Origin of the sequence: Bradyrhizobium sp. S3.12.5 (assembly GCF_040548225.1) — a bacterium.
GTDB lineage: Bacteria > Pseudomonadota > Alphaproteobacteria > Rhizobiales > Xanthobacteraceae > Bradyrhizobium > Bradyrhizobium cytisi.
The window spans coordinates 1-57,671 of sequence record NZ_JBEPRF010000023.1; the positions used below are offsets into that span (position 1 = coordinate 1).

Annotated in this window: 49 protein-coding genes and 6 pseudogenes (1 of these 55 running past the window's edge); 14 read left to right on the forward strand and 41 right to left on the reverse strand. The window is 60.4% G+C overall.

All coding sequences use genetic code 11. From position 1 onward, the window contains the following. Positions 1–498: 498 nt before the first annotated feature. From ABIC09_RS28650 to ABIC09_RS28715, 14 genes are all read right to left on the reverse strand, one after another. Complete coding sequence (locus tag ABIC09_RS28650) at positions 499–1,503, reverse strand: LysR family transcriptional regulator (RefSeq protein WP_354111332.1); 1,005 nt, start codon at positions 1,501–1,503, stop codon at positions 499–501. Between the two features lie 634 nt (positions 1,504–2,137). Beyond that, positions 2,138–3,826 carry an MFS transporter gene (locus ABIC09_RS28655; protein ID WP_354111419.1) on the reverse strand — a complete coding sequence of 563 codons (1,689 nt, stop codon included), beginning with the start codon at positions 3,824–3,826 and terminating at the stop codon, positions 2,138–2,140. Between the two features lie 195 nt (positions 3,827–4,021). Beyond that, positions 4,022–5,269: an NAD(P)/FAD-dependent oxidoreductase gene (locus ABIC09_RS28660; protein WP_354111333.1), complete on the reverse strand. Its 1,248-nt coding sequence runs from the start codon at positions 5,267–5,269 to the stop codon at positions 4,022–4,024. Continuing rightward, positions 5,266–6,276, reverse strand: a complete 1,011-nt coding sequence (locus tag ABIC09_RS28665) for an NAD(P)-binding domain-containing protein (RefSeq protein ID WP_354111334.1) — start codon at positions 6,274–6,276, stop codon at positions 5,266–5,268. The genes ABIC09_RS28660 and ABIC09_RS28665 overlap by 4 nt, the downstream gene beginning before the upstream one ends. 225 nt (positions 6,277–6,501) lie before the next feature. Beyond that, complete coding sequence (locus tag ABIC09_RS28670) at positions 6,502–7,260, reverse strand: amino acid ABC transporter ATP-binding protein (protein ID WP_354111335.1); 759 nt, start codon at positions 7,258–7,260, stop codon at positions 6,502–6,504. A 100-nt stretch (positions 7,261–7,360) separates the two neighbouring features. Then, entirely contained in the window at positions 7,361–8,008 is a 648-nt protein-coding gene (locus ABIC09_RS28675) for an amino acid ABC transporter permease (RefSeq protein WP_354111336.1), read from the reverse strand. Further along, entirely contained in the window at positions 8,005–8,724 is a 720-nt protein-coding gene (locus ABIC09_RS28680; RefSeq protein WP_354111337.1) for an amino acid ABC transporter permease, read from the reverse strand. Before ABIC09_RS28680 ends, ABIC09_RS28675 begins: the two co-directional genes overlap by 4 nt. A 13-nt stretch (positions 8,725–8,737) precedes the next feature. Beyond that, entirely contained in the window at positions 8,738–9,571 is an 834-nt protein-coding gene (locus tag ABIC09_RS28685) for a transporter substrate-binding domain-containing protein (protein WP_354111338.1), read from the reverse strand. Positions 9,572–9,882: 311 nt separating this feature from the next. Further along, a complete protein-coding gene (locus ABIC09_RS28690; protein WP_354111339.1) occupies positions 9,883–10,710 on the reverse strand; it encodes an enoyl-CoA hydratase/isomerase family protein in 828 nt (275 codons plus the stop codon). Positions 10,711–11,166: 456 nt separating this feature from the next. Then, entirely contained in the window at positions 11,167–12,015 is an 849-nt protein-coding gene (gene ehuB, locus ABIC09_RS28695) for an ectoine/hydroxyectoine ABC transporter substrate-binding protein EhuB (RefSeq protein ID WP_354111340.1), read from the reverse strand. Positions 12,016–12,502: 487 nt separating this feature from the next. Next, positions 12,503–14,149, reverse strand: a complete 1,647-nt coding sequence (locus ABIC09_RS28700; RefSeq protein ID WP_354111341.1) for a class I adenylate-forming enzyme family protein — start codon at positions 14,147–14,149, stop codon at positions 12,503–12,505. A gap of 394 nt (positions 14,150–14,543) precedes the next feature. Continuing rightward, positions 14,544–15,671 carry an NAD-dependent epimerase/dehydratase family protein gene (locus ABIC09_RS28705; RefSeq protein WP_354111342.1) on the reverse strand — a complete coding sequence of 376 codons (1,128 nt, stop codon included), beginning with the start codon at positions 15,669–15,671 and terminating at the stop codon, positions 14,544–14,546. 685 nt (positions 15,672–16,356) lie between these two features. Next, positions 16,357–18,009 (reverse strand): L-glutamate gamma-semialdehyde dehydrogenase, encoded by a 1,653-nt coding sequence (gene pruA / locus ABIC09_RS28710; protein ID WP_354111343.1) that lies wholly within the window; start codon positions 18,007–18,009, stop codon positions 16,357–16,359. Positions 18,010–18,075: 66 nt separating this feature from the next. Continuing rightward, positions 18,076–19,650, reverse strand: a complete 1,575-nt coding sequence (locus ABIC09_RS28715; protein WP_354111344.1) for an AMP-binding protein — start codon at positions 19,648–19,650, stop codon at positions 18,076–18,078. 279 nt (positions 19,651–19,929) lie between these two features. On the opposite strand from ABIC09_RS28715, the gene ABIC09_RS28720 reads away from it, so the two are divergent. The 3 genes from ABIC09_RS28720 to ABIC09_RS28730 all read left to right on the forward strand — a co-directional run bounded on the left by ABIC09_RS28720 (position 19,930) and on the right by ABIC09_RS28730 (position 22,404). Beyond that, complete coding sequence (locus tag ABIC09_RS28720; protein WP_502917713.1) at positions 19,930–20,652, forward strand: LuxR family transcriptional regulator; 723 nt, start codon at positions 19,930–19,932, stop codon at positions 20,650–20,652. 93 nt (positions 20,653–20,745) lie between these two features. Further along, the gene (locus tag ABIC09_RS28725; protein ID WP_354111346.1) at positions 20,746–21,378 is read left to right on the forward strand and encodes an acyl-homoserine-lactone synthase; all 633 of its coding nucleotides are present in this window, start codon (positions 20,746–20,748) and stop codon (positions 21,376–21,378) included. Between the two features lie 72 nt (positions 21,379–21,450). Next, entirely contained in the window at positions 21,451–22,404 is a 954-nt protein-coding gene (locus ABIC09_RS28730) for a LysR family transcriptional regulator (protein ID WP_354111347.1), read from the forward strand. Here the strand turns inward: ABIC09_RS28730 and ABIC09_RS28735 are convergent. Continuing rightward, positions 22,377–22,523: pseudogene (locus ABIC09_RS28735) on the reverse strand (DUF2274 domain-containing protein); the annotation flags it as partial. The gene ABIC09_RS28730 and the pseudogene ABIC09_RS28735 overlap by 28 nt on opposite strands. Before the next feature lie 266 nt (positions 22,524–22,789). On the opposite strand from ABIC09_RS28735, the gene ABIC09_RS28740 reads away from it, so the two are divergent. The 4 genes from ABIC09_RS28740 to ABIC09_RS28755 all read left to right on the forward strand — a co-directional run bounded on the left by ABIC09_RS28740 (position 22,790) and on the right by ABIC09_RS28755 (position 28,651). Then, entirely contained in the window at positions 22,790–24,241 is a 1,452-nt protein-coding gene (locus ABIC09_RS28740; RefSeq protein ID WP_354111348.1) for a tyrosine-type recombinase/integrase, read from the forward strand. A gap of 155 nt (positions 24,242–24,396) precedes the next feature. Further along, entirely contained in the window at positions 24,397–26,058 is a 1,662-nt protein-coding gene (locus ABIC09_RS28745) for a hypothetical protein (RefSeq protein ID WP_354111349.1), read from the forward strand. Then, the gene (locus ABIC09_RS28750; RefSeq protein ID WP_354111350.1) at positions 26,055–28,208 is read left to right on the forward strand and encodes a hypothetical protein; all 2,154 of its coding nucleotides are present in this window, start codon (positions 26,055–26,057) and stop codon (positions 28,206–28,208) included. The genes ABIC09_RS28745 and ABIC09_RS28750 overlap by 4 nt, the downstream gene beginning before the upstream one ends. Beyond that, positions 28,205–28,651, forward strand: a complete 447-nt coding sequence (locus ABIC09_RS28755; RefSeq protein WP_354111351.1) for a hypothetical protein — start codon at positions 28,205–28,207, stop codon at positions 28,649–28,651. The genes ABIC09_RS28750 and ABIC09_RS28755 overlap by 4 nt, the downstream gene beginning before the upstream one ends. Here the strand turns inward: ABIC09_RS28755 and ABIC09_RS28760 are convergent. The 14 genes and pseudogenes from ABIC09_RS28760 to ABIC09_RS28825 all read right to left on the reverse strand — a co-directional run. Then, positions 28,582–28,878 carry a DUF2274 domain-containing protein gene (locus ABIC09_RS28760; RefSeq protein WP_354111352.1) on the reverse strand — a complete coding sequence of 99 codons (297 nt, stop codon included), beginning with the start codon at positions 28,876–28,878 and terminating at the stop codon, positions 28,582–28,584. The genes ABIC09_RS28755 and ABIC09_RS28760 overlap by 70 nt on opposite strands. Positions 28,879–28,913: 35 nt before the next feature. Beyond that, positions 28,914–29,030 (reverse strand): annotated as a pseudogene (locus tag ABIC09_RS28765) (DUF2274 domain-containing protein); the annotation flags it as partial. A gap of 5 nt (positions 29,031–29,035) precedes the next feature. Then, a complete protein-coding gene (locus ABIC09_RS28770; RefSeq protein ID WP_502917709.1) occupies positions 29,036–30,241 on the reverse strand; it encodes a TraB/TrbI/VirB10 family type IV secretion system protein in 1,206 nt (401 codons plus the stop codon). Next, the gene (gene trbG, locus ABIC09_RS28775; protein ID WP_354111353.1) at positions 30,238–31,212 is read right to left on the reverse strand and encodes a P-type conjugative transfer protein TrbG; all 975 of its coding nucleotides are present in this window, start codon (positions 31,210–31,212) and stop codon (positions 30,238–30,240) included. Before trbG ends, ABIC09_RS28770 begins: the two co-directional genes overlap by 4 nt. Before the next feature lie 2 nt (positions 31,213–31,214). Further along, positions 31,215–31,895 (reverse strand): conjugal transfer protein TrbF, encoded by a 681-nt coding sequence (gene trbF / locus ABIC09_RS28780; RefSeq protein WP_354111354.1) that lies wholly within the window; start codon positions 31,893–31,895, stop codon positions 31,215–31,217. Positions 31,896–31,939: 44 nt separating this feature from the next. Next, entirely contained in the window at positions 31,940–33,175 is a 1,236-nt protein-coding gene (gene trbL / locus ABIC09_RS28785; protein WP_354111355.1) for a P-type conjugative transfer protein TrbL, read from the reverse strand. A gap of 3 nt (positions 33,176–33,178) precedes the next feature. Beyond that, positions 33,179–33,550: a putative entry exclusion protein TrbK-alt gene (gene trbK-alt, locus ABIC09_RS28790; protein WP_354111356.1), complete on the reverse strand. Its 372-nt coding sequence runs from the start codon at positions 33,548–33,550 to the stop codon at positions 33,179–33,181. Then, positions 33,550–34,284 carry a P-type conjugative transfer protein TrbJ gene (gene trbJ / locus ABIC09_RS28795; protein ID WP_354111357.1) on the reverse strand — a complete coding sequence of 245 codons (735 nt, stop codon included), beginning with the start codon at positions 34,282–34,284 and terminating at the stop codon, positions 33,550–33,552. Before trbJ ends, trbK-alt begins: the two co-directional genes overlap by 1 nt. Further along, the gene (gene trbE, locus ABIC09_RS28800; protein ID WP_354111358.1) at positions 34,281–36,722 is read right to left on the reverse strand and encodes a conjugal transfer protein TrbE; all 2,442 of its coding nucleotides are present in this window, start codon (positions 36,720–36,722) and stop codon (positions 34,281–34,283) included. Before trbE ends, trbJ begins: the two co-directional genes overlap by 4 nt. A gap of 10 nt (positions 36,723–36,732) precedes the next feature. Further along, complete coding sequence (locus tag ABIC09_RS28805; RefSeq protein ID WP_007600323.1) at positions 36,733–36,996, reverse strand: VirB3 family type IV secretion system protein; 264 nt, start codon at positions 36,994–36,996, stop codon at positions 36,733–36,735. Next, positions 36,996–37,322, reverse strand: coding sequence for a TrbC/VirB2 family type IV secretion system protein (locus ABIC09_RS28810; protein ID WP_354111359.1), 327 nt, complete (start codon positions 37,320–37,322; stop codon positions 36,996–36,998). The genes ABIC09_RS28805 and ABIC09_RS28810 overlap by 1 nt, the downstream gene beginning before the upstream one ends. Next, entirely contained in the window at positions 37,319–38,239 is a 921-nt protein-coding gene (trbB, locus tag ABIC09_RS28815) for a P-type conjugative transfer ATPase TrbB (protein WP_354111421.1), read from the reverse strand. Before trbB ends, ABIC09_RS28810 begins: the two co-directional genes overlap by 4 nt. Before the next feature lie 306 nt (positions 38,240–38,545). Next, complete coding sequence (locus tag ABIC09_RS28820) at positions 38,546–38,983, reverse strand: hypothetical protein (protein WP_354111360.1); 438 nt, start codon at positions 38,981–38,983, stop codon at positions 38,546–38,548. Between the two features lie 864 nt (positions 38,984–39,847). Next, positions 39,848–40,066: pseudogene (locus tag ABIC09_RS28825) on the reverse strand (CopG family transcriptional regulator); the annotation flags it as partial. A 510-nt stretch (positions 40,067–40,576) separates the two neighbouring features. Here ABIC09_RS28825 and ABIC09_RS28830 point away from each other — a divergent pair. After that, positions 40,577–41,404, forward strand: coding sequence for a polysaccharide deacetylase family protein (locus ABIC09_RS28830; protein WP_502917710.1), 828 nt, complete (start codon positions 40,577–40,579; stop codon positions 41,402–41,404). Positions 41,405–41,826: 422 nt separating this feature from the next. Here the strand turns inward: ABIC09_RS28830 and ABIC09_RS28835 are convergent, their stop codons facing one another. The 6 genes and pseudogenes from ABIC09_RS28835 to ABIC09_RS28860 form a co-directional block, all read right to left on the reverse strand. After that, positions 41,827–42,033 carry a cold-shock protein gene (locus ABIC09_RS28835; protein ID WP_354111361.1) on the reverse strand — a complete coding sequence of 69 codons (207 nt, stop codon included), beginning with the start codon at positions 42,031–42,033 and terminating at the stop codon, positions 41,827–41,829. A 433-nt stretch (positions 42,034–42,466) separates the two neighbouring features. Next, positions 42,467–42,745: pseudogene (locus tag ABIC09_RS28840) on the reverse strand (replication initiator protein A); the annotation flags it as partial. 3 nt (positions 42,746–42,748) lie between these two features. Beyond that, positions 42,749–43,028, reverse strand: a pseudogene (locus ABIC09_RS28845) (helix-turn-helix transcriptional regulator). A gap of 124 nt (positions 43,029–43,152) precedes the next feature. Then, positions 43,153–43,593, reverse strand: a complete 441-nt coding sequence (locus tag ABIC09_RS28850; protein ID WP_354111362.1) for a DUF2285 domain-containing protein — start codon at positions 43,591–43,593, stop codon at positions 43,153–43,155. Positions 43,594–43,709: 116 nt separating this feature from the next. Further along, entirely contained in the window at positions 43,710–43,922 is a 213-nt protein-coding gene (locus ABIC09_RS28855) for a transcriptional regulator domain-containing protein (RefSeq protein ID WP_354111363.1), read from the reverse strand. A 131-nt stretch (positions 43,923–44,053) separates the two neighbouring features. After that, a complete protein-coding gene (locus ABIC09_RS28860) occupies positions 44,054–44,332 on the reverse strand; it encodes a DNA -binding domain-containing protein (RefSeq protein WP_354111364.1) in 279 nt (92 codons plus the stop codon). A gap of 216 nt (positions 44,333–44,548) precedes the next feature. Between ABIC09_RS28860 and ABIC09_RS28865 the strand changes: the two genes are divergently transcribed. Together ABIC09_RS28865 and ABIC09_RS28870 are read left to right on the forward strand one after the other, a co-directional pair. Further along, complete coding sequence (locus ABIC09_RS28865; RefSeq protein ID WP_354111365.1) at positions 44,549–44,818, forward strand: helix-turn-helix domain-containing protein; 270 nt, start codon at positions 44,549–44,551, stop codon at positions 44,816–44,818. Between the two features lie 1,526 nt (positions 44,819–46,344). Continuing rightward, a complete protein-coding gene (locus tag ABIC09_RS28870) occupies positions 46,345–46,530 on the forward strand; it encodes a hypothetical protein (protein ID WP_354111431.1) in 186 nt (61 codons plus the stop codon). A gap of 299 nt (positions 46,531–46,829) precedes the next feature. Here ABIC09_RS28870 and ABIC09_RS28875 read toward each other — a convergent pair whose 3' ends face one another. Continuing rightward, positions 46,830–47,237, reverse strand: coding sequence for a hypothetical protein (locus ABIC09_RS28875; RefSeq protein WP_354111366.1), 408 nt, complete (start codon positions 47,235–47,237; stop codon positions 46,830–46,832). Positions 47,238–47,252: 15 nt separating this feature from the next. Then, complete coding sequence (locus ABIC09_RS28880) at positions 47,253–47,453, reverse strand: hypothetical protein (RefSeq protein WP_354111367.1); 201 nt, start codon at positions 47,451–47,453, stop codon at positions 47,253–47,255. 141 nt (positions 47,454–47,594) lie between these two features. Between ABIC09_RS28880 and ABIC09_RS28885 the strand changes: the two are divergent. The 3 genes and pseudogenes from ABIC09_RS28885 to ABIC09_RS28895 form a co-directional block, all read left to right on the forward strand. Next, a pseudogene (locus ABIC09_RS28885) lies at positions 47,595–47,903 on the forward strand (IS5/IS1182 family transposase); the annotation flags it as partial. Positions 47,904–49,096: 1,193 nt separating this feature from the next. After that, positions 49,097–51,193, forward strand: coding sequence for a hypothetical protein (locus ABIC09_RS28890; RefSeq protein ID WP_354111368.1), 2,097 nt, complete (start codon positions 49,097–49,099; stop codon positions 51,191–51,193). Between the two features lie 158 nt (positions 51,194–51,351). Beyond that, a complete protein-coding gene (locus ABIC09_RS28895; protein WP_354111369.1) occupies positions 51,352–51,936 on the forward strand; it encodes a hypothetical protein in 585 nt (194 codons plus the stop codon). 1,169 nt (positions 51,937–53,105) lie between these two features. Here the strand turns inward: ABIC09_RS28895 and panC are convergent. Continuing rightward, positions 53,106–53,957 (reverse strand): pantoate--beta-alanine ligase, encoded by an 852-nt coding sequence (gene panC / locus ABIC09_RS28900; protein ID WP_354111370.1) that lies wholly within the window; start codon positions 53,955–53,957, stop codon positions 53,106–53,108. 13 nt (positions 53,958–53,970) lie between these two features. After that, positions 53,971–54,843: a 3-methyl-2-oxobutanoate hydroxymethyltransferase gene (gene panB, locus ABIC09_RS28905; protein ID WP_354111371.1), complete on the reverse strand. Its 873-nt coding sequence runs from the start codon at positions 54,841–54,843 to the stop codon at positions 53,971–53,973. A 657-nt stretch (positions 54,844–55,500) separates the two neighbouring features. Between panB and ABIC09_RS28910 the strand changes: the two genes are divergently transcribed. After that, complete coding sequence (locus ABIC09_RS28910) at positions 55,501–55,746, forward strand: hypothetical protein (RefSeq protein WP_354111372.1); 246 nt, start codon at positions 55,501–55,503, stop codon at positions 55,744–55,746. 544 nt (positions 55,747–56,290) lie between these two features. Here ABIC09_RS28910 and ABIC09_RS28915 read toward each other — a convergent pair. Together ABIC09_RS28915 and bioD are read right to left on the reverse strand one after the other, a co-directional pair. After that, positions 56,291–57,556 (reverse strand): adenosylmethionine--8-amino-7-oxononanoate transaminase, encoded by a 1,266-nt coding sequence (locus ABIC09_RS28915; protein ID WP_354111373.1) that lies wholly within the window; start codon positions 57,554–57,556, stop codon positions 56,291–56,293. Next, positions 57,553–57,671 carry the end of a dethiobiotin synthase gene (gene bioD, locus ABIC09_RS28920; RefSeq protein ID WP_354111374.1) on the reverse strand. Its footprint extends 517 nt past the window's final position, so only the last 119 of its 636 coding nucleotides appear in the window; the start codon falls outside the window, past its right edge; the stop codon is at positions 57,553–57,555. Before bioD ends, ABIC09_RS28915 begins: the two co-directional genes overlap by 4 nt.

The following is a 57,671-nucleotide window of genomic DNA, read 5'->3' on the forward strand; positions in this document are numbered from 1 at the left end:
CGGGATCGAGGTCATCGCAAAGCCGACCGACCGTCAGCCCACAACCGCCGCCGCCTGACCGGCCCCGGCCGTCACCAAAATTTGGCGATAGCTCTGCGGTAGAGAGCATGAGCTGTTGGTAGATCAACACCGGGCGAGTGACTGATGCTGGCGCATCAGCGGCGACTGCTTTTTCCATTCAGCGCTTGAGATTTCACGTCGGCAATCCTCGAAAAGCGTATTGCTTAAGTGCAGCCGCCTTGGATCGCTCTAGGTGCGCGCAACAGGAGACTCGGGACGATCTACCCGATTCGATCAGAACGAAAAGCCGACTTGAGCAAACGGGAAGGCCAATGCGAAAGTTGGAGATCCATGCTCTACCCATAGAGAATGCATCGGCGAGCCCGACTTGACAGAGCGGCCAACCCTGCAGTTCTTCGATCTTTCAGTTCGAGATAAATTACTGGCAGAGACCGGCGCGACTTGTCTTTGTCTCGCTCGACATCAGCAATGGATAGTTCAGGCCTCGGTCACGGCGTGTTTGCGGGCCTCATGCGCTCCTGCGTGGGCTTTGTGTTTAGCATACTCGCGCTTCCCCGGTCGACCCATGGCTGGGCGAGGCAAAGGAATCCATTTTTCGTATTGCTGCAAGGAAGCAATTACGACATCGACAGCTACGCGGGTCAATCCAACATACTCATCCGCTCTGCAGACGACCGATGTCCACCAATGTATTGGAGACCCTTCCAAGGGTTTCCAGATAAATTCCTTTGATCCGGCCTCCCCCCGTCGTTTGGCAAACCGCTCGGCCGCGAGTGCCACTGCAGACTCCGTCTTGAGAAATGCCTTGGTCATCCTGCCGGTTTGCAGAATACGTGAGGGAACGAAGCCACCAGTCCGGCAAAGATTCAGCAGCTCGTCGTATAGACCCGGCGCCAATTGACGCTGAAAGTGTACCAGCGGGTAGGGGCTCAAATCGCGAAGACGCAACTTGTCCACCTTGGCGAGGGGGTGCTCAGCGTCGACCACGACGCCAAGAGGTTGCCCAAGTGGGGCCGAGACCCGAAGCCCCCGTTCTTCGAACGGGTGCCGAAGAACACCGACATCTATTTCTCCGGCTGCGAACAGACGTTGTTGGTCCGATGTCGAGGCCTCGATCACATGTACTTCGACCTGCTCCTGCTGAAGACGGCTTACGACGGCCAACAGCATGCTCCTCGAAGTTTCCGGAGGAAATGCGATCCGAAGGTGTCGTGATTGGCTCGGCGAGAGTGACCGCACTGCCCGCAGAGCAGCGTCAAACGCTTGTACGGCATTGCGGGCCTGCGGGAGGAAGGCCTCCCCTGTCCTGGTCAGAGTAACTTTCTTGCTGGTGCGGTCAAAGAGTTTAAGGCCCAGCTCGCTCTCCAAGTCGGCTATCCGCTTCGAAAGAGGCGGTTGGCTCATATTCAAGGTGCGAGCGGCCCTCGCGAAGCTGAGAGCTTCCGCAACTGCGACGAAATAGCGGAAGTGTCTGATGTCCATTTTATGACTATAAAACTACAGGAACCCGCCATCAAGGAGACAAATCATCTTAAAGTGGCCGGTTCCCGACACTGGAGGGTATCGCCGACATATGAGCAGCACACTGGACGAGGCAGGTTCCGTGCCTTTGATGGGCTCGGGAGGAAGCAGGACAAGAGCAAAGCCCCGGTCCGCACATAGCCAAGCGTGAAGGTCGGAACAGCCGCTAAAACGCGTGCAGCCCATGGTGCCTGCCCATGTTGCACGCCGAGGGTTCCCGTTCTGTGCGTCAAGTTCAGCAAAATCGATCATGGGGTCCGGCCGAGCCATCCCCTCGGAGCCGCCGTCGCCGTCGAACGTCGCAAGCACATTCAGACCCCACCGAAATGCTCTCTGATCGAGACTTCGAGCGAGCCTACGTCTATCTGGTACATCGATCGCGAACTCAGGCCCCCTTGTGGCATCAACCCGCTTGGTCGGTCGGGGCCCACAAGGGCGGCCACTTTTCCTGGCCTCGAGTGAGCGGCGGGACCACTAGCACCATTCTCTCTACTGCCCGGAGGCTCGGCGCGTCTTCGGCCGATTGCGGGTACATTCGTGGAGAGTCCTGGACACCCTGCAGTCGGTCTCGCCCGAAGTAGATCTGAAGCGCATCTTAGCGAGGACTGCCTCCCGCCCTGCTTGGGATCACTTGCAGCACGTCGTCCTCGCAATCGGGCGTATCGTCCTTCCAGCGTACCGAACCGAACGGACGCTCCAGCATGCGGCGGACGCGCGCGGGCTCATCGCCGATGTGAAAAGCCTCCGCTTTCTGATCCAACGCGCGCTCGGATTGCGTGGAGCGGTTGCGCAGGCGCAAGTAGTCGAACCAGGTCGGGCAATGAAAGCGCTCGGTCCACAATTCGGGATCGGCGATATCGCGCGCCATCGACCAGCCATAGGCGCCGTTGCGTTGGCGAGACAATTGCACCTCCTGCATCAGGTTGTGAAATGACCGCGCATTGTCCTGCAGCACACGGTACTCGATCTCGACTACCAATGGCCCGCTGCGCCCGGTCAAGGCAAGCCGCACCTCGGGATCGTCAAGCGCTGCAGGTTCCTCGCCCGGCGCCCCGATGGGCGGCATTCGCAACCAGAGCCCCAACAGCGGCGAGGCCAGCATCAGGGCTGCCGAGAGCAGGAGCGCCGTTTCGATGCCAAGTGCATCGGTCAAACAGCCCCAGCCCCAGCTGCCAACGGCGATGCCGCCTGAGCTCGCCGCCTGATAGGCCGCAAGCGAGCGTCCTGCCACCCAGCGCGGCGCCGACAGCTGCACGCCGATGTTGAACACCGCCCATGCGATCATCCAGACGGCGCCCGCCAGGACGAGCGCGGCCCCAGTCAAGACCGGATGACGGCTCAGCGCCACGGCGGTAACCGCCCCGCCCATGGACAGCGCACAGGCGCGTATCGCGGCCTCTCCGCTCATACGCTTGCGCACCTCCGTGATGTAAAACGCGCCGATCACCGCGCCGAGACCAAAGGCTCCGAGCAACATGCCGTAGGTCTGGGCTCCGCCATGGAGGAGATCGCGAGCCACCAGCGGCATCAGTGCAGTGATCGCGCCGCCGATAAGGCCGGTCACCATGGCGCGGATCAGCACGATTTTAATGGACGGCGAATTCGTGATGTAGCGCAGGCCGGAGACGATTGCCCGGCCGAGCCTCTCAGGTGGCAGACGTGAAGGTTCGGCGACACGTTTCCAGAGGAACAGCGCGGTCATGAGCGGCAGATAGAGCAGCGCGTTCAGCGCGAATGCGGCCACCGCACCGGCGGTCGCCACCACAATACCCCCGACGGCTGGCCCCACGCTGCGCGCGATGTTGTAGCTGATCCCATTCAGCGCGACCGCCGCGGGCAGCGCTTCTGAGGGCACCTGCTCGCTCACCGAGGACTGCCAGGCTGGTCCCATCAACGCCATGCCGCTGCCGACGACAAAGCAGAGCGCCAGCAACACATTTGGCGTGATCAGGCCCAGCCAGGAGAGCGTCGTCAGAGCGCTCGCGCCGGCGAGCGCGATTCCGAGCGAAACAATCGCCACCATGCGCCGGTCCCGCATGTCCGCGATCGCGCCGGCCGGCATCGAGATCAGCATGATCGGCAGCATCAGCGCGGTTTGCACCAGCGCTACGGTATCAGCCGATGCGCTCATCTGCGTCATCGCCCAGGCGGCAGCCACCCCCTGAATCAGGATGCCGAGATTTGAGAGTACGCTCGCCAGCCAGATGCGTCGGAAGGCGGCATACCGCAGTGGCGTGGTGATGCCATCGGTGCTGAACGTCTTGGGCTTGGACAGATGGGTCATATCGGTTGGGCTGACCTGCGTTGGCTTGATACTGGACCAGATCAGTGATCGTTCGCGGCGCCAGAACAACAGCAACGTCCTTTGGTAACTCCACGAGTGCGGTATAGGGAGCCTGCGTTATTCTGTGGTCAATGTTGCAATTGTTCTCATCCACCTTTGTGTTGCCACCATATGATCCGCAAGCGGCTCAGCTCCCTAATTCAGCTCGAATCGCCGTGAGCTGAGCTGGATCGAATAATCGGATGAGCTGCCTGTGACCAGGTCGGCAAGAACGCGTGCCGAGACGGCAGCCAACGTAAGGCCGAGATGCCCGTGGCCGCAGGACACGAAGATCGAACGATGTTCCGGGATTTGTTCAATGATGGGCAAGGAGTCCGGCGTGGCGGGGCGCTCTCCGCTCCACACCTCGAAGCCCGGCCGGGCTCTGAGCGCGGGCAGGACTTTGCGCGCACGCTTCAACGCCGACAAGAGTAGTCCCGGTCGTGCTCGTAGCCCCGGCAATCCAAAGTGACTGATTCCAGCAATTCGGGCTCCGCGCTGACTGGGGGTGAGAACCACGCCCAAACCAGGTATCGCAGTTGGCCGACTTATGAATCCAGGCTCGACGTCCAGCTCGAGGTGGTACCCTCGTTCTGCTGCAAGGGGGATGCGATGATCGCAATTTGCCAGAAGCTGGTTCGCATGCGCTCCTGTTGTCAGAACCACCGTCCGAGGCGAGTAGGTTTCAAGATGACCCCGAACGGTGACCTCTCCCGTCTGTTTGCTTTGCAACGCCTGAACCCGATCGCGGCATACGGTACCACCACGTCGCACGAAGACGTCGGCGAGAGACGTCACAAATGCCGCGGGATCTGTGACATGCGCCGCGCCTTGGACAAGGGTAGCACCGGCAGCGACACCGCCCATGGCAGGCTCGAGCTCGGCAATTTCTGGTCCGACCAGCATCTGGACAGCCAAACCTAGCGATGCACGAATGGAATTGAAGTGGGCTGCTTTTCCGACTTCTGAAGGCGAAAGGTGGACGGTCAGGTAGCCGCGTCTGCAGATCGGCGGCAGGTCCGAGCCGAGTAGCAGCTCGTATGAGCGTAGCGCGTGTCGGCACAGCTCGTGGAGCAGGTCCGTGTCGCGCCGAACCTTGTCGCATCGCGTTGCCTTCGCATATTGGATGGCCCACGGCAAAAGCCGCAGGGCTGACATCCAATCGAGGGCGGCAGGCGAACTGGATTTTAGAAAGGTCGCCGGAAGGTCCGCTAGCCGATGCTGGGCGCTCAAAGGAAATGCGCCCGGGGCAATCAACCCTGCATTGCCGAAACTACAACCCGCCGCGACGGAGCTCTGCTCCAGCAGCGTAACCTGAAGCCCGCGCTGTTGGAGCGCCAAGGCTGCGGTCACGCCGACGACGCCGGCACCCACGACAAGAGCGTCGATGCCGTCCGCCATCATTGCCGCTCGAGCTGGATGCCCAAGCCTTTCCGTCTGGCATTGAGGATCGCACGAGCGCCCAGCGCAACGTCAAGCACCCCCATTCCGATCAGGACGACATTGATCTTCTGGTTGTCTGGGGGAAGAGGGAGCCGGCCCGACATGACGCTGCCGATGTCGCCAGCGATCCGGTTCCAGCCTGTCCCGCCCTCGCGGAAATCGCTGCGGCGTAGCCTGATGCCGTCTGCATCGTCAACGACGATCCAAGCGTCAGAGAGAAGTTTCAGATCGACCTCTCGCCGCGTCCCGAGCGTGCAGACAACGGCACTATTCTTGAGCCACTCTGCACGAACCACATCGGTATCCCTGGAAACACCAGTAGACGTGAAAACAACGTCGGCGCCACATACGGCTCCGCTCACGTCGGCCGTGGCGGTGAGTGTGAGGTCCCGCCGAACTGCCGTAGCGACGGCATCGCAGGCCTGTCGTGCGCTCGATTCTCGCAGCGACGCCACGACAATATGTTCGACTGGTTGTGTCGCGGCCAAGAACTTGACCAAGGCGCTGCCGATGGCTCCGGCGCCGACCACCGCCGCGCTTTTCATGGGACGCCTGCAGCATGCCGATGCAGCCGCAACAGCCATTGCAGCCGTTCTTTCCGACGTCAGTTGTGTGCCGTTCAAGACCCCCTCGAGCATCCCTGTTTCTGCGTCACATACCAGGATCGTCGCGGGGACGCGCGGCAAGTTCCGTGAGGGATTTCTGTCTGCAACCGTGAACCACTTGATGCCGGCTGCAGAACTTGAAAGTACGCCGCCGCAAACGCTGCCCATGTGCAGGTGGTCGCCGTTGACATCGAGGCCGAAACCCGCCTTTGGCCCCTTGACCACGATTGTGCTGTTCATCTCACGCAGCGTTTGGCTCACGGTTTCGTAGATTTCTTCATCGCTCAGGCAAGCTTTGATGCTTGCCGCATCCAGATACAGAGGCGAAGCGGAGAAGAGATCTTTACCAGGACCAACTGGCATGCGCACCATCCTTTCAGGTAGGTATCGAAGAAATGATCGATTTTTCTAGGGGATCGAAAGCCTCGCGGTTCGCCGATGCAGCCATTTTCGCAGCCTCGAAACACCACGGTTGATCGATTGGCGATTTGCGGGCCTTGCCAGCTTGCAAGCCAGGCGTGCTTGTCAAATGAGCGCCGGGACGAGCCACGAGGAGGGCAGAAGCTGCATGCATAAAGTTGCCGAGGTTCAGTGGCTCAAGACCGATTGCAGGAACGAGCGCGTGCGTGCGGACTCGGGATTGCTGAAGATCTTGTCGGGTGAACCCTGCTCGATGATGCGTCCGGCGTCGAAGACGAGGACACGGTCGGAGACCTCGCGCGCGAAGCGCATCTCGTGCGTGACGATCAGCAGCGTGACGTTCGTCTCCTGCGCCACGCCTCGCACCACGTCGAGAACCTCGCCGGCGAGCTCAGGATCCAGTGCGGAGGTGATTTCGTCCAGGAGTAGGATCTCGGGTTTCAAGATGAGCGCCCGCGCGATCGCGATGCGCTGCTGCTGACCTCCAGACAGCTGGGTCGGATAGGCATGGACTTTGGCTTCGAGACCCACCATGCGGAGATAGTCGAGCGCGCTTCTCTCGGCTTGCTTCCTGTGTTGTCCCAGCACGGTCGTGGGTGCCAAGATCAGGTTCTGCAGCACGGTCAGGTGCGGGAAAAGGTTGAATTGCTGGAAGACCATGCCGCACCGACGGCGAACCCGCGCCTCCTGCGAGCCCTTGAGCGGTTTGCCAACCGCATCGAAGAGGATGCTTTCTCCGAAAAGGCGGATATCGCCGCTGGTCGGCTTTTCCAGCGTCATGGCCAGCCGCAGCACCGTCGTTTTTCCCGAGCCGCTCGGGCCGATCAGCGTGACTTTCTCCCCGGGGCGCACCTGCAGGTCGAGGTCGACGAGCACGCGGTGAGCACCGAAGGATTTCGAGACCATCTCGAATTCGATGGCGTACATGGTCTCCTGCGAGTTGGGAGCGCAGCGATGCGGGTCATTCGCATCGAAGGCTGCGGCGCCTGCCGCGACGAAGGGATCATGGTGACTGAATTCCACGGTGCTAGACATGCTTGTCCTTCAATCGGGAAAGGAAATAGAGGAACGGCAAGTTCATCACGATGTAGATGAGGCCGGCCAGAGTGAAGGGCTCGAGGTAGCGGAAGCTTTCGTAGCCGGCCGTGTTGGCCTGCCCCATCAGCACCGGCACTCCGAGCGCAAACAGGTACGAGGAGTTTCGGAACAGGGCGAGCACGTAATTGAGCAATGCGGGAACGGATCGCTTGATCATCAAAGGAACCAGCACGCGTCGCCATGTAACATACGGACTCAAATGGAGCGCTACACACGCATCGCGCAATTCGGCGGGTATCGTGATCAGGCTGCCGCGGTAGACCTCCGAGCAGAACGCTGCATAGACCACGCCCAATACGGCAATGCCAATCGGCATTGCCGGAAACGTGAGCCCCACTTCCGGCAGCACGTAGAACGCAAAGTAGAGCACAACGAGGATCGGCACTCCCCGAAAGAGTTCGAGCAGGAAACGCACGAATGCCCGTCCGAGCCTGGTACTTACATTCTCCAAGATCGCAAGCAGCAGGCCGGCTGTGAGTGCAATGGCCGAGCTCGCAAGCGTTACCAGGACGGTATGCCAAACGCCCACCATGAGGCGCGGCAGAATGTCGAGGGCAAAGCTCCAGTCCCACGTCATGGAGCCACCCCTGCCGGCGAATCCGCTCCGGGCGCGATCTGCACCCTTAGGCGTGCGGCTCGTAACGCACGATTGAGCGGAAGCGCGCGCTCGATGGCCTGAAATGCGGCAGCGCAAACAAGACACAGAATCCAATAAAGGGCGGCCAGCAGGCAGAAGACGGTGGCCGTCTCGAATGTCTGGCTGCGAACGTTGTTTGCAACATAGAGCACGTCCTGCACGCCGACGAAGCTCACGATCGAGGTCCACCTAACCATGTCTCTCGCCAGGCTGCCGAACGCCGGAACGATCTGCGAAAGCGCCTGCGGCAGCACGACCTTCGTAAGGCTCTGAATTTTATTCAGTCCAAGCGCATGGCAAGCATCTGTCTGCCCGCGATGGACTGCCTCGATGCCGCCGCGAACGATCTCGGCGCCGTATGCGGCACCAAGCAGCGACAAGACGATGATCGATGCCATGACAGGACTGAGACGCGGCACCCAGGGCATGAGTGGCAGAACATAGAAGACCCAGAACAGCCAGACCAGAGCCGAGGGACCGCGAATGATCTCGATGAAGAGCATCGACGATATTCGTACCGCTGGGCTCTTGGAGAGCCTCAGCGGGCCGAGGACAAGCGCGCCGAGTGCTGCACCCGAAATGGTGCAAAAGGCCACCCACACCGTGACCAACAAGCCCCGCGCGAGTGATGGCCAGTACTCCAGCACTGCTTCCACCTGAATCGCTCCGCTACTCGCAGCCCGCCTCGGCGTCGCCGGCTTTGGTGAGCTTCGCCAGCGCATCCCAGTTGGGAATCCCATACTTCACGACGTACAGCTGCTCCATGGTCCCATTGCTGCGCAACACATTGAGCTGTTCGTTGAATGCATCGCGAAATCGCGCGTCTTCTTTGCGAAACACGGCGGCAAACCCGTGCGTTGGCGCCTGCTTGTCGACGACGACCTGAAGACCTTTTTCCTCCGGATTCGTGATGGTGAATTGCCCGACGACAAATGCGTCCGCCCGGCCGCCGACGACGGTTGCAGCGCTAGCCTGGATGTCAGTGACGCGCACGAGCTGATCGGACTTCACGCCTTGCTTCAGCGCATATGCTTCTTGGGTTGTCCCCGTGATCACCGCCAGCTTGACGTCCGAACTCCGCGCAACTTGCGAGTAGCCGGTCAACTGCTTCGGATTTCCAGGCCGGGTATACAGCGCATCCCGCATTACCCAAATGGGAGCCGCAAACATCACAGCCTTGCAGCGGGATTCGGTGATCACCTGACCGCCGACGAAGTCGAACTGGCGGGCCTGCAGTCCGGGGATCATCGCGTCCCACTTGGCGAGCACCGGCGTGAGAGCCGGCAGGCCCATGCCCTTGAGCGCCAGGTTCAGGACCTCGACGATGTAACCGGTCGCGTGCCCGTCTGGCGATAGAGCGATATAAGGAGGTGCCGAGCCGAGTCCGACCTTGACTTCCCCGGCCCTCTGAACCGAGGCGAGAAGAGGCCCCTCGGTTTGCGCGTTGCTCGGAAGCGAAAAGCCGGCGGCTCCCAGCAGCAAGAGCATTGGCACCCGGCGCATAACCGTCTCCTCCCTTCTGAGAATTGTGTTGGATGCAATGTAGGTGAACTCGCTACGGAGGCGCCAACACCAATTTCAGGGGGATCGATACCATATTGGAATTGATGACGCGGGTGATTGCCTGTCGGTTCACGCCTCTCGGTTCACCGCTGACGATCGACCTTAAGTCCATACCCCGAGGCCGCAGAAACTCGGCAGGCACGCGGCCATGGGCGCTCAAAGTGACCGATCCGCTGCCGGATTGCGAAAGTCCGGCTTCCTTGGTCTTGCATCGGATGCTCATGACCCAAGCCGTGCGCGGGCTTCGAACGTCAACCTGAAACTCCTGACGCGGGCGTAGATGCAACCTTTCGGGCACGGCGGCGCTTGAAGAACTTCCCGATTTCTTGTTGAGGCGCGCCTGTATTGAACGCTTCACGATAGGCAGCCACGGCCATTTCCATTGCAATCGCATAACGCTGTTCATCAAACTGCCGATTTGCCGCTTTCGAGAGGCTGTACGCCACCCGCGGCTGCTTCGCGAGACGGCGGGCAGCCTCCAGCGCGACCTCAAGCACCTTCGAGGGCTCCGCGACCTCGTGAATGAAGCCCAGATGTTTAGCCTCCTCGACTTCCATAAGACGGCCCTGCAGCGCTAGCTCGAGAGCCCGCCGCCCGATCCGCTCCCACATGAGCCATGTGCCGAAGACGCTCGGAAGACCCGAGGTCACTTCCGTTTGGCCTACCCTGACACCGGGATGAGCAATCACGTAATCGCAGAATTGTGTGACCTGGAAGCCGGATCCTGCTGCAACGCCATTGATCGCAGCGACGAGGGGCTTGCTGAATTGTCGGACCGAGTCGTAGCACTTGGTGAGACGTTGCATGAATGCCTCGATGTTCATGCCATCGGCAAATTCCTGCAGTTCCGACAAATCCTGACCGGAGCAGAACGCTCTGTCGCCGGCTCCCGTGATAATGACGGCGTCGACACTCAAGTCCGTATCGGCAGCGCTGAGTTTGCGTCCAAGCGCGTCGCGTAGCGCCGAGGTCCAGGCGTTGTAGCTCTCCTGCCTGTTGATCGTGAGCACCAGCACGCCTTCGTGCATCTCGGAAAGCAATTCTTCCGGGCTGTGAGCAAACTTCTGGCCTTCCGTCATCATATTCTCCTTGACCACGCTCCGGCATGTTGCGCGGTTTGATGGTATGTCGTGCGTGCTGTTGGTTGGGTATCGTCGCTGGTAATTCGACGTCCTCGTCGAGTTTCACCAGCTGCCTGTCCAAATGCGGCCATCCGGTCGCACTACTCGTGCCGCCTTCTCAGGTTCACCGAATAGCCGCTTGTTGCAATGGCAACGATCCTCGGGTTGGCGTCCAACGATCATTGCAGGTCCACCTGCTCTTGGTGAGCGCTCAGCCCGCCGTCGAACCTCTCGTCGGGATCTCGGATTGAGCAGACGATTCCATACAGATCCATATGCGTAACCCCTGCTCGCTCGAACGAATAGGCTGACGCCTTCATCCCAAAGCTCAAGGCCCCCTTCGAGCTTGCGTTAGCCCTCAGCTGATGTCGTCGAGACGGAGTTGGTGAAAGCTGAGCTTCACGGTACTTCGCTTTATTCGCAGCCAGGCACGACGTCGCCGGCCTTCGTAACCTTGGCGAGCACGTCCCAGTTCGGAAATCCATACTTGCCGACATACAGATCCTTCATAGCGCCGCTGCTCCTGAGAAAGCCGAGCTGCGCATTGAACTCGTCGCGGAAACGCGCGTCTTCCTTGCGAAAGGCGACGGCCATACTCGCGATCGGCGCCTGGTTGTCGACAACGACTTCGACCCCCTTCTGCTGAGGATCCGGCACGGTGAATTGTCCAACGGCGAAGGCATTGGCCCGGCCACCCCGAACAGTCGCTATGCCGGCTTGTATGTCTGGGACGCGAACAAGCTGAGCTGAACTGATTCCCTGCTTGACCGCAAACGCCTCCTGGGCGGAGCCCGTTAATACAGCAAGCTTGATATCGGTGTTCTGCGCGATCTGCGCGTAGCCGGTAAGATGCGTCGGATTTCCAGGCAGCACATGAAGAGCATCCTGCTGAGCGGTGATGGGCGCCGAGAAGGCGACCACCTTGCAGCGGTCTGCAGTGATCAGCAGGCCGGCCGGCACCAAGTCGAAGCGGCGGGCCTGCAGGCCCGGGATCATGGCGTCCCAAGTCGTGAGTGAAACAGAGATTTTCGGCGCGCCCAACCCTTTGAGCGCGAGGTTGGTCACGTCGATGAGATATCCCTGTGGCTCTCCGCTCGGCGACGTGGACGCCCAAGGAGGCGCCGCAGCGATCGCCGCCTTGGTTTCGCCGGCTTCGCGCATCGAGAGGAGCAAGGCATCTCCGCTTTGAGCATGCGACGGAAGCGAAAAGCAAGCAAATGCGAGCAATCCAACGAGCGACGAAAATTCTAAGTTCGAACGCATGCCTCCTGGTCCTTCAAAGTAGACAATTCTCAAGTATTATGTGCGAAATGTAGTGTGTGCGAAATGCCTCAGGGGATACCAATACCAATTTCAGAATCCTCCATACCAACTTGGAATTGGTGCGCGGTTGTCAGATCCGGCACCCCTCGCAGTCACGCTCGCTCACGTCGGTCGGAACCGGAGACGTTCGCGGGCGCACAATGAGGCAGCAACACCAGCCTTCTTAATGGCAGGCGAGCGGTTGAGTTAGCAAAGACGACGAGCGCGCCGCCACCGCTGTCAGTCGCGGAGCACGCGGCAGCCTCGCCAGTTTCGTGAGGCACGCCTACGACGATCTATCAGTGCAGGATGCCGATGCATTCACGCGATAGTGCTCACCTCGCCTCGGCCAGAAAAAATGAGCGGATTTCTTCACGGCAGGACGATGGTTCTTTCCTCAAGCATCCTTTCGTGCATGCGAGAATGCAATAGCCTTGAAGCACCGATTTCAGCGCCAGCGCTTCTCGTCGGCGTCGTAGGTACCTGAGAGCGGATCGCCGATATTTATCAGCTCACGTTTGAGCACTTTGTTGCTCGCCACTGTCCTGGGAAGCGCCGAAGTGAAGGCGAGGTATCGCGGCACCTTGAAGGCGGCAAGACGTGCACGCGCATGCTGGAGAATTCGTTCGACGGATACATCGTCCACCTTCACGCCATCCTTCAGCTCCAGGAAAACCTTGACCTCCTCGCCGCGTTTTGCATCGCGAACTGGCACGGCGGCAACATCCGCGACCTCGGGAATTTCGCGAATGACGGCCTCAATCTCGCGCGCGGCGATGTTCTCTCCAGATCGACGAATCATGTCCTTCGTACGCCCGACCAGCCAATAGAAGCCGGACTCGTCGCGGCGCATCAGATCGCCAGTCTTGAACCATTCACCCTCGAACGACTGCGCATTCGCATCTGGCCTGCGCCAGTAGCCCTTGAAGATTCCACGACCGCTGACCCATAGCTCGCCGACTTCGCCGACAGGCGTGGGACTGCCGTCCTCATCGACCAAACTCAGCCTTCGAAATGGGGCTCGCATACCAAACGGAGCGCCTTCGTGATCGATATCGTTGGGCATCAGGGTGGCCATCGCCACTTCCGTCATCCCGTAGTTATTCTGGCCGCGCACACCGAAGCGCGTGCGGAACTGCCGGATCGATTCCGCACTCCAGCCGCCGAAATGGTGAACCTGCTTCAGGGAAGTCATTGTGTCATCGGTGGCCTCAGGCTCGCGCATGACGAATTCGGGGAACGCGCACCACTCGATGCGGTATTTCTTCAGCCAACCGATGAAACCAGAGGAGCTCATTCGCTCGGCCAAATACAGCGTGCCGCCCTGTCGATATGACCTGAGAAGCGCCAGGAGGGTGTCGACGTAGTAGAAGGCCGACCAGGCCAGGTACCTGGTGTATGGCTGGGTGTCTATGCAGGCCAATGCGTACGAGCCGACCCCCCAGTAGTCATGCGTCAACATGCAGCCTTTCGGAAAGCCCGTCGTTCCCGAGGTATATTGAATGTTCAACAGGTCATCGGGTCCAACGTCCTCCTCGACCGGACCGTCGTCCGCCGGCTTGAGCAGTTCGTCGAGATTAGTCACTCCCTCCGAAGGCCGTCCGACGACGATCACTTGCGCTTTGGGCAGAGTTTGCGGCCATGGATCCATCTTGGAGAACACGGACCATGCCATTTCATCGACTATGGCGAAGCGCGCCTGAGTGTCGCCGAGAACGTACTCGATCTCCCTGGGCGTGTAGCGTGTGTTGATCGGAACCAGGATCGCCCCAAGCTTCGCAAACGCAAACCAAAGGATAGGGTATTCGATGCGGTTGGGGAGCATCACACCGATACGATCGCCTTTGCGTACGCCGAACGCACGCAGCGCATGAGCGTATTCGTTCGACCGACGGTCGACCTCGGAGTATGTTGCGCGCTCGCCGCGCTCGAAGACATCGATGGCGACCGCCGAGCCGTGTGTTCGCGCTCGAAGCGCGACCAGCTGTCGCACCGTGATGGTCTCATATACGGCCTCTAGAACTTCCAGCTTGCGCAGGGCATTCGCTGCTTGCTGCTGCAGTTCGATTTCAGCCGGTTTGGTAGTGACCGTCATGTGAGACCCTGATGTTCAGTAGCAAAGTCCAACTCAAGCAATCGGCGCAAGCTCTTCATGAGGTACAGCCGCCTCGAAAGCTGTCGTTGCGCAGCCGAAACTCGACCGGGTCGTCGCGACGCGGAAGTTAGCCCAAGGAAGCCTCGTTCATTCGCCTCTCGGATCAAGGGAAGAAGAACCGCCCCGTCGGCTCATGAACTCAGCGCAGAAAGGTCATCAAATTGCGGGTTTCGGAGGACGATGTTCCATCGGACTTTCAGCCGCACGAAATGGTGACACCTTGCGTGACGAACTGGGAAAAGTCAGTAAGCGAAGCGCCCTGGAGTCCGCCCACCAGTGAGCGATCGGATTGATATGGCGGATCGTACTTGCCATCGGCACCGATCCTCCCCTCTCAGCGACCGCGATGATCTTGTGCCAGCCCCGGCGCTTGAGGGTGGGCATAAGGATGGGCGTGTTGCTCATGGTCACGCCGATAGCGGGCAAGCAGCGGCTCGATCGCCTGTCGCCACTCCGATACGAGTCGATCCTCGGCAGGATAATCGAAAGGATCATCGAGCCGTTTCTCGATATCCTCTGCGAGCACATCGCGGCGCTCCGCATACCACCGAACCGTCGCCGTGACGGCTTCGACTGCCGGAACGACGTCTTTGTAGCCGAGTTCACGCTTGATCTTGTTGACGTCGTAGAGTCGGTGCCAGCTTCCCTGTGGATCGGTGAACACCATAGGCCACGATGGCCACGCCAAGGCGGCCGGCACACTAATGATTTCCCACTCGTGGCCCAACGCCTTTGCAACCGCTTCCGCGATCTGACGAAGCGTGAGCTGACGCTCGTCGGCACAATTGTAGACCTGTCCACTGGCCTCTTGAGGCCGATCCACCGCGCACAGAACGGCATGCGCCATGTTGACGGAGTAGCCGCGCGCGATGAGCCGCAACCCCCCATCTGGAAGCACGATGAACGGACGCCGATCCAGTGCGCGTCGGATCAAGCACCATTCGAATGGGAGAAGCTGGTTGGGTCCATAGACTATCGGGTAGCGCAAGACAGTCGCGCCGGGGTGCAGAGCCATGATTTCGCGCTCGGTCTCGGCTATGCGCCAGGCAAACCGCCCATCGGCATCCGTTTCGGCCTGAACCGTCGGTGCTGTCTCGGGGGTCGGGACGGGCAGCCCCGTCGGAAAGAGTGCATCCGAAGCCATATGGCCGTGAGTAGCCGCCACCGAACCGACCGCGATGAAGCGCGTCGGACGATCCTTGAAATGGCGCGCGAGCAACCGCGTGCGTCCGTAGGTCGCGACGACCAGATCGAACTCCCGCTGCCCCAGCGCCTCTTGAATTGTTTCGATGAAGTGCGGGTCACCGTGTATGTGTTCGACGAAATCGGGGATGTCATCGCTCTCGTGGGTGCCACGATGAAACAGAGTGACTGTGTATCCCCGGGAAATCAGTCCATTGACGATATGAGGTCCGGAAGGCCCCGTACCGCCGACGACCAAGGCGCGCTTTGCTTCGCTCACGGGGCTACTCTCCACGCCTGCGCTTGCACTGCCCAAAATTCGAACCCGACGGCACCGTCACCTCCAGAAACTGGCATTCATTTGCTTGAACTGTCGGTCAATCGCCTGGACGAGGCCAATACCAATTTAGGGGCGATCAATACCAGATCGGAATTGGCGGTAGCGGATCCGCCCTCTCGTGGTTCGGGAGGCTACCAGACCAGCCGCTCGGGCGACGAACAGCCACGGCATGGAACGGACGACTGAACCGACTTGTATTGCGACCAGACGACTGGCAGCGCCGCCGCACCAGGCTTTCGCTGCGGATAGGCGGTACAGAACTGCTCGATGCAACGGGGGGGTCTTGCCGCTGCCGCTCTTTTCAACGGGTAACGCAGTTCTCACGGGTTACGCGCGGTCGGGTTTGCTCGATGAGCGGTGGTTGGGTTTCCGAGCGATCGCTGCGCGAGACGAGAGCACAATCAGAAGAACTGCTGCAGAAACTTTGATGTGAAGGTACCTGATTTTTCGATGGGCACGCAAAAAGCGGCCGGCCCGCAAGGGGCCGGCCAGTGATGGTCCGTCGCGAGAGGAACAAGTACGACGAACACCTCGGAAGAACGATGAGCAGCAACGCGCCCAAGAAACGCTCAATCGGTCCAGGGCGTAGCTCAGTTCGCGGGATATGCGGCCGGCGCTCAGAAGCCTACTCCTCGACCGAACTACTCGACAGATAGGGATAACGGTAATCCCGCGGAGGGACGAACGCTTCCTTGATGCTTCTTGGCGAGGTCCACCGGATCAGATTCCAGATCGACCCTGCCTTGTCGTTGGTGCCCGACAATCTTGCGCCACCGAACGGCTGCTGGCCGACGATCGCACCGGTCGGCTTGTCGTTGATATAGAAATTGCCGGCAGCGGACCGCAGCCCGCCCAACGCGCGACCGATGATACGACGATCCCTCGAGAATATCGCGCCAGTGAGCCCATAGCTGCCCGACCGATCTATCTTCTCGAGAAGGGACTCGAACTCGCTGTCGGGGTAGACATATGCCGCAACGATGGGACCAAAAAACTCCTCGCGAAGAAGTCGCGATTCCAGATCGTCGGTTTCGATCAAGGTGGGAGCAACGAAGTAGCCCGTTCTGTTGTCCCCTTCTCCTCCTCTGAGAATCTTCGCGTTCGACGATCTTGCCTCCTCGAAGACACGCATGTGTTTGCGCCAGGCCTTTTCGTCTATCACCGCGCCCATGAAGTTGCCGAAGTCGGCGACGTCACCGACCTTGATCGTCCCAATCTCATCGCACAGGATCGTCTTCAGGGCCGACCATAGTGAAGCCGGCACGAAGATCCGGGATGCCGCAGAGCACTTCTGCCCTTGATATTCGTAGCCTCCTCTGATGATCGCAGTCGCCAGAGCGTCAACGTCTGCGCTCTGGTGAGCCAGAATGAAATTCTTCCCGCCGGTCTCTCCGACGAGCCGCGGATAGTTTCGATATCGATCGATGTTCGATCCGACTTTGCGGAAGATGTTGTTGAAGACCTGCGTCGACCCCGTGAAGTGAACGCCGGCAAGGCGCTCGTCAGCCAGTGCAATATCGGCGATCTGGGCGCCGTCTCCATAGACGAGGTTGATGACGCCATCCGGAAGACCCGCTTCCCGCAAGACCTGCATGATCAGGTGCGCAGGATATTTGGCAGTTGCTGCAGGCTTCCAGACGACCGTATTGCCCATCAAGGCCGGCGCCGTCGGCAAGTTCCCGGCGATCGCGGTGAAGTTGAATGGCGTGATCGCAAGAACGAAGCCCTCCAGCGGCCGGTAGTCGCTGCGATTCCAGACGCCGGGAGCCGAAATCGGTTGATCTTCGTAAAGGCGCCTCATGAATTCAACGTTGAATCGCCAGAAGTCGATGAGCTCGGCGGCGGAGTCGATTTCCGCCTGGTGGACGGTCTTGGACTGACCGAGCATCGTCGCCGCATTGAGACGATCGCGCCAGGGGCCCGATACCAGCTCGGCGGCTTTCAAGAAGACCGCGGCCCTCTCCGTCCAGGGCCACGTCGACCAGCCGCTCCATGCGCCAGTGGCCGCATTGATCGCGGCTTTCACTTCGGCTTCGGAGGCAAGATGAGCCTCTCCAAGGACGTGATCGTGCCTGTGAGGCATGACTGCCGTCTCACGACGTCCAGTCCGCCGTTCGCCACCATTGATGATCAGCGGCAACTCGACGCACTGGTTGCTCATTTGCTCGAGCGCAGCTTTGATCGCCGACCGTTCGGGACTGTTGGGGACATAATCGCGAACGGGCTCATTGCGGGGAAGCGGGGGGCGCGCGTTCGACGCTTCAACAGCCGAGTTCATATCTGGGACCATTTTGAGTGACAACCGATGTTTTTAGGCTGAATTCCTGGTGCAGGCCTGTGTGCTTCAACTGGTTACCCGTCGTCCGCGGGTGGTGCCGGCGCGACCGGAACTCTCGACATCCCAGCTTCCAGCGAGACTAGTCGGCAACTCGACCTTGCGAATTCGTTGAGTCGGTCCACTCGGAAATTCGACGACGAAATCCAGGTATCGCGGGACTTGATAGTAGGCGAGCCGTGCTTCACACCACCGAATGAGATCGAGGGGATCGATTCTCGAACCTGATGCAGGTTTGACGAAGGCGCGTATGTCCTGCTCCCCCATATCGGAGGCGACACCGACGACTGCAGACTCCTCGACCTCGGGATGGGAGTTGATGACCTGCTCGACTTCCCAGGCCGAAACGTTTTCCCCACGCCTTCGCAAGCTGTCCTTCTTGCGTCCTGCGTAGTAGAAAAAGCCGTCTTCGTCCCGAAAGCCCAAGTCTCCGGTATAGACGCACCCGTCTCGCAAGACTTCAGCCGTCTTCTTCGGATCGCGAAAATATCCGCACATGACGACTCCCGGCAGCTTCGGTCGGACCAGGATCTCGCCGATCTCGCCGTTCGGCAGCATCTTGCCGTCCTCGCCCGCAATCCAGGAATCGAACTCTTCGACCGGCCTTCCCATCGAGCCAACACGCCCCTCGAGATTGAGATGCGTGAAGTTTTGCGCCTCGGAAATGCCGTACCCTTCACGAATGGTCACGCCGAACCGCTCCTCGAAAGCGCGCCAGCTATTCTTGGGTGCCGCGGCGCCCCAGGCGATGCGGATTGGATTGTCGCGATCATCCGGACGAGGCGGCTGCCTCAGGAGGATGTTCATCGCTCCGCCGAGGTAATGCAGAACCGTTGCCCCCGATGCGCGGATTTGATTCCAGCATTGCGATCCGCTGAACCGCTCGACCATCGCAATGGGGACGCCGCGCTGCAAAGCGATGACGACGGTCATCCAGCCGGCAACATGGTAGAACGGCTCCCAGAGAAACAGGACATCATCATCCCTGACATCCGCAAGGACAGCGGCGTTTTTTGCACCAATTTGAAAGAAGCGCTCGGACACCACCACGCCCTTCGGCTGTCCGGTCGTTCCCGATGTATACGCGATCGTATGTACGCGATTGAGCGTTGCAGGAAATGGTTCGCATGTCGCAGGAACACATTCCAGAGAAAGCGGGCCGAATGGTGGTTCGAGATCGAGATCGGCGGCATTGCGGACCAATATCCGCATCCCGACAAAGCGGATCTCCTCCTGGGCTGCTCTTGCCTCCGGCACGAAAACGGAATCGATGATGAAAAATCGCGGCTCGGCGTTGTTCAGCTGGAGCGCAATGCCCATACCTTTCAGATGCATGCTCACCTCGACACTGATCGCGCCGACCCAAGCCAAAGCGAGATAGACGACGATGTGATCGGGGTGATTCCCCATCATCAACGCGACTCGGTCGCCAGATTTGACGCCCAAATCGCGAAGCATCGCGGAGACAGAGGAGACCCGGCGCCTCAACTCCGAGAAGCTGATGACAGCATCTTCAAAGCGCAAAAAGTCCTTATCCGGTCGTTCCCGGCATTGTTTGGTGATGAGCTCATGAAGCGTCAGCATTGAAGTTCCGTGCTTGCCAGGAAACCTCGAAGAATTCGCGCAATCATCGGCCGTGAGGCCAATACCAATTTCGGAGGCATCGATACCGGATTGGAATTGCCAATGCGGTATCTGCCCGTGTTCGGGCCGCCGCAAGTCCGTCGAGGCGTGCCAGCCCCGCCATGTGCCGGCGCTGACCCGGGAACTTGCTTCGACCACTTTGAAAGACGAGGCGCTTGCAGAGACGACACATCCGGAGGTAGCACATCGAAGCTGGTGGACCCGTTGTCTTCATTCACGATGAACCGCGCCATTCAACACTTTATCGATCGACTGACCGAAGGCAGAGACCATGATGCTCTGCAGCAGAGCATGGCGGATGTCGCCAATGCGCTCAACTTGTCGCTATTTGCCTATCTGCGTCTACCTCCCAAATCAGGCGGTAGCCCCAAGCTGATTTCGACATATCCGCCCTCCTGGACTGCACACTATCTGCGCCGCAAGTATCAAGCCTTCGATCCTGTGGTTCATCGGGCGATCCACCATACTCGACCGTTTCGATGGGGTCTCGGGTTCGGACCGCAAGTCCGCTCGGAATCCGAGCGCGAAGTTTTCGAAGAAGCCAGCAGATTCGGCATTCGATATGGATTTACGATACCAATCCACGACAACAGAGGTGAAATCGCGATCGTGACGTTTGCGACCGACGGGCGGCGAGTCGGATTCGAGCGCTCGATAAGCAAGGGCGCCGATGTTCTGGAAGTGATCGCCTGGTACTTCCATGCGCATGCCCGACCAATATTCTCGCCAAATCGCATAGTCGATGGCGTGTCGTTGTCCCCGCGCGAGTTCGAGTGTCTCGAATGGTCTTCGCGCGGCAAATCCATTGGGGACATCGGGATCATTCTCGGGATCTCGCGGCGAACCGCTGCATTTCATTTGGACAACGTCCGAGCGAAGCTCGGTGTTCGTACGATTTGCCAGGCCGTCGCCCGCCTAGCCGAAGCAAACTCACGAAAATAATTGACGTAAATCCATCAGCACCTGTGTACCTGCACAGGATACACTTGCGTCGGCTTCTGCTTTGCTTTCCGAGACAAAGGAGGGGAGCCCACAATGATGCTGCTCATCAAGCCGGAGTATTACGGCGAGTTCGTCGATGATCTGGCCGAGATGCACCGGCTGCGCTATCGGGTGTTCAAACAGCGTCTCGACTGGGACGTCCAAGTGAGCGGCGATAAGGAAGTCGACGAGTTCGACGTGGTTCGGCCGGTGCACTTGCTGCTCCGGTCGTTCGAAGGACGGCTTCAGGGTTGCGTCCGTCTTCTCCCCTCGACTGGCCCTACCATGCTGAGAGACACCTTTCCAATTCTTCTGGACGGACAGCCGGCGCCCAGGAGCGAGAAGATTTGGGAGAGCAGCCGTTTTGCACTCGACATTTCTCCAGACGCGCCGAAGGCGAGTGGCGGACTTGCTGCCGCGACTTACGAACTCTTTGCAGCGATGATCGAATTCGGCCTCTCCCTTCAACTCGACAGGATCGTCACTGTCACCGACGCCCGCATGGAGCGCATTCTTCGGCGCGCCGGATGGCCTCTATGCCCGATCGGAAAATCTCGGCCACTCGGAAACACCACGGCTGTTGCCGGCTACCTGGAGGTATCGACCGATGCGCTGGAGCGCATCCGCAGGGCGGGGCGCATCTCAGGTCCAGTGCTCTGGGCTCCAGTCATCGGAGCTGCCGCGTAGGCGTTGGATGCAAGTACAACTCGCAGCCCGCTGCACACTGGCGCGGAAAGCTCTCTCACTCCAGCCCTCAAGATGCACAATTTCCGTCGACGACGACCTTCTCTTCAAGCCCGCAAAGTTCTCGAACTGAAACACCTGAGATCTGCCGTTGCTGCGGCCGATTGCGGCAGCTTCCGCCAGGCCGCGGAGCTGCTGGGATCGCAACAATCGGGCATCAGCCGAAGAATTGACCAGATCGAACATCACTTGGGGATTGCCATTTTCGAGCGCCATAGCGGGGGTGTGCGTCCAACGTCCGCCGGGGGCTGCGTTCTCCGCCTGGCGAGGATCATTCTGGAGGAGTTCGACGCACTCATTGCAACTGCCAGCTCCATTCAGAACGGCGAGACAGGCCGGCTGGCGGTCGGCTTCTGCACATCGCTCTCTGCAGGCGATCTGCAGGCCTCATTGCTCGATTTCAAGCAGCGATTCCCGCAGATAGAACTTGCGACGGTCGAACGGTCTCGGACGCGTCTGGCAGCGGCACTTCGCAACGGCGCGCTCGACATCCTGATCGTCACAGGGGGTTTGCCATTGTTGGACAACAAAGCCATGCCGCTGTGGAGCGAGCGCGTTCTGGTCGTCCTCCCCGAGGAACATCCTCTCGCCGCCCGCCAAACTGTCCACTGGAGCGACCTGCGCGGCGAGACGGTGCTGCTGAGCCACTACGATCCTGGAACCGAGTTTGAATCTCTCCTGGTTTCCAAGCTCGTCCCATCCGAGGATCACCCTAAAATCGAGCGCCACGATGTCAGCCGCGGGATCATCAAGAGCCTGATCGGCATGAGCACGGGAATCAGCTTGGCGCTCGAGTCCGACATGGGGGCGAATCTAGCCGGCCTGGTCTACCGAGAGCTGCACGACGGCACGGGTCCGAGCCGCTTCGAGTTCTCGGCATACTGGCGAGCCGACAACGAAAACCCTGCCCTCGCTGCCTTCCTCAAAATGCTCTCTGAACGCTACCCCTCGCCTCCGCTCGGAGGTTGACCCGCTCGTCGAGCCTTCCGAAAGCGCCTGTCACTTGCCATGAACCGCGCCAACATGGGTGCGATGAGCTTGGCGGGATCCTGAATCGGCTGAGCGGTCTCCTGCGCGAGGATTTCGGCGTTATCCTGACTCTACGCACGTGTCTCAGACATGTCATGCGGATCAGTCATCAGGGTTGCCGATGGAGCTCGTCAGACGTCCGGGTCAAGCGTTCCCGCAGCGAAGCGAGGACAACGCTTGACGCGGCGGCGACACCATAAACTGGCTATGGGGTGCAGGCGAAGTCCTGCACCCCTGCCACGCGGCGAGCGGGAGAGCACGAGGGGAACCCCTCGCCTTCTAAATAAAGGTCTTTGCGCCGAAGGCGCTCCGTTTTGGAGAGAGAATGCCGCAGCTTTACTTCACGGATCTCGCGGCGCTGCGCCGCTCAGCAATCGTTGATGGTGTCACGCACGAGCTTCCGGCGGAGACAATCGCGGCGGTGGAGACAACAGAACTCAGCGACGGCATGCCATTCATTCTGGATAATTGCAGCGGTTACGATCTCGATCTCAATCGTTTCTTTCGGGCCTGTCCCACCATGGGGCTGCGCTCAGCGAACAGTCTCAGGGCCTACGCTCGCGACCTTGTGGTCTGGATGCGCTTTCTTTCCGAGCGTCGAGACAAGAAGTCGATTTGGCTTGCCGACCGCGAAGACGTCGCAGCCTATCATGCCGCGCGTCGCCGGTCGGCGCCGTCTCATCGGATCTCCGCGGCCTCGTGGAATCGTGCTGTAGCCGCGCTTGAGAAGTTTTACGGCTGGGCAGTTGAGGAAGAGCTGATCGCCGCATCGCCATTCGGATCGAGTACGATGTGGCGGCGCGTTCGCGGCGGACGATTTGCACCGGTTAGGACTATCCGTGCCCGCGAAGCCGGCGCCCGACGTGGCGACCTCCGGTTCGTCGGCCTCGGTCATTTCTTTGCTTTCCGGGATGTTGGGTTGCGGGGCCGCCAGCTCGATGGATGCGAGGATGCGACATGGAGCGGGCGCCACGGCGAGCGCAATGCCATGTTCGCGGAACTGCTCGTCACGACCGGCCTGCGACTGGAAGAGGCGGCGAGCCTTCTTATCGTCGAGTTGCCCGCACTTGATCGGACCCGATCGGCTCCTAGATCGATCCCATTTCGGCTCCCGCCCTCGATCGCCAAGGGCGGGAGATCGCGAGAGATCAGGTTGCCAGCGCGGCTTCTGCATCATCTCGCCGACTATGTGGCGATCGAGCGCGCCAATGCGCTCACCAACTTCCGCAATGTCGATTCCGATCCGATTGTCGTTCGTGATGACGCAACCCGTGGCGCGATTGGTCTTGTCGACCGCACCGGCCAAGTCCGCTCTGTTCGCCTCGATGTGCTCAGCCCGACCGAGCGGAGACGACTCGTGACGTCGTCGGGGGAGCCGATGATCCTCTGGCTGAACGAAGCGGGTCGACCGATGACGTCGGCTGCCTGGGCCGCGGTGTTCCGCCGGGCGAGCATGCGGTGTCGCGTTCTCGGCATCGATCTCGACGTCACCCCACATGCGTTGCGGCACACCTTCGCCGTCCACATGCTTTCCATGCTGATCCGCGAACAGATCGGCGCCGTCTTGGCCGATGGTCCGCCTGACGAACCGGGCTCCGCCGCCTACCGCCGGATGATTGGCGATCCGCTGCAGAAGTTGCAGCGCCTTCTTGGACATGCCAGCATCGCCAGCACTTACATCTACCTCGATAGCCTGGAGGAGAGCCGCGCTCTCGTCGAGGCGGCCGCCGAGCGCTGGGGCGCGGCGCTCGATGCTTCGACAAAGGATGTGTCGTGAGCGGCAGGCGAGCAAGGTTTCCGCCGGCCGAGACCGCCATCGCCAGGCCGCTCGGCGCGCTCCGCTTCGAGATCCCGGTAGAGAGCGGCGAGCGCGTCACCGTCACCTTGAGTGATTCCTCGCGGCCGCGGCTCGCCCGCGCCTTCGGCGCAGCATTGCGCGACAGCCTGACAACGCCCGGCGTCGTCTGCACACCCACCAAAGTACGGGTGCATGTCGAGCAACTCCGACGGTTCCTGCACTTCCTGGATGCCGCCGACGAAGCTGTCGACACCGTCGCGATGATTGAACCGACACTTTTCGACCGCTACGAAGCCTGGCTCAAGCGCCACACCTACGCCGGGGCTATCCACCGTCGCCATCTACTCTCCCGACCGATCCTGCTCCTGCGCCGGATGGAGGAGCAGGAGCCGGGCACGCTGCCTTCCGCGCTTCTGCCGCGGCTCACCTATCTCAGTCTCGACCCCTACAAAAACAGCCGTCCGCGCGACGCCTATAGCGGAGCCGTCGCCGCGAGCATCCGGCGCGCTGCGCGCAAGCAGGTCGTCGAAGCAGCCCGCCGGATCGTGCTGGAGGGCAAGCTGCCGACGCTCCCCGCCGATCTTCATCCCAACGTCGAGGAACCCTATCAGTTGCTCATTGAGGCAATCGATCGGGACGGTTGGGTCGCGTCAAAGCATCCGCTCTTCGATAACATGCGTCAGCGCGCTATCTACTACGGAGCGGCTCGCCGCGTCGACCTGAGTTGCCCGGCGACGCATGCCCGCTTCTACCTGACGGCGGTCGACGTGGTCGCCTTCATCATCCTGCTGTCGCTTGGGACAGGGCTCGAGATCGAGTGTCTGCGCGAGCTGAAGGCCGACTGCCTGAAGAACCCGGCCAAGGGTTTCGTCGACATCACATATTTCAAGCGCCGCTCGCAGGGTGCGGAGTGGAAGACCGTGAGGGTCCGTGATGGTGGCGCGACCACACCTGGTGGCCTCGTTCGTCTTGCGATCAGGCTCACTGCCCGAGCCCGTCGCCGCCTTGATACCGATCGGCTTTGGGTCTGGGGATGTGTCCACGGCCTGATCGGCGGCATGACGAGGAGCAATTTCACGCCGCGCTATTTCGTGCGTCAATACGGCCTTGTCGACGACCAGGGCCGCGCCCTGCATCTCGAACTTTCACGGCTGCGCAAGACCTACAAGGCAGAGTGGTATGTGAAGACTGGTGGCCAGCTCGAGACGTTCGCGCAAGGGCACTCCGTCGAGGTAGCAGCGGAGCACTATGCCGACATTCCCGCGCTCAAGGGCGTGCATGAGGCAACGATCGCGGCTGCACTCGAGGATGCGCTCGCGGTGACGCGCCCGGCGCCTGATCCAGAACCACGCATCGTCACGCCCAAGGAGGAGGCCGCAATCCGCCTCGATCCAGGCGGCAGCCATCTGCCCGGAACACTCGCAGGTGAAGCAATCGCCCCCTTTCTCGATGGCGCCCAGGATCTGTGGCTCGCGGCATGCGCCAGCTTCTACGATAGTCCATTCACGGCGAAGGGAGATGCCTGTCCGTCGCCATTCTGGAGCTGCCTCGATTGCAGCAACGCCGTCATCACCGCACGCAAGCTGCCGGCATTGATCGCGTTCCTTGCATTTACGGTGGCGCAACGCGAGTCGCTGGCTGAAGCTGACTGGGAGGCCAAGTTCGGCCGCGCCCATCGGCGCATTCGCGATCAGATCCTTCCTGCCTTCCCGAAGGCTGTTGTGACCGCCGCGCGCATCGCGACCGATGCAACGCCTGGCATCATCTATCTGCCACCGGAGGCGAGCGCGACATGACGGCGACTCAACCTGCGCCATCGTCCGATACCTGGGGCATCGCCTCTCAGATGCGCTGCGGCAACGAACGGGTGCTGACGAGAATGGCGCTCAAACCGGGTACCGATGAGACCCGCTTGTCGCACTTTCGCGACGACCGCTGGGATCTCGCCCCCGCGATCTTTCGCGAGAACGTCTCGCAATACGTCACAGTGATCGACTTCACGTCGCTCACCGATCCGCTGCAGCGTTTGACCGCCAAGGAGTTCATTTGGGCACGGCTGAACGAGCCATCGCCATCTCCCACGCGGGCGCGCATGTCCCCCACGGTCGCTCGCACGGCCCTGTCCAATCTCGCCCGCTTCATGGCCTTCGCCGCTCAGCAGGCTGGCACATTCGCAATGCACAGGGTCGATCAAGCAATGCTTGACGCTTTTCTCGTCGAGCTTCGGCGCGAGCGAGGACGAACTGCCGAACGCATCGCACATTTGCTCGACGCGCCGATCGAACTCGATCGCTATTCGCCATACCTGACGCTCGGCGGCTTTTGTTGCCGGCCCTGGCGAGGCCGTTCTGCGGCGCGGGTCGCCGGGCTGCCACCACGGCCGATGGCGAGCGAGAACCGCACGCCCCGCATTCCGGAGCCGGTCATCGGTGCATTGCTGCGATGGTCGCTGAAGTACGTCGATCTGTTCGCCGCCGACATCTTCGCTGCCCGCGCTGATCTCGGTCGGCTGGAACAGGGCGTACGTCCGCACGACAGAGTTGCGCAAAGCCTTCCGCTCATTGATCAGCTCGACTCTTATATCGGACGGCGTTGCGCGGACGGACGCGGCATTCCGTCTTCCGCATTCGACCGTGACGGTCGGCGCAAGTCGGCAGGCCTGATGGTTTCCGGCATCAACTTTCATCTGATCGCCCTCCAGCTCGGCTGCGACAAGCGCTTTTTGGTTTCTCGTCCGGCGCTTCGGGGACGATTGGACCGCGCCATCGAGCGTCTCGGCGGTGAGATCGGCGGCATGGACAGCACGGTCACGGTCGATCCGGATACGGGCCTGCCTTGGCGGGAGCGGTTCGACGACCGCAGCATCGTCGAAGAAGAGCGGATGTTGCAGGCCGCAGCCTATGTCGTCTGTGCGTACTTGACTGGCATGCGCGATAGCGAACTGCAGGCCATGCGCGTCGGCTGCTGGTCGCTCGGCCGAAGCGCCGACGGGATCGTCGAGCGACATCGCGTCAAAAGCACCACCTATAAGGCGCGGGAATCAAGCGGCGAGGAAGCCGAGTGGATAACAATCGCGCCCGTGGCGCGCGCAATCGACGTGGTGGAGCGCCTGACCGCGCAACAACGGGCGACACGCGGCGTCGACACCATCTGGCAGGTGCTCTCGATGGCTGATGATAGAGCGGAGCTGCGCGGAGGCGTCATACGGCTCGTCAACGGTCTCCGCGATCATCTCGACGCTCGCTCGCCCGAGGGTCCGGCAATCCCGCATGTCGAGGGTGGCCCATGGTGGTTCACACCACGTCAGTTTCGAAGAACACTCGCCTGGTACATCGCCAACCGGCCGTTCGGCACGGTGGCCGGCAAGATTCAGTACAAGCATGCCTCGATCGCCATGTTCGAAGGCTATTCCGGCTCCAGTCCATCGGGCTTTCGCCGCGAGGTCGAGCAGGAACGCGCGCTCGGCCAGATCGACGATGTGGTCGAGCATTATGAGGAAGCGATCAAGCGCGGACTACCGCCAGCGGGACCCGCGGCGGCGCGCCTGCGAAGCGAGTTCGCGCGGATCCGCGACGAGCTCGGCGACCTGCCAGGCCGGATCGTCGATGCGCAGCGGCTGCGGTCGATGCTCGGACATCTCGGGCGCACGCTCCATGTCGGCCTGCTGGCCGACTGCTTCTTCGATCCCGATACGGCGCTCTGCCTCGACCACGACAACGCGACGACCGACCGAACCGTGCCGGCGTTGTCCCACTGCCGCCCGGATCGCTGCCCGAACGCCTGCGTGACGCGCCGTCATCTGGCGCCTTGGCAGGCGTCAATCATGGAGGGCGAACAGATGCTCCAGGATCGACGGCTCTCATCGCTCCAGCGCCAGGTCCTGACAGAGGACAACGAGCGCAAGCGTCGGCTCATCGCACCACTCCTCGAAGGATCACCGGAATGACCAAGCCGATCAGCGCCGCCGCGGTCTCATCCATTGAGGCCGCCATGTCGCGGCTGATAGGCCGCGGCGACGTCCAGGCGACATTCACAATCGCCCGCCTGGCATCGGAGGCCGGACTCTCGCGTGCAACCCTTTACAGGGCGCCCGAACTGCTCGAGAGATTCCGGATTGCCATCGCGTCGCATCCGCGGGAGGTGAAGAGTCCCGCATCTAGCGCAGATCGGGTCCGCCAACTTGAAGCCGAGATTGCCGTCCTGCGCGGCCGCGAGACCGAGGACCTTCGCGCCTTGCGGTCATCCAACCGGCACATGGCGCAGCATATCCAGGTTCTCAGCCTCTTCGTGCGCAAGCAGGAGCAACGGATTGCCCGGCTTCAGGCCGAGCCGTCGGAATCGGAGCGCGGCGCGACGCTCGTGGCGTTTGCTGGACCACCGCTACGTTGACGAGTTTTGCCACGATCGGATTGCGCGCGCCGGCTCCGGTAACCGCGGTCGGACCGGATGAAGGACTCGAGCATGTGTGGGATCAACGTCGCGGCGTCGACCGGCTCATAAAGCCGGCTGTGCTCGGCGGCATAGCGCTCGAGTTCTTCCTTCAGAGGCCCCGAGATGTTGATCGTCATGCGGACGAGACCGGCTTTCGGCAAGCGGCCAAGTTTCAGATCCGCCATTCGTCGCCTCCCTTCATAAATGCGACAGAGACATGTTGACCGTTCAGATAATCGGCATAGGCGACGAGGTCCCGGTGGACGCTCGCTGGCAGTTCGTGTGTGACTTTGATCGGCTTGTCGTCCTCGATTGCTCCGAGCTTGAGCTTGGCCATCGTCCTCATCCTCTGTAGGGCTCGAGCACCAGGTCGCGATTGACGATCACACGCACCGGAAATCCCGGACGGATCGTCAACGTCGGCTGGATGTTGAGATTGCGGCGGACCACCTGCTGGCCGGTCTGATTGATCGAATCCCCTGCTCCGCGGCGGAGCGCAGCAATGAGGTTGCTGTTGGTGTTAGCGGTGTCCGACCCGGAATTCACCTCGGTGCCGACGGCGAGCAGCGTCGACAGCGCGGCCGCATCCAACAGCTCCTTCCAATGGTTGTCGACCTCATCTTCGAGGCCAGAGTAGCCCGCTGAATCTGCGCCAGGCTGCCGCTCCAGAACGATCGACCGTCCATTCGGCATGATGAGGCGGGTCCAGACCAGGAGCACGCGCGACTGGCCAAAAGCGACCTGGCTATCATAGGTCCCGATCAGCCTTGCTCCTTGTGGGATGAGCCGAGCTCGTCCGGTGGGAGAATCGTACACCGCTTCCGTTACTTGCGCCGTGATCTGGCCAGGCAGGTCAGAGCGGATTCCGGTAATGAGAGCGGCCGGAATGACCGTCCCCGCCTGGACCACGAAGGGCGAGGCTGGTTTCACCAGGCGATCGGGACTGGTCGTCCGCCGATCGACGGAGGCGGTGACAAAAGCAAGCTTGCGGTCTTGCGCGTTCTGGGTAAACGCTTCGTCGGATGAGGGCGTTGCGCCTGGAGGGGCTTCGCTCGATGATGCGACCGGCGCCTGTGGGCGGACATTGGTACTCGCAAACACCTTGCTGGTACGTGCCGCCTCGCTCTCCTGGTTGACGCGCTGCTGTTCGGCATCGACACCGAGCGGACTAGACGTCGAAGAGCCCTGTGCTGCGACGATCGGCCGGCCGAGATCGCCCGGTAAAGGCGGCCCCAGCCGCGGCACGTCCTTCGGGATCTCAGTGTAGTCCTTCGGGAGGGTTGCAAGCTGATCGGCGACGTTGTGGTGGTCGGTCGCGTAGAGCTCCTCGGGCGCCTGCGTGCGCGATCGCTTCTCCTGCAGGGCCCAGAATACCGCGCCGGAGATGAGCACGAGCACAAGGGCGCTGCCGCCGGCAAGGATTTTGCGTGAGAGGCGCGCGACCTTCGGCCGGTCTGGTCGAAGCCGCAGGGTTTCGGCGATCTCTTGCGGAGGCTTGACCCGCGGAGCCTCCTTACCCGCCTCGTTCGCCTGGCTAGTATCGGTCAAAGGGACCTCCCGTCGGTTCGCACGATCCTGATCTTCTGCTGGTGCTCCTCGCCCAGCCTCAGTTCCGCGGCGGCGAACAGCCGATCGACGATCAGGACATTGCCGTAAGCGCGGTAGTTGACGAGCTCGGTCTTGCCGTCAGGCCCGATCACGAACAGCGGCGGCATTTCGCCCTGGCCGATGCCCGGCGAAAATTCGATGTAGACCTTGCGCCCATCGTCATAGGCATTGACAGGACGCCAGGGTGGGCTGTCTCCCTCGATGGCGTAGCGGTAACGGCGCTGCGCCTGATCCGGGATGACAGGTGTGGGCGGCAGAGCTCGACCACGCGCGTGCCGATCCTCCGGATAGAACCACGCGACCGAGGGCATGTAGGGCTTTTCCCGCGAGCGGAGTTCGATGAGGTAAGTGCGCCGATCCGTGTTGACGACGAGGTTGGTCTCGATCGCCGGACGTGTCGGCTTCACCATGATGTGCACGCGTCGCGTGTCGCCGCTGCCGCTTTCGGTGTCGCCGACCACCCAACGCACGGTATCACCCGCGGCAACTGGTCCCGCCCCGATCAGTTGCTCGCCGGCCTCCAAGGCGATGTCGGTGATCTGCCCTGGCGCGGCATAGACCTGATAGAGAGCGCCCGGACTGTACGAAAACACCTGCACTGCATTGAAGTAGCCAGCCTTTCGTGGCTGCACACGTGCGGCGTCATTCGCGGTCTCAATCCGTTCAATCGGCTCCTTGGCTTCCGCGTTCTTGCCGCCGCGCGCCGCCTTCCAGGCCGGTGGCACATGCAGCGGCCGCGGCCGATCGTCGGCAAGCGCCGGCAGATCTGGAGCCGGCGGGACATCGCTATCGTAACTGATTTGCGGCGGCTTGAACGTGGTGCACCCGCCAAGGGTGGACACACCAATGACGAGAGCCAGAACCAGGCGCGGGCGGACCCTCTGTGACGCAATAACGAGACCTGACGGCATTGCTAACCCAGCTCCTTCGACCAGTTGATGGCGTTCACGTAAATCCCAAGGGGATTTTTGCGCAGGCGATCGAGATCGCGAGGCATCTCCACGATGATGCTGACGATCGCGCTCCACCGCTCGGTTGCGGCTAGCTGACCGTTGTCGAAGCGGCGCTCGACCCAGGCCAGGCGAAAGCTCTCAGGGGAAGCCCGGATGACGCTCGAGACCTCGATCGCCACTTGCGTCTTACCGAGCTTGGCGAATGGATCGTTGTTGCGTGCATAGTCATTCAGCGCAACGGCGCCGCGATCGGTCGTAAAGTCGTAGGCGCGGAGCCAGTTTTTGCGCAGGACAATGGCGTCCATCGGCAGGCCGCGCACATGCTCGATGAAGCGCGCCAGGTGAAAGGCTACTTGCGGATCGGTCGGTTGATAGCTGGCGTTTGCCGGAGCAACGGCTTTCGCTTCCCCCAATTGATCGACCTCGACCACCCAGGGCGTGATCGTCCCGTGAGCGGATTGCCAGACCAGGGCGCCGGCAAAGCCGGCTGACAAGAAGAGGCAGCCAAAGGCCATCAGGCGCCAGTTCTTGGCCTGCACGCGCGCAGACCCAATGCGATCATCCCAGACCTGGGCTGCGCGTTGATAGGGAGTGACGGCTTCTGGCGTGCGGCCATAGTGAACAGCCGATCGTTTGAACATTGCTTGACCTCAAGAGATGGCGGGAATTCGAAAGAAAGGAGGCGTCAGTGATCCTCTTGCGAGAGGTCGACAGATCCGCCGCCGCCTCCGTGATCACCTGAACGGATCGCGTGGGTTGCCGCTGATGCGCCATGACTGATCGTCTGCGCTCTCTTCATGCGCCGAACCCAAGCGGGCGCGCTGTCGGAAGCTCTCGAGGAATCCTCTTCCCCCGTACCGGCATTGCTCGCCGTTCCACCAAGACCAGCTGCGACCGAGCGCAAGGGGCTTGCAGCACCGGACGCGCTCGCCTCGGAGCCGGACTGACTCCCCGCCCGAAACACGCTCATGGTGCCACTTGCAATCGCGCTTCCACCGCGTGCGGCGCCTGCAATCGCGCCGCCGGCGAGACCGGCAGCGCCGGCCGCAAGGCCAGCGCCAGCCGCAACGACTCCACCGGCGGCAAGTCCCGTCCCGACTGCGCTGCCTGCACCGAGCTGCGGACCTCCGGAGACGATGCCGTTGGCAATCCCAGGTCCGAAAATGCCGAGCCCCAACAAGGAAAGTGCGCCGAGCACCAGCGCCATCGCGTTCTCGATGCTCGGCTGATTGCCGCCGAAACCTGCCGTGAACTGCGAGAATAAGGTCGATCCAATGCCGACGATGACGGCGAGGACCAAAACCTTGATGCCGGAGGAGATGACGTTGCCCAGCACCCGTTCGGCCGCAAAGGAGGTCTTGCCGAACAGACCGAAGGGGATCAGCACGAAGCCTGCAAGCGTCGTCAGCTTGAACTCAATCAACGTCACGAAGAGCTGGATCGCGAGAATAAAGAAGGCAAGCAGCACCACGATCCAGGCGAACAGCAGGACCGCGATCTGGACGAAATTCTCGAAGAAGCTGACATAGCCCATCAGCCCCGAGATCGAGTCCAGGATCGGACGGCCGGCATCGAGCCCCACTTGCGCGATCCGGCCTGGCCGCAAGAAATCGGCCGATGACAGACTCGTGCCCGAGGCTTTGAGGCCAAGACCAGCAAAGCTCTCGAAGAGGATGCGGGCAAGGCTATTCCAATTGCCGATCAGGTAGGCAAAAACACCGACAAACAAGGTTTTTTTGACAAGCCGGGCAAGAATCTCCTCATCACTTCCGAGGGACCAGAACAGGCCCGCAAGCGTGAGGTCGATTGCAGCTAACGTCGTCGCGAGATAGCCGACTTCGCCCCCGACCAGGCCAAACCCGGAATCGATATAGCGGGTGAAGGTTTCCAGGAACTGGTCGATGACGGAGGTGCCGCCCATTGTTCACTCGCTTTGGCTTGGAATGGAGGGTGAGAGGGACGGGAGGCGGCTTTCGTCCTTACGCGGCAGCGGGGAGGAAAATGGCGCGGCGCCTACCCCGCTATCACCCTCTACCGATCCGCTTTTCCCCAAGAACTGGCTGCGCCGTTCCGCCCAGATCCTCTCGCATTCGAGCAGAGCCTCTCTCTGCTCGTAGGTGACGGTGCGGCATTGCTCGAGCTTTGCCGCCGTCGGATCGGGCTTCCCAGCGAGCGAGGCGGAAGATTGGGTCGCGCTGTCGTCGCCGCGCAGGCGAACGGCGCAGGCGGCGACGACCAGGACTGTGAGGCAAACTGCCCCCGCCATCGGCAGCCGTTCAAATCTGTTCTTCATCATCAGTGGAACATCTGCACGGTTGTCGGTTGATAGCCCTGACCCTGGGTCAGAAAGCGCCGCATTTGCTCCCTCCCCTGATCCTGGGCACTTGCTCTTTGCGCGGCTTCGAGCGATTGCGCACGCCCTTGCGCGGCAACGGTGGCCGTGAGGTCCGCAAGCTGCTGAGCTTGCAGCGCAAGGAGCTGGTTGCCGGCCTGACTTGCCTGCAGAGCACCTGACGCGCCCTGGCTCGCCGTGACCAGGGCCGACATCTGGGTGCGGTTGGTATCGAGATTGCCGACGACGGTTGCCTGCACCCGCATGGCGTCCTGCAGCCCGGCAACCGCATTCTGCCAGCGTGTCTGGGCGCTGGCGACGAGGAGCCCATTGGACATGGTTGCGGATGCCGGCGCATAAGTTGTCGAGAACGCGCGATCGATTTGCTGGACGTCGTAGGCAATCCGCTGCGCTTGACTGAGCAGCTGCTGCGTGCGCTGAATCGATTGCTCGAGCTGCTGCAAGGACGAGTACGGCAGGCTCGCCAGGTTCTTCGCCTGATTGATCAACATCTGCGCTTGGTTTTGCAGCGAGGTGATCTGGTTGTTGATCTGCTGCAGCTCGCGCGCGGCGGTCAGCACATTTTGCACGTAGTTGTTGGGATCGAACACGATCCACTGTGCCTTTCCTTCCCGGGGCGCTTGGGTCAGGCTAATTGCGATGATACTTGCTGCCAGAAGCGGACGGAGACGTTTCATGACAAGCCATCTTCCTTGGCAAGCTGTGGAATGAGATTGCAGGCCCAGCCGAGGTCGCGCGCCTTGAGCCAGCCGGCGACGAAATCGTCTCGTCCGTGCTCCTCAAGAACCCGCTCGATGAGAGTCTGGTCGGTCTTGGACGACGCGGCCGCAAAAGCCAGCGCGATCTCACCAAGGCCGAGCTCGAACAGCCGGTTGCCCCGGCGCGACTGGCAGTAGTAGTCGCGCTTTGGCGTCGCGCGGGCGAGGATCTCGATCTGCCGGTCATTTAGTCCAAAGCGCCGGTAGACGCCTAAGATCTGCGGCTCGATCGCCCGGTCATTGGGAAGCAGGATCCGGGTCGGGCAGCTCTCGATAATTGCGGGCGCAATTGCGGAGCCATCGATATCGGCCAGCGACTGGGTCGCAAACACGACGGAGGCGTTCTTCTTGCGCAGCGTCTTCAACCATTCGCGGAGCTTGCCGGCAAAATCGGCATCGTCCAGCGCAAGCCAGCCCTCATCGATGATGAGAAGGGTCGGACGGCCGTCGAAGCGATCCTCAATCCGGTGGAACAAATAGGAGAGAACCGCCGGCGCGACACCGGTCCCGATCAACCCGTCAGTCTCAAACACCTGGACGGAGGTCTCTCCCAGCCGCTCACCCTCGGCATCCAGCAGCTGCTCAAATGGACCGCCGAGGCAATAGGGTTGCAGCGCGCGCTTCAAGGCATTGGATTGCAGAAGAACGGACAAGCCCGTCAGCGTCCGCTCCCGAACTGGCGCCGAGGCGAGCGAGGTCAAGGCCGACCAGACATGATCCTTGGTCTCGGGCGTGACCTCGATGCGCTCGCGCGCAAGAATCGATGCGATCCAATCGGCTGCCCAACCGCGCTCCGCGACTTCGTCGATGCGCGCAAGCGGCTGGAGCGCCACGAATTCTGCCGAGTCTCCACCAACCGCGCCGCCAAGATCATGCCAGTCGCCTCCCATGGCGATCGCCGCCGCGCGGATCGACCCGCCGAAGTCAAAGGCAAAGATCTGAGCGGCCGGATATCGCCGGAACTGCAGTGCCATCAGTGCGAGCAGCACCGATTTGCCGGCGCCGGTCGGTCCAACGATCAGAGTGTGTCCGACATCGCCGACATGGAGCGAGAAGCGGAAAGGGGTCGATACTTCCGTTTTCCCGAATAACAGCGGAGGCGCCTTGAAATGATGGTCTTTCACCTCTCCCGCCCAGACCGCAGAGAGCGGGATCATGTGGGCGAGATTTAGCGTCGACACCGGCGGCTGGCGCACGTTTGCATAGACCTGTCCCGGCAGGCTGCCGAGCCAGGCCTCAACGGCATTCACTGTCTCGGTCATGGAGGTAAAGTCCCGGCCCTGGATCACCTTTTCAACGAGGCGTAGCTTTTCGTCCGCCGCGTGCGGATCCCTGTCCCAGACCGTGACGGTTGCCGTCACAAAGGCTTCACCGATCTGATCCGAGCCGAGCTCCTGGAGCGCACTATCTGCATCCATCGCCTTGTTGTGGGCGTCGGTATCCAGAAGCGTGGAAGCCTCGTTCGTCATCACCTCCTTCAGGATCGCGGCAATCGACTTGCGCTTGGCAAACCATTGCCGCCTGATCCTGGTCAGGAGCTTTAGAGCATCCGTCTTGTCCAGCATGATCGCCCGGGTGGACCAGCGGTACGGGAATGCGAGGCGGTTGAGATCATCGAGGATCCCGGGCGTCGTCGTCGTGGGAAACCCCACAACCGTCAGGACACGCACATGCGCGTCACCCAGCATCGGCTCAAGCCCGCCTGTCAGCGGCTGATCGGCAAGCAGCGCATCGAGATACATCGGGATTTCCGGCACCCGAACACGATGCCGCTTGGTCGAGACCGTCGAGTGCAGGTAGGTGAGCGTTGCCTCGTCATCGAGCCAGCCGCATTCTGGCATAAAGCCCTCCACGAGCTGCAGCACGCGGTTGGTCCGGTCGACGAAGCCACTCAGCACCTCGCGCGCATCCGCTCCCGCGCTGCGATGGCCGCCCTCGTACAGGAGACGCTCTGCCACAGCTGCACTCTCTGCAGGCGGCAGATAAAGGAAGGTCAGGTAGTAGCTCGATTCATAATGGCTGCCGGCCTCCTCGAATTGCGCTTTCCGCTCCGCATCCACCAGGGCGGATGCGACATCCGGGAATATGTCGGGCGGATAGCGCCCTGCCGAATGCCGTTGCGCCTCGACGAAAACCGCCCAGCCCGATCCGAGACGCCGGAGCGCATTGTTCAGCCGGCTTGCGACCGCAACAAGCTCAGCCGGCACGGAACTGTCGAGGTCCGGTCCCCTGAACCGCGCCGTCCGCTGAAGTGAGCCGTCCTTGTTCAATACAATTCCCTCGTCGACCAGAGCAGCCCAGGGCAGGAAATCAGCAAGGCGCGTATTCGAACGGCGGTATTCGGCAAGATTCATCATGGGACTATTCTCAAGCGCTGAGGTGACCGGGAACACGAACGTGCCGGCGCACGACTTCGACGAATTCCGGATCGCGTTTTGCGGCCCAGACTGCGGCCATGTGGCCGATGAACGCCAGCAGAAGGCCTGCCAGCCACAAGCGCAGACCAAGGCCGAGTGCTGCAGCCAATGTGCCGTTGAGAATGGCAACCGATCGCGGTGCACCACCCATCAGGATCGGCTCGGTCAGCGCACGGTGGACAGGGGCGACAAAGCCCGGGACTGGCTCATCCATCAGATCACCACCCCGCCGCCGAACGAGAAGAACGACAGGAAGAAGCTCGAGGCGGCAAATGCGATCGACAGACCAAACACGATCTGGATCAGCCGCCGGAAGCCGCCCGATGTGTCGCCGAATGCGAGCGAAAGACCTGTCACGATGATGATGATGACCGCGATGATCTTGGCGACGGGTCCTTCGACCGATTGCAGGATCTGGTTGAGCGGCTGCTCCCAGGGCATGTTCGAGCCGGCGGCCCAGGCCGTGCTACTCACCAGGTACAGACAAGCGAATGCCGCAACTGACGTGAAACCTCGCCCGAGAGATGATCGTAGGTTCATGACTGATCTCCGATTTTCGAAAGGGTGTAGTCGCCTGATGAGCCAAGCCCGGTGACAGAAGCGAGTTCGCTCAAACGCCGTTCGGCACCACGGCCAGAGAGCACGGCGATGACGTTGATGGTCTCGGCGATCAGCGCGCGCGGGACCGTTACGACGGCCTCCTGGATGAGCTGCTCGAGCCGGCGGAGCGCGCCAAGCGCGGTGCCAGCGTGAATCGTGCCGACACCGCCGGGATGTCCAGTCCCCCAGGCTTTGAGCAGATCGAGCGCCTCGGCCCCGCGCACCTCGCCAATCGGGATACGATCAGGGCGCAGGCGAAGCGACGACCGCACAAGTTCGGACAGCGAGACGACGCCATCCTTGGTCCGCAGCGCCACGAGGTTCGGCGCCGTGCACTGAAGCTCCCGCGTATCTTCGATGAGAACGACGCGATCCGAACCTTTGGCCACTTCCGCCAGAAGCGCGTTCGTCAGCGTCGTCTTGCCCGTGGATGTGCCGCCCGCGACCAGGATGTTCTTGCGAGTGGCGACCGCATCACGAAGCGCGTTCGCCTGCTCCAAGTTCATGATGCCGGCAGCGACATAGTCGTCCAGCCCAAACACGGCGACCGCGGGTTTGCGGATTGCGAAGGCCGGCGCGGCGACGACCGGCGGCAGCAAACCTTCGAAACGCTCTCCCGTTTCCGGCAGCTCAGCCGAGATTCGGGGCGAGCCGGCATGAACCTCAGCGCCCACATAGTGTGCGACCAGCCGGACAATTCGCTCGCCGTCGGCAGCTGATAGACTCTCGCCGGTATCGGTAAGGCCGCTCGACAGCCTATCGATCCACAGCCGGCCATCGGGGTTCAGCATCACCTCAACGATCGACGGATCTTCCAGAAAGCCTGCGATAGCCGGACCCAACGCCGTGCGCAGCATGCGCGCCCCGCGCAACTCGGCTTCCGAATGAAATGAATGGATTGCCACGACTGCCCCCCAGTTGATCGAGGCCGCTGGCGTCAGCGGCCTCACATGGGGAAGCTACAAAAGGCAGAACTCACGCTATCGCAACAATGGGATCGGATGGATCGTAGCCTGGCGTAGAAGAAGAAAGGTCGGGAAAGATTGCCCGGGACGCGCCGAAAACGGGATCCGCGACATCAACCCGGCAGCAGGCTGACCTCACCACTCCCCCATGTTCATCCGGCTCCAGGATGCCCAAACTCGGCTGGTCGAACAACAGCCTCAAACAAGCTCCAGCCACGCGCCGTTTGGCGTCCGACCGAAGCCCACCTTTCGTTCCCGGCCTGCAGGCCAGGAATTGGCAAACCGGGGTAGTGCCACCAATTGGAGCACAGGGGTTTGCAGCGAAGCGATCCGGTAGGCAATCATCGGAAGTGCCCGCGGCCACTGTTCCAGGATCAGTCCCGTCCCGTACTGCACAAAGCTCTGCCAAATTACAGGACGTCCAGACCGTCCGTTCGCGCGCGCCACGAGCAGGTGGGAAATAATCCCCACGATGGCGGAGGTCAGAGTGGTAGCTGATCCCGCGACCGACACGACGCACCACGGCGGGAGGGACGGCCAGGGCGGATGCGGGATCAGCACAAGCTCGGCCACAATCAGCCACGCCGCGACCAACCCGAACAGAGCCTCCGTTTTCTTGCCGCGACGGCGCACCAATTGGCAAGGGCACCCAAAACCAGCGCGCCGAGACTAAAGGGGCTCCATCACGAACGGCTGTGTGACGAGACTTGCTCGATCTAGCCGTTTGCGGACCCGATGCAGGTCACAGATAGAGGCGCAATTCTCCAGAAACGGGCATCGGAATAGACAGTTCTCAGAGTAACAAGCTTCCCGCTGCCCTGTGGGCGTACGGTCCGCTCGGGAACCACGACATAGATCGAACTGGCAGCAAGCGCAGTTGCCGCGGCCAGCGTCTCGAACGAGCGCGCCAGCCCATCCAATCCAGGAGCACCTGGCTGGGTGCTGTTGCGGTGACGGCCCCCAATGACCCTGGCATGATCATGAAGCCGTCGATGAGGGTCGTCCGTTCTCTCCGAAACCAGCGGACAATGATTTTCAGGCCCGACATGTCCTTCGTTCAAACTCGGATGCGCATCACTATCGGCTTGAGTGACATTCGAGGTGGCTTCGCGTCCAGGCTCATCGACTTGCATCTTCTCTGGGCTTCGCGGTTGTGACCGCACGAACCCGCGCACGGCCGCTTCACGCGCGGCGTGGATATCGGATAGAAACGGATGAGTCGCCCCAGCGATGGTGGTAACAGAGGGGCCAATCGGAACGTCGCTTCAACTGCACCAACATCTTCGTCGTAGTCTGGCACAGCCAAAGAAAGACGCGGCGGCTTGAAGACGAAGCCGGCTTTATCAGCCCATGCCATTTGCGAGCCGCCGGCTCTGAGGTCTAAAGTGAGGCGCCCATCCCTTGCACCTCGCGACGGGCTGCCGGTTGCAGGCAACTTGTCTGACTCCGCACGGCACCTCCGCCCGTTTGCCAGAGAAGCATCGAAGGCGCGCAGCCTGCTTACTCGGGCTTGTCGGAAGTCTGCACGTCCATGCTCACCTCTTTCAGGACCTTGGATCCTGCAAGTCGCCTTCCGAGCGCCTCGACGAAGCGGTCATAGCGCTCGCCACCCTTAGCACGGGCGGCTGGGCTCGAATGCTCCGGCAAGGCCGGAGTTGAGGTCAGCCAGCACCGGATGAAGAGCGCGAGGATCTCAAGCGAGATGCCAAATGACCTTTGTCACCGACATGAGTTGGGGATCTCGCCGCCCATCTACACCCGCGCACAACAACAATCGCGCGCACGTCGCAGTCCCGCGCGTCCCAGCGCAGAGATCGGCGGATGAGAGGAAGACCGCGACCTGGGTCGAACGCCCGAATCGGCAGTGCTGCGGCCACGAATTGATCGAACCAAACCGTACGGATCGTACCAAAAAGCCGATTTTGTGCGCGAGAGATCATTGGTAAGCAAAACAACGCCTAAGCACATCCCATAATGTGAAGGGGCAATTCGTTTCTGGAAAGGATCCGCCTTGGAAACTCGTACACTTTCCAGAACTCTGCGGGAATAACAGATCGCTACCGAAAACAATGAAGTACCGTTCAATGCGATCGAGGCTTTCTGACGATCGCGCGGGAAGGAGCCTAACTCGCGCGGCTAGGCTCTCCGCTTCCGAGGGACCTGATATCTCATGAGGCTATCGCACCGCGACGTGACAGTGGGTTCACCTGACAATCACGGCAGCGCGCAATGACAAGGATGCGCCTGCACAGATTGGCCTCGCGGCTTGCCGGAGCTACGACGGTGATGCTCTGCGGCATGGTTGTGATAAACGCGTCCGACTGCCCACAGCAGAATGTGCTCGGCACGTCGCGCGAGCTCGCGGTCAATGCGAAGACCTATCCGCGCGTCGGATTGAACAGCTTTGCGGAAACGCTTCCTCTGGCGGACCATGAGGTCGTCCTAACCTTCGACGACGGGCCGCGACAGCCGACCACGGAAAAGGTACTGGCGGCGCTCGCGGAGGAATGCGTGAGAGCCGCGTTCTTCTTGGTCGGTATCTCCTCCGCAGAATTTCCCGAGCTCGTCCGCCGCATCGCCGCCGGGGGCCACACCATTGCGCACCATAGCTGGTCGCATCCGATGATGTCGAAGATTACGTTCGAGCAGGCGAAAGAGGACATCGATCGTGGCATTGCCGCTGATGAAATGGCGCTCGATAAGGTCTCGGCGAACACTCCCTCAACGCCCTTCTTCCGGTTTCCCTATTTCGACTCGACCCCTGCCACACTCAAGCTCTTGCAGTCGCACGGGATCGTTGTGTTCGGAGCTGACGTTTGGGCGAACGACTGGGAAGACATAACGCCAGACCAAGAATTGAGGAACGTGATCGAACGGCTTGAGACAGCAAGAAAGGGCATCATTCTGCTGCACGACGCCCAGGCCCGAACGGCGGCAATGATGCCGGCCTTTCTGCACTATCTGCACGAGAACGGATATCGGATCGTGCATCTTGTGCCGGATGCCCCGAGCCAAAGGAACGCCGAAGTCGAACCGATGATGCCGATCATGCCGTAACCTGGCGGCGCCGCTTCGCGCGTCATTCTGGGTGGTCAGCAAGGTATGATCAGCTTCAGACCGACAGTCCGATTTACCTCGGAGGATTAGACGGGCAGCCAAGAATCCGGCAGCGGGATATCGGTTGCGCGACGTATGCGATATCCGGGGCACCCAAGTGCAAAGCCCCGGCCCTGTCCTGCGGCTGACAGGGCGGCGCGCCCAAATCGAAGCATGCATCGCACGGCGATCGCGTCCAAAGCAAGAGGTCGCCGCCCGCATCTGATGCGCGCTATACGCCGAAAACGGCGTGATCGGAAACTGCGGCATCAGAATTCGGCGACGCAGGACAGGGCGATCAACGCGAGAAAGGACAAATGGATGACGAGCCAAACGGCGGATAAGACTCGAAACAAGCGCGGCGCTTGTCTACGCCGTCGAGCTTATCCGATGCGAAGATCCTCAGCCGAGACTTTACCAGAACGGCCGACCTTCACTTCGTAGCTGATCCGGGCGCCTTCCGCCAAGCCGGTGTAGCCGGCCTTTTCAACGGCACTAATGTGCACGAAGACGTCAGGGCTGCTATCATCCGGCTTGATGAAGCCGTAGCCTTTGGTCGAGTTGAACCATTTTACAGTACCCGTTCCCACCGTCCGATCTCCAAAATGAACACAAGCGATCTATCCAAGTCTTCTACGGGTATCAAGCCCTCGCATTATGACGAGCGAGTGTGATTGAGCAATGGGGGCGGGCCCGCACAACAGTTCTATGCTGCTGACGCGCAGTCCCCCTCACCGCTGCAACTCTCGTTGGATTGAGAGCCATATCGGCCCTATCCACGTGGCGCCCAGCTCAGAATCCGTCGGTCAGAGCGAAAGGTCCCGTTAGCGCCCAAAACTCCATTCAACGCTGCCAGAAACCGCCCGTTCACCTGTTTGCCGAGTTCGCGCTCGAGCGAAGGTGCCCACGGTACCAGCTGGAAGCCGGGACCATTGGCGAAGCGCCCGAGGCCAGCGACGACCGCCGCCGGTTGATCCCCGAAACCTGCTCGCCTGCTTCAGCAGGCAAATGCGCGAGACCTGTCTCGTATGGCGTGGGCGGCCATGAGTCGTGACGTCTTCAGACCGGCGTCGCGGACTTCGACCACCTGCGACGCAGCCCAGATCAGAACGTCTGCGTCCCAGATGGTTGTCATGCCATGTTCCGGCACGGCTTCCACGGGGATCGTGATGGTTTAACCGAAAATCGATCTGTATAATGCGCTTTGACTTCGCCGGCGAGAAGCACGGGTAGGCGATCAAGATCGAGTTGGTCGCGCTCTGAGTCGCGCTGTTTGCGTGAGGACGAGTTGCCGCCCGACATAGGTCAGCGCCGCTCTTTGCCTGCATACGGGATGGGTGTGTGCCGTTTGGCCGGCAACACCGATCCTGCGCCGGGATCGCTGGTCGACGTCTTGGCTCCGCGATCCACCCACGCTTTGAGATCCCCGGGGCGCATAGACGACACAACCACCCAGCTTGCGGTAGATCGGCCCCGTGCCGTATGTGCGGTGCTTTTCCAACGTGCGACCGGAGAGGCCGAGAAAGCGCGCAGCTTCGGGTGTACGCAGGTATCGCGGCGGCAAGCCGGCGTTCGGATCGGGCATCTTCGGGCCTCCGTGACCGTGTAGCGCACAACCGAGTTTGGTCGCGCATCGCCGGTCTCGATGGCAAAGTAGAAGCGCTTAGGGGGATGCCGAAGATAGGCGGATGATTTTCGGCACCCCTGCGCTATTCCTTGCTAGATTTTGAACGAAGCAATGCGCGATAGCCGCCGTGCACCAGGCGGATGGTTCGGCTGCGGAGGTCGTGAGTCTTCCAGCCATGTTCAGTGACGCGTTTTCGGCCAAACAGCACCTCGGCGATGATGCGATAGGAGGCGCCATCCATCTGTCCATCCAGGGCTCGCAGCGCCAGCGCCAACCTTTCCCGCTGCTGTGGCGAAAGCTGATGATAGGGAGGTCCCGGCGCGCGGCCATTTATGGCACGCCACAGCCGATGTGCGGCATAAGTGCGAATTTTGAAATCCGTACCGAACGGCAGTTCGGCGGAATAGGGAGCCCCTACCTGCGGAGGCTGCTTCAGCCAAAGGTGATGTCGCCCCCCGAATGTGCAGTACGGCGTGCCAACCATCCGCGGCGCGTTTGATAGTGCCCGATGGAAGGTCAGCAAGCGGCAGCGTCGCTCCCATGACCTGCGAGGTGGACGCGTTCCGCACGATGGGCACCACGCTCGGCAACGCCTCGGGTGCCCAGAAGATGGTTTGTTCAAAGAAGGACCCTTGCGGGTCATGAGGGAAAGCAGACCCCCCATCTCGTTCGGAATTCAGCGCTCTCCTCCCCGCCCTTCGCGCGAACCTCCCGATAGGCGAGCTGGTACCTGGGACTTCGTCTGAGCGATTCCCAAGCAAAATCCACCCTGTCGCCTGATTTGATTGCGCGCTGATACGGCTTCGGTGAGCGCCAGTCGAACTCCGACACGCAACTGATCCCCAAAGACATTGCGGCGCAATCTATGAGAGCCTGCGGCTAAGACCAGTCAGTAATTTCGTATCGCCTGATGCGTACGAACGATCACATGGTGGGAGAGAGAAACCTATCCTCGATCTCAGACTTCAGACAGCGGAGACATGCTATTGGGCGAGCCCGCCGCGGAGCAAGTGGCGGTAACCGTGGTCGGCCATCCAATTTGCTCGTGCCAGGTGAGTATCAAATTCATTCCGGGCGCGCGCTGGTTCACGATCTGGATCGATACGCAACACGATCCGAGCTACTTCCTTCCAATCGGCGCCCTCGACCGCGGCATCAAGGAGGCGCCAATACGTCACTAGATGCTGCTCGTCGTAGATCGTAAGCACTGGATCGTCCGGAGCCGAGTCGGCGACGTCAGGATCGATCGGCGGGTTTTGCATTGTTGGTACCATCAATTGGTCGATCTTACTCGTTTCTTGCAACCATCGCCACATACGCGCCACAATGTCGGTAACCGCAGCATAGAATTCTCCAGGAGGATCCAGTCAGACGGCTCGCGCCGGCAGTAGCGAGCGAGGCGCACGATGACTCACCCGCCGCCGTTTGTCGAAAATACTCCGTGGTGAAATACACTGCAAGGCGATGCCTTCTCGGGTATGAACATCCGAGAGGTGCTGGCGCTAAACTTGAGAAAGCTCAGGCAGGTGAAGGACCTGTCACAAGAGGAATTGGCGCATCGCGCGGATATCGACAGAACTTACATTAGCGCGCTCGAGCGAAGCCTTTATGCCGCTAGTATCGACGTGGTTGACAACCTGGCCCAAGGTCTGGGGGTCGAGGCAGCGGATCTTCTAAAGCGGCCTGCCCTTTCGGGAAATAAACGGAAGGCTCGAAGGCCGATTCGGCCCTCAAGCAAGCTACTCTAGCGGCTGGCTCTCGACCACGCCCTTCGTGGGCATGAGGCCTGATCTCGACCGAATCGGCCGCGCGTCATGCACTTCCTCGAAGGAGCCTTCCCGCCCGAATTTCTGGAAAACGGACACGAGCCGAGTACGTTGACTTGCCGGAAAGGTATGCAGTTGGGTGCGACAAGCAACTCCGGAACGCTCTCGCCGCCAACGATCTTGGAGCACTTCGAGCAACCTGAACTCGACAACGTCCAGTGGATGAGCAAAGAACGAAGGCAAGCGAGGCAGCTCCTTGACCTCCCCGACGAACTGATGTGCAACGTCGGATGTCCAACCTTGTTGGGGTGGACGTCAAAATGGCACTCTATACAGTCGCCGTCGCCTTCAACCCTTGACTCCGATCGAATGGCCAAGCTTTTTGTGGCGTTCTTGCGGCCAGGTGGCGGCAAGGGCCGACCAAAGGACAAGCGAATTGAGGCGACGCAATGAGGTTGCGGCGCCTTCGTGCTTGAATTCTCAAGAAGCAACAGCAGACTAGCTATCGTATCCCAAATGAACACACCTGCCTGACAAACCGCGGCGGCGCATGCCCATCCGGCAGCGCGAGCGTTCAGCCTACCTTGCTCCTTCAGCGCCTCGGGTACGGCCCGCTGCCGTCCCAATTCGTGTCTGCAGTAAGATTGGGGATCTGGACAGTCGCCGATTTGGCCCAATTGATCGACGCCAAGCATGTGAAAGCCACCGTGCCCACCGACAGCAGAAACTTCAGAAAGCTAGCCCAGTTCATCCGCTCTTCAGCACCACCGATGACCATGCGAATGGTTGATAGTCCATCACGGAGTTTTTGCAAGATGGTAGGTGCTGACATCGACCGAAATCTATTTTCGACTGAATGCGCGACGCGCTCGCGCAAAGTCGACATGTGCTCGGGGTGGGAGCCCCGTCGACCCGAGATACACGCTCCATCGATCAATTGGCAACAACGATGCAGCTTCGCTGCCGGCAGAAAACACGTCCCCGTGAGATCACGCGAGCAAGCGCAACTCTTTTACGTTTGTTCGGTACGTTACGTACGCAAGTTCTTCTTCTAATGCGAGGTCGATTGAATTACATCACTGCGAGAAGGAATACCGTTCGAGCCACCTCATCGATCTGCAAAGGCAGCATTCGAAATCATCAATCTAGGTTTTCGAATCTGATTCGGCCGAGATCCGCCGAGTGATCGGCGGTACCTTCCGGCAGCCTCGCTGCCGCTGCCCCAAGTGGGCATTTCCTCCCTTGACTTGGCCGCCGGTCTTTCCAGATCGGCGGCCCTTTATCGCGTCAGGTCCAAAGGTTCGCCGAGATGGACGGCCGGACCGCACCGCCGTGACAACCGATCTGCAAGTCATCCGCCATCTATCGATACACATGGCTGGAGCTCCTTTCCGAAGCTCAGCTTTCCGTCGAGCTAACAGCACAGTTACACCGATTTGCCGTCCCGGGCATCGAGGGCTCCACAGTCTCCTGGGAAGACGGCGTCAACTAACTCAGGAGTAATGTGAATGACCTACCGCGCGCCGATCTCTGACATGCTGCTGTCGCTCAACAATGGCGCGGGCCTGAAGGCCGCGATGAAGGCCGGCCATTACAGCGATTCGCGCCGACATCGTTGCCGCGGTGCTGGAGGAGGCCGGCAAGTTCGCAACCGACGTGCTGGCGCCGCTAGACGCGAGAAGCGAGTAGCTTGATCCGCGATCTTGCGCAGCTCGCCAACAATGCTGGCTGCCTTTTCATGATTCCCGACTGGATCGTCTGTACTGGCTGCCGAAGCTCGGTGACAACGTTGTCAGCCAGTCCAAGCGTGAGTGTCTCGGGGCCAGCGCGGCCGTCATAGTTGCCGAGACACTGTGACGCGAATTGGCTGCGTCGGGGCCATCGCCTCCAGCCGGACCGGGGATCCGGCCGTTGGCGACTTCGGGACGTGAATGTGGTCCGCAAATTCGGCGAATACCCCAGGATCTGAGCGCGCTCTGAAGAAGCGCGCCCGCTAGGAAGCCTTCGCCCGCGCTCGTTCTCGGGCTGCGCGCCGCCGTTCACGGCGGTCGCGCCTGCGCCGGGCACTCTCGACCGGCAATTGCAAAGGCACCGTCGATGAATTGGGTTGATCGCGCGTGATGTCTCTGGTTGCCGCGTCCGCAGTGGCAGGGCGTGCTTCCATGAGTGCCAACACGGCACGTCCCTTCTCGGTGATGCGCCAGCCCCCGTTCAGGCGCTCGACCATGCCTTGGGAAAAGATATCCAGATCCGGCACACGCGAAGCCAGGCGTTTGGTACGCTCGCTCCAGTCGCGGCCACTGGTGGCAAGGATCGCCATATCGCGCTTGAGGTCGGCCATCACGGCGAACCCGTCGGGATAGCTCACCAGTATCTTCAGGACGGTGACCTGAAAATTCACCCCCGCCTCTCGCGACTACCGCCACATGGCTGGAGCGTCGGAAAGGGTTTCTCGGCCGGCCTGCTTGAGAACGTCCGGCGAAGTCTCGCCTCTGGTGACGCACTCGAGAATCTTGGTGGCGACAAGGGTGCGGGCGCCGGTCTCATGGCGGGTGACGTTCACACAGACCTCGTCGAGGACCGCGCGCAATAGTGCGGTGGTAGCGGCGTCGAACATGGGGACCCCCACAGGAAAGGCTTATTTTAGGGCAATTGCTTCGCCATCGGATTCAAGAGTATTAAAGATCGTGCGGAAAGATGGACAGCTTACATTCCCTGCTGGCCTTTGCAACGGCTCAGCGCACGGCTCAGCGCATGCGAATGGGCTGCCAGAAGGGATCAAGGTCTATGGTCCGCCGGCCAGCAGCGAGCATGGGACCGATTCTATGCGCCGCGCCCCGAAGACGGCCCCGGCATGGCCGCTTAGCGCGGACGGATGAAAAGCCCTCACGGCAAGAACGTCTACAAACGCCGGCCGCCGGGCGAATGCATGAACGCCGGCTTCCGCAACTGGGGCCTGCGCCAGTTCACGGTTCGAGGTCGCGAAAAAGCACTTACAGTGCTGCGCTGGTTTGCCCTCGCCAACAACGTTCTCGCCGGACACAGGCTTCTGGCCCAAGCCGCATGACCAGACCCCGCGAGCCTTGAGGGCTATCGCCTGATCGCCGTCGCCCTATCGCACCAAATGCCCCTAGGGTTACACAAGCTCTCAGCTCGGAGATGGAGGCTATCAACCTGCATCTGTGAGACTTCGCGGCCACGGGTCTCGGGATCGGTGAACCGCAGTCAATGATCTTGATGGCGCAGGAGGGTCTGGACAAAGGAGATGGTGTGCGCGTGCATGTGGTGGCAAGCCGAATGGGTGTCGACAGTTTGTCTCCACTCAGTCGAAGCTCTTGGGGGAAAGAGGCCTGGTACGCCGCAAACGTTCGGCGGCCGATGCCAGCGTCGTTCAACTGTCGGTCTCCAGCACGGCGAGTAAGCGGCTCGCCATTCTTTGCGCAGAGCAGGACGCCATGGACCGCTTCGTAGTTGGCGCCTTCGATGATTGCGTACTTGTGGAATTGAGGAGCATACTCTGCGTGCTCAAGAAGCGCCTGAAGAAAGCTAGTTTGAGAGCTCGCCTGGACGACTGACGCGAGATGACCAGCGTTTACTGTACGGCCGATTGTAGCGAATGTCGGTCCAGCGGCCGGACTTGGAGCCTCCGCGGAAACCGTCGTGGACCGAGCGCGGGTATGCTACGGGAGCATATCAATTACATTGCATCGCCGGGAGCGGCGCCGCACTCGGCACGAAAACGCTGGTCGGATCGCGCCAGGTCTGCGTATGCAAAGATCCAGAGATGAGTGCTGCCGGCATGGTACCGTCGGTAGAGGGACAAAATGGTGCTGCGTCTTCCAATACGAGCGCAAGAAAACAGCTAAAAGGAATGACTTGAACAAAGGAAGCGCCGGGAGAGGCTGCTCTTCCAGCGAACTTCTTTCAGAAGATCAGCAATCGGTCGAGAAATCTATCACCGAGCTTGTAACGCCGCTGTGAAATGCTTCACAGACAAGAAATTGCGTCGAGCGGATAGTTCACGTCAGGAGACGAAAGTCTCATGGCCGCATGGTCCAAGAAGGCTTTGATAGAAGCAGTTGCCCTCCAGGCCAATGGTGGACATTCGCGACGTCAAGCCAATGCGGGTGGTAAGCGCAGGCTTTTGCGAGGCTCAGAAGATCGAGCATTCACAGTCGAGATTCTTGAAAACACAGGCGAACGCGAGACTCCTGACACGAAGTGAGATAAGCTCAACCATGGGTAGCCGAGGGGATTTCCATGCATCGCAAACCATTGCTGGTTGTTTTGAGTCTGATTATCGCCACAGCTTTCGGCCTGTATGCGACATATCAATCTCGCTATCTCGTCGACGAGCACAATCACGCACAGCTCGTATCGCTGCAACAAACCGCGAATGGACTGGACGCCTTGGAGCAAGGGGGTCAAAAAGCGATCGCGGTTGCGCTGGACACCGCCCTGTTTCGAAACATTGGCGATCAGCTTGTCGGACAAAACGTTATCCTGAGCCACCCCTCTCTCCCAGGGGAGATATTGACCGTAGCAGTCGATCGATTGACCTTCTCGCCGCAGATGGGCCGACTGGATGGAAGCCTTGGGCTTACTATAAAGAGTGACAAGAGGCTGGTGTCGGCAGCCCTTGCCGTCGAGTTCGTGCTGTATTTTTCCGGGGTGAGCCAGGCTTCGCCGGCAACAACAGACCGACCCGCTGTTTTTGCTGCAGAGTTCAAGCTGCTTCCAGTTTCTATCGACCCGGCAATTTCATTTGGTTTTCTCAATCTGGTAGGCAGGGGTTTTGTCAGCGATATAATTACCGGCAACGTCGTGAGTGGGCTATCCGAAAGATTGACCCTTTCGGCTCCGTATCAACTGCAACTAAGATATACCCTGGACGAGAACAGAACCTTCGAACAGAAGTTCGGGGATGACAACAAGGGGACCTTGAAATACCGGGTCACTCATGAGCCGATCTCGGTCGAGCGCTGGGTTCACATCATTGCACCCATTTTCTCCATTCATGGAGTTCTACTCGCCGCAACATTGGACGAAAGCGTCGCTAAGCCGTTTGACGTCAAACCGTCGGGCTACGACACCAGTCCGGCAACGCTTGAGCAGCAACTGAGCGGACGCATGGCCAGCACCGAGAAATACTACTCGGGAAAGCAGCTGACGATCAGCATCAGCAAAGGTGCCGTCGGCACCCTCACCGACGGAATTTCCGGCGCACTTCGAAAGCTGTCGCTATCGTTGGCAAGCACGGAAGTCTCCGGCCGCTTCGTTGACAAACATTGGTCCGACAGGGTCTTGGGAGATGGGGGCTTTTACGCCGAAGCGGCAGGGGGAGATCGCGTTAACGGCTCGGTCAGCGTACCGTCTGCAACTTTCAACTACGTGCCCGGCAAGGGTCTGGAAGGAAGCTTGGGCCTTTCGATCAGCGTCGACGCGGCCATTCACGTTCACGTAGATCCACTGATTGGCGGGGGCGTAGGAACAACGGTCGGCCTCAAAGGATCGACAAATCCCAACGTCAGCGCTCGGATAGCGTTCTCTACCTTCAGTTCTGAAGGAAAGGACATCGCGCTTCTAGCTCCCGTGCTGAACTGTACAGCCGTCGATTTGAAGGTCGAGACGGACGGGACGTTCAAATCCGACTTCGGCTGGACCAAGGTCCCCTCGATCGGTGTTATCACCGGTGAGCTGATTGGCGCCGATCCATCCGATCCTGCAATACTGTCCGGAATTCCTGTCGTCATTCCGGTCATAGCGAAGACCGATGTCAATGTCTCACCAGCGTCGGCTGATCAGATCGTGGTCAGGGAGGGGCTGTACTTCACGGCCGAGGCCACAAGGCTGACCCTGGAAGCGGCAAACAGCGGCTACATATTGGGTAGCGATTTCGTGCTGCAAGCAAGCAACCATGCACCGGATCCGAAAGAGATGGATGAACGGGTTCAGCGCTTGGCGGCAGCCGCCAAAGACTTCTGGCGCAAAGCGATGAAACCGAACTGCCCCGAAAAGCCTTCGTTGCGTGTGCTCGTGGGCAATCTCGAGTTCGGACCCAACAACGAGATCATCAAATTTATAAGGAACGCCTGGAACGACATTACCAAGGGGCCCGGGAAGGACAACGAAGTAGTGAAGTTGCTGGACAGAATAAATGGAGCGGCGAAAGACTACGACGATGCGACGAAGAAGCTGGCTGGAGAGATAGGCGATGCGGCGAAGAATGCATTCCCGAGAAACAATGATGTCGGGCGCGCGGCAGGTGAAGTCGCGAAGTCCGTAACCAAAGCAGTTACGAACCCCGGAGGAGCCGTCATCGATCTCGGAAAACAAATTCTGTGCGGGTTTTGCTAGCCGCAGCGTCAGTTCAAGGAAACGGGAGACTTGGATGGGAAGCACCCTGCCCGTCTCGCCACCGCACCGGATTCCTGGCTCCGCGGGGCGTTCTGTGGACGCCATTATGTCTGAAAGCTCTCGCATGTGCGTCATGCAGCGTGACCAAGGAGGCTAGTGTGCTTTCCTACCTTACCGCAGAAAACAGCTTTATCCGATCGTACGGCAACCGCAGCCTGCTCCTGCTACTCCTGTGCGCTTTCACAAGAACTGGCGAAAGCGTAGCCAAGGCTTCGATCATCGGCGTATCCGTGGATATCAACCCCGCGGTCATTGCGGCGTTCGGGCCAGTTCTGGGCCTCCTCATAACGGCATCCCTGAAGCTCGAGGCGGATAGTCTCATCACGGCGCGCGAGGCGGTGTTGGGCGAAGTAGGTAGATCAAAGCCCGCCTTTAGAACGAGCGTGTGGCTCTACCTGCTCATGCTGGTGCCCACTGGTTGCACAGCATTTCTGGCACTGCAATTCCTGTTGAAGCTTGTCCCGGATAACCCGGGGTGCCCAGAGTGGAATTGGTGGCGACAACTGACCGACTTCTCCCGCGTCGGAGGGACGCCATCGGTATACTGCATCGGCGATCTGACAAAGGGAACACCTTGGACCTATCCGCCGATCGAAACCTGGCTGTTGCTGGCATGCGTCCTAGGTTCTGCGTACCTGACATACACTGTCATCCAAGACTGGCCCATGTATCGAGGCAGGTGACTGATCATTTCTACGCAGTTTGCGGGCGGTCATCTCACTCAATTCGGTTGTGATATTACCCGCCGCGGTGGTTCGCCTCAGCTGAAATAAGTCACTCCGCAATGCGGATTCTCTCGTCGTGACCCAGATCCTCGAGCTGCCGCTCATGGCTCTCCGCATACTTCTTGACCAAAGCTTCACTGGGCTTGCGCAGGAAGTCGCTCGCGATTTGGCGTGATTTCGAGGACGCCTTGTGACAGCGATCCGACATGGGCCTTCAATCGGTTGCTGCCGGTCGATTCGTTCTGCACCAGGCTCGCGTAATTGAGGGCCGCGCCGCAGATCGTACCGGTGACGAGGGCCCGGAAATCCCGAGCAACGTCATCTGGTCTGGCAATCCAATGCGGAGCCTCGTAAGCCCGCCGATCCTGGTCGCAGTTCGGCGCATTTCACACTTTTGTTGATTCGTGCCCGGGCACAGTGCTGGTCAGCGCTGCGGTTGCATATCGAGCTGAGCCGAACGGTCGTCGATCTACTGCGTTCGATCGATGATGATCGGCTAGCTGATCCGGATCGACGAAATGCTGAATTCGCACTGTACGTTACGTACAGTGCGACGCGTTCCTGCTCGCTGGTCTCGCTCTTGACTCTCGAGCAATCCGTATGGCTCCATCAGCAAACCCCGATGGAGGAACCATGCAGATTCCGACCGCGCGTCAAGACGACGCGAGTGAAAAGACGCTCGGACCGCGGCGAGCACGCAACAAGAATGATCGGCCTTGGACCGCAGTCGAAAGGCACAAACTGAGAGGGTTGATCGATCGAGAAATGCAGGCAAGCGCGATTGCCCGAACTCTCAGGCGACCGCTGGCTTCGGTCACGGTGTGGCACTTTGTGCAGGCGGTTTCGACTACTCGCAGAAGGGCGAAGCACGCAATTTCATTTGCTGCAGCGCTATTTTGCATGAAGGTTCGACAGGAGCGTCCTGGTCGCCTGAGATGGTCGGCCTATGCGCCCGTCATAGCGTTCAGCGAGTTCTAGAAGCCTCTCTCTGATGAACGGGTCCGCCTTGTCCGCCAAATCGCGAATGATTCGGGCCCGGTCCTTCAAAAAACTGTTCGTCGACGACGATACCCACTCCGCCGGTTCAACTTTTCGAGTGCGACCAGTCGGCCACTCCTCTGGGCGGACTACGGAGCCGGGAAGGATAGGATCACGTTGTCTATCAATCGAGTCGAGCCAACGTAGGCTGCCCCACATAGCGCCGATGTGAGCCGCAAAGGGCTCGCCGCGCGCTCGAGCGTGTGACAATCAACAAGCTCGAGGTATTGCAGTCGATCGACATTATTCAACTGCTCCTTGGCGATCTCAATCAGCTTTTCCACGTTGCGCTCCCCTGAACGAAACTCGTCCGCTGCCGCGAACAGCCCACGGCTGATGGCAAGGGCCCGCCGGCGTTCTTCCCCACCGAGATAACGATTGCGACTGCTCATTGCGAGTCCGTCCGGTTCGCGGACGGTCGGTACGTCGACGATCTCGATCGGCAGGTTCAGATCAAGGGCCATGCGGCGCACGACCGCGCACTGCTGAAAATCCTTTTGTCCGAAGAACGCAGCGTCGGGCTGCACCATGTTGAACAGCTTGCAGACGACAGTCGCGACGCCTCGAAAATGTCCAGGCCTGAACGACCCGCACAATGGTTTTGCGAGACCGCCCGGTTCGACGAAGGTCTCAGAGCCGGCCGGATAGATCTCGCGTGCGTCCGGCGCGAAGACGATCGCAACGCCAGCATTACGGCACAGCTGTTCATCACGAGGGAAATCGCGCGGATAGGCGCTGAGATCCTCACTCGGCCCGAACTGAGTGGGATTGACGAAGATGCTTACGACCGTGATGTCGCTTCGCGCCCGGCTCGCCGCGACCAGCGCCAAGTGGCCCTCGTGAAGGTACCCCATCGTCGGCACGAATCCGACGCGTTTGCCCGCCTCGCGAGCCTGTACAAGAGCGTGACGCAACTCGGCGATCGTGGTGATTGTCTGCATTTCGCGCTTTACATCAGGTTGATTTGGAAGGCGCCCACTTTGCGATCTCATCGGCGAGACCTTCGGGAAGTCGATACGACTCGTTTGGCGCCGGGAAAGCACCCTTGCGGACATCGTCGGCCCAGCGCGACAGCGCCTCCTGCAAGAGCTGGAAGCCAGTCAAATACGTACGAACGAATTTTGGGCGATTACCCTCGGTCAAGCCCAACACGTCATGGAATACTAGCACTTGTCCCGAGCAGCTGGGCCCCGCTCCGATCCCGATCGTCGGTATGTTCAGCGATTCGGTCGCGCGTGCGGCCAGCTCGGCCGGAATGCCTTCCAGGACAAGAGCAAAGCAGCCGGCCTCTTGGAGACGGTGCGCATCATCGAGCAGGCGCAGAGCGTCATCGGCTTTCCGGCCCTGCACCTTGAATCCGCCCATGACATTGACGCTTTGGGGGGTGAGACCGAGATGACCCATGACGGGAATCTCGCAATCCACCAGGGCACGTACCATTTCGACACGTTTGGCACCACCTTCAAGTTTGACGGCATCGGCGCCACGCTGCACCAAACCGCCGGCGTTCCGGATCGTTTCCTCCGGGCTGAGGTGAAAGCTGAGGAACGGCATGTCGGCTATTAGCAAAGAGTGAGGCCTTGTGCGCGCAACTGCCTCCAAATGATGATTCATCATGGTCATGCTGACCGGCAGCGTATTGTCGAATCCGAGGCAGACGTTGCCGACGCTATCCCCGACCAGGACGATGTCGACGATGGGGTCGGCGATACGTGCCGAAACCGCATCGTAAGCGGTGGTCATGACGATCGTGCGTCCCTCTCCCCTCCAGCGCTGGAGAACGGGAATCGTGACACGTTCGACAGGCCGCTCCGAAATGTAGCTCATCTTGGTTCCCGATCCTCAGTCATCCGCATCCCTGCAGTCAGCGCTTCCTAGAAACGGCGACAGGAAGCAGTCAATAGTGAGTGCAAGGAAAGATATTCATTTCTCCCGTTCACGGACGGACGCATCGAAACTTCCAATGACCGCGCGATCATCAAACAGGATTTTCCAAGCCGCCCTTCGGGTGCGGAGAGGTGGCGCTGCTCCAGCGCGCACGTCTCCAATCTACTTATGCCAAGGAGGCCTCCGAGCCTTGGACAACTCGCTGGGCCGTGCAGCTGTCTCGCCCCAAAAGCTCAAGGCCGCCGCCCCGATCTCGAACCAGCACGAAGCCGCAGTCAGCAGCGACGCATGTCCAAGAGCACCGAAATTCTTGAATTCACGCGCCGACTCCGCGCCCGCAAGGAACGGCGCGCCTGCAAAGAATGGAAAGGCGGAGTGGTCGCGTCTATAGCAATCGTAGCCACAATATTCCTTCCGCGTTACCACATCTCGCAGGTAACCTGGACCCAAGGACCGCGAACATTCGCTGCAGGTTCGGTCACGGCGCGGAATCCTTTGATTTACGACAACAAACTTCATTGCGTGAATCCGTCTGAGCCTGTTGGTCCGAATCCCAATCGCGGCATCGGATAGTCTGGTTTTGTATTGTTGTTACGGATGGACGGCGCTGCAACGAAGCCATCCGAAAAACGTTCAGGCATGATGCTTGACGCGCTTGCCTGCAAGCTGTGCCTGGGGCTCGGTGGCATGGACCAAGCCGCGCGCAAAGCGAAGCCATTGATGATCGGCATCGCGACGCGCGTTAAACCGGTTGACGCATTTCTTGGAGCAAAGCGCCGTTCGCCACGAGTAATGGCGGATCAGACCGAATTTCCCGCCACATACCGCACAGCATTTCACTGAACCGCCGTGCAAGCTATGAGAGCTGTTTCGCATTCTCGCCTCCTATGGCCATGATGTGGTTCGCTTCCTGCTTTTCTTCCGCGTAGCACGCACCCCTGGACGATCGCCGGGCCGAGACCTCGAGGCTGATGTGTCTCTTGCTGACGCAGCAGCGCTCTCCATCCGCACACTATGTTCATAGCGTCGTCGGCGCGGTGATGGCATGCTGAGAAGTTTCACGCGACCTCCTCGCGGAGAATCGCGCCGATCATTGCGCCCGGACCGTGGCCCCGGTACTTACTCTCACTGACAGGCCGGACTAGCCGAGCTCGGTACCAATACCTTCAGGCCAATGAAGAACCTGCACTGTGAGGTGACGTTAAGCGAAGCTCCTGCGATGACGCCAATACCAATCTCGGGCAGATCAATATCGGATTGGAATTGGTGTTGTGCTTGCCCAAAGCCTGTCGCGGTGATCCACCCATCTGAGCCGCGCAGTACAGGTCATTGCTGTACTGTGGCCAGGCTGACTACCGGGATCGGAGCTGAGCTCTCGGTGAAGCACTCAAGCAAGCGCATGCGCGGCATCGCGGATCGCAGCGTAGATTTCATCGATATCCGACCCTGTAACGCAATAAGGCGGCATCACGTAGATCGTATTGCCGAGCGGCCGCAGCAGCAAATCTCGGTCTCTGAAGAAGGCTCCAAGCTTCGGGCCGACGTCCGCGAGATAGCCGCCCTCGCTCGTTTTCAGATCGAGTGCTGTTATCGTGCCGGTCCGACGGACGTTTGCAAAACGCTTGTCTTCGCGGAATGGCTCGAGTGCCTGCTCCTGCATTGCGGCCACCGCCGCCACGCGCTGGCGATACTTGCATTCTTGCCAGAGATCCAGGTTGGCTTTAGCAGCAGCGCACGCCACTGGATTGGCCGTATATGAGCTCGAATGAAAGAACGTACGCGTGCGATCCTTCGAATAATGCGCCTCGAAGATATCGGCGTGGCAAAGTGTCACCGCGAGTGGAAGCGCCCCTCCCGTAATTCCCTTCGAATAACAGGCAATATCGGGCACGATATTGGCCTGCTCGCACGCGAATAATGTTCCAGTGCGCCCCCAGCCGGTCATGACCTCGTCGGCGATGAAGAGGACGTCCGAGGCCTCGCAGATCCGCTTCATCTCTCTCAGCACCCAGACCGGATACATCAGCATTCCACCCGCCCCCAATACCAGAGGCTCCACAATGAAAGCGGCCGGCATTTCGTCTCGACACGCAGACTCGAGCGCATCGAGCGTCGCCTGCTCACGGCCGCTCGCAGGGAATGGGATCGAGGTGACGTCGAACAACAGGGGCCCGTAAGCCGCGTTGAACACACCTCTCGCGCCAACCGACATCGCACCAACCGTATCGCCGTGGTAGGAATGTTGCATCACGACGATGCGTATTCGCTGTTTGCCGATGTTGTGCCAGTATCCGAGTGCCATTTTCAATGCTACTTCCACACTGGCTGAACCGCTGTCGGAGAAGAAGACATAGTCGAGGCCAGGGGGCGCGACTTTCAACAGGTGCGCCGCGAGCTCCTCCGCCGGATCGTGGGTGTAGCCGGCAAAGATGATCTGGTTGAGCTTGCCTGCCTGTTCCTGAATTGCGCTCACGATTTGTGGATGGCAATGGCCATGGGTCACGACCCACCAGGATGAGATGGCATCTATGATACGGCGACCGTCGGCGGTGTGCAGATAAGCGCCATCACCGCGGACAACCTTTGTCATCTCGCTGTGAAGCGCGTGTTGCGTGAAGGGGTGCCAGATCGGCGACTTCTTGCTGGTCATCATGGATTCAAGAAGTCATTGCGGACAAATGAGTGTTCGAACGCGGTGTGCAGCGTGTCCGCCGTAAGAGGCAGAATCCAGGGCAAGCGCCCTAGCCAACGCACCCGTCCGATCTCGC

Bases quoted from the DNA above. Each gene is read 5' to 3' on its own strand.
- ABIC09_RS28650 (WP_354111332.1), bottom strand. From the start codon at position 1,503: ATGGACATCAGACACTTCCGCTATTTCGTCGCAGTTGCGGAAGCTCTC.
- ABIC09_RS28655 (WP_354111419.1), bottom strand. From the start codon at position 3,826: ATGACCCATCTGTCCAAGCCCAAGACGTTCAGCACCGATGGCATCACC.
- ABIC09_RS28660 (WP_354111333.1), bottom strand. From the start codon at position 5,269: ATGATGGCGGACGGCATCGACGCTCTTGTCGTGGGTGCCGGCGTCGTC.
- ABIC09_RS28665 (WP_354111334.1), bottom strand. From the start codon at position 6,276: ATGCCAGTTGGTCCTGGTAAAGATCTCTTCTCCGCTTCGCCTCTGTAT.
- ABIC09_RS28670 (WP_354111335.1), bottom strand. From the start codon at position 7,260: ATGTACGCCATCGAATTCGAGATGGTCTCGAAATCCTTCGGTGCTCAC.
- ABIC09_RS28675 (WP_354111336.1), bottom strand. From the start codon at position 8,008: ATGACGTGGGACTGGAGCTTTGCCCTCGACATTCTGCCGCGCCTCATG.
- ABIC09_RS28685 (WP_354111338.1), bottom strand. From the start codon at position 9,571: ATGCGCCGGGTGCCAATGCTCTTGCTGCTGGGAGCCGCCGGCTTTTCG.
- ABIC09_RS28690 (WP_354111339.1), bottom strand. From the start codon at position 10,710: ATGACGGAAGGCCAGAAGTTTGCTCACAGCCCGGAAGAATTGCTTTCC.
- ehuB (WP_354111340.1), bottom strand. From the start codon at position 12,015: ATGCGTTCGAACTTAGAATTTTCGTCGCTCGTTGGATTGCTCGCATTT.
- ABIC09_RS28700 (WP_354111341.1), bottom strand. From the start codon at position 14,149: ATGACGGTCACTACCAAACCGGCTGAAATCGAACTGCAGCAGCAAGCA.
- pruA (WP_354111343.1), bottom strand. From the start codon at position 18,009: ATGAACTCGGCTGTTGAAGCGTCGAACGCGCGCCCCCCGCTTCCCCGC.
- ABIC09_RS28715 (WP_354111344.1), bottom strand. From the start codon at position 19,650: ATGCTGACGCTTCATGAGCTCATCACCAAACAATGCCGGGAACGACCG.
- ABIC09_RS28720 (WP_502917713.1), top strand. From the start codon at position 19,930: ATGAACCGCGCCATTCAACACTTTATCGATCGACTGACCGAAGGCAGA.
- ABIC09_RS28725 (WP_354111346.1), top strand. From the start codon at position 20,746: ATGATGCTGCTCATCAAGCCGGAGTATTACGGCGAGTTCGTCGATGAT.
- ABIC09_RS28730 (WP_354111347.1), top strand. From the start codon at position 21,451: ATGCACAATTTCCGTCGACGACGACCTTCTCTTCAAGCCCGCAAAGTT.
- ABIC09_RS28740 (WP_354111348.1), top strand. From the start codon at position 22,790: ATGCCGCAGCTTTACTTCACGGATCTCGCGGCGCTGCGCCGCTCAGCA.
- ABIC09_RS28750 (WP_354111350.1), top strand. From the start codon at position 26,055: ATGACGGCGACTCAACCTGCGCCATCGTCCGATACCTGGGGCATCGCC.
- ABIC09_RS28755 (WP_354111351.1), top strand. From the start codon at position 28,205: ATGACCAAGCCGATCAGCGCCGCCGCGGTCTCATCCATTGAGGCCGCC.
- ABIC09_RS28760 (WP_354111352.1), bottom strand. From the start codon at position 28,878: ATGGCGGATCTGAAACTTGGCCGCTTGCCGAAAGCCGGTCTCGTCCGC.
- trbG (WP_354111353.1), bottom strand. From the start codon at position 31,212: ATGCCGTCAGGTCTCGTTATTGCGTCACAGAGGGTCCGCCCGCGCCTG.
- trbF (WP_354111354.1), bottom strand. From the start codon at position 31,895: ATGTTCAAACGATCGGCTGTTCACTATGGCCGCACGCCAGAAGCCGTC.
- trbL (WP_354111355.1), bottom strand. From the start codon at position 33,175: ATGGGCGGCACCTCCGTCATCGACCAGTTCCTGGAAACCTTCACCCGC.
- trbK-alt (WP_354111356.1), bottom strand. From the start codon at position 33,550: ATGATGAAGAACAGATTTGAACGGCTGCCGATGGCGGGGGCAGTTTGC.
- trbJ (WP_354111357.1), bottom strand. From the start codon at position 34,284: ATGAAACGTCTCCGTCCGCTTCTGGCAGCAAGTATCATCGCAATTAGC.
- trbE (WP_354111358.1), bottom strand. From the start codon at position 36,722: ATGATGAATCTTGCCGAATACCGCCGTTCGAATACGCGCCTTGCTGAT.
- ABIC09_RS28805 (WP_007600323.1), bottom strand. From the start codon at position 36,996: ATGGATGAGCCAGTCCCGGGCTTTGTCGCCCCTGTCCACCGTGCGCTG.
- ABIC09_RS28810 (WP_354111359.1), bottom strand. From the start codon at position 37,322: ATGAACCTACGATCATCTCTCGGGCGAGGTTTCACGTCAGTTGCGGCA.
- trbB (WP_354111421.1), bottom strand. From the start codon at position 38,239: ATGCTGCGCACGGCGTTGGGTCCGGCTATCGCAGGCTTTCTGGAAGAT.
- ABIC09_RS28830 (WP_502917710.1), top strand. From the start codon at position 40,577: ATGACAAGGATGCGCCTGCACAGATTGGCCTCGCGGCTTGCCGGAGCT.
- ABIC09_RS28855 (WP_354111363.1), bottom strand. From the start codon at position 43,922: ATGTCTTTGGGGATCAGTTGCGTGTCGGAGTTCGACTGGCGCTCACCG.
- ABIC09_RS28860 (WP_354111364.1), bottom strand. From the start codon at position 44,332: ATGCAAAACCCGCCGATCGATCCTGACGTCGCCGACTCGGCTCCGGAC.
- ABIC09_RS28865 (WP_354111365.1), top strand. From the start codon at position 44,549: ATGAACATCCGAGAGGTGCTGGCGCTAAACTTGAGAAAGCTCAGGCAG.
- ABIC09_RS28870 (WP_354111431.1), top strand. From the start codon at position 46,345: ATGACCTACCGCGCGCCGATCTCTGACATGCTGCTGTCGCTCAACAAT.
- ABIC09_RS28880 (WP_354111367.1), bottom strand. From the start codon at position 47,453: ATGTTCGACGCCGCTACCACCGCACTATTGCGCGCGGTCCTCGACGAG.
- ABIC09_RS28890 (WP_354111368.1), top strand. From the start codon at position 49,097: ATGCATCGCAAACCATTGCTGGTTGTTTTGAGTCTGATTATCGCCACA.
- panC (WP_354111370.1), bottom strand. From the start codon at position 53,957: ATGCAGACAATCACCACGATCGCCGAGTTGCGTCACGCTCTTGTACAG.
- panB (WP_354111371.1), bottom strand. From the start codon at position 54,843: ATGAGCTACATTTCGGAGCGGCCTGTCGAACGTGTCACGATTCCCGTT.
- ABIC09_RS28910 (WP_354111372.1), top strand. From the start codon at position 55,501: ATGGACGGCGCTGCAACGAAGCCATCCGAAAAACGTTCAGGCATGATG.
- ABIC09_RS28915 (WP_354111373.1), bottom strand. From the start codon at position 57,556: ATGATGACCAGCAAGAAGTCGCCGATCTGGCACCCCTTCACGCAACAC.